This is a genomic window from Acinetobacter sp. YH1901134, assembly GCF_013416965.1.
In the GTDB taxonomy this organism is placed as follows: domain Bacteria; phylum Pseudomonadota; class Gammaproteobacteria; order Pseudomonadales; family Moraxellaceae; genus Acinetobacter; species Acinetobacter amyesii.
This window is the reverse complement of the sequence record NZ_VPEW01000020.1, coordinates 1-54,652: the sequence shown is the minus strand read 5'-3', so window position 1 is coordinate 54,652 and position 54,652 is coordinate 1. Positions and strand designations below refer to the sequence as shown.

The window sequence follows — 54,652 nt, the reverse complement described above, 5'->3', positions numbered from 1 at the left end:
CACGGCCAGTTACTACTGTACCACGACCTGAAATTGAGAATACGTCTTCGATTGGCATAAGGAATGCTTGGTCGATAGCACGTTCTGGTTCTGGGATGTAAGAGTCAAGAGCTTCAACAAGAGCAACTACAGCATCTTCGCCGTATTGACCAGCTTCACCATTAAGCGCTGCAAGAGCAGAACCACGGATTACTGGAGTGTCGTCACCTGGGAAGTCATAAGTAGAAAGAAGTTCACGAACTTCCATTTCTACTAATTCAATTAATTCTTCGTCGTCTACGATATCGCATTTGTTTAGGAATACAACGATATAAGGTACACCTACCTGACGAGAAAGGAGGATGTGTTCACGAGTTTGTGGCATTGGACCATCAGTCGCCGAACAAACAAGGATCGCACCATCCATTTGCGCAGCACCAGTAATCATGTTTTTAACATAATCGGCGTGACCTGGGCAGTCTACGTGAGCGTAGTGACGGATTGGAGAATCGTATTCTACGTGTGAAGTATTAATTGTAATACCACGTGCTTTTTCTTCTGGTGCAGAGTCGATTGCAGCGTAATCTTTCGCTTCACCACCGAATTTTTTTGCACACACAGTTGCAATCGCAGCTGTTAAAGTCGTTTTACCATGGTCAACGTGACCGATTGTGCCCACGTTAACGTGCGGCTTATTACGTTCAAACTTAGCCTTAGCCATGCTTTTCTTCCTCGTTTACGTCGAACACAATTCTGAGTAAAACCCAGCTCCGACATATCGCCTAAAAAAAAATAAACACCCAATACTTGAAAAGCAGACTAAAAAGCCTGCTTCTGGAATCTTGCGCAACATTTAAAGTTGCTAAACTGTAAAATCTGGAGCTCTTATCGAGATTTGAACTCGAGACCTCTCCCTTACCAAGGGAGTGCTCTACCACTGAGCTATAAGAGCAAATATAAGCACTTCAATAGATATGGAGCGGGAGACGAGGGTCGAACTCGCGACATGTAGCTTGGAAGGCTACCGCTCTACCAACTGAGCTACTCCCGCACGATGTTGGTACAAACCACTTATTGAAGTCTTAAAATTGGTGGTGAGGGAAGGATTCGAACCTTCGAAACTTTCGTAGCGGAGTTACAGTCCGCCCCCTTTGACCGCTCGGGAACCTCACCATTTTACACTTACTTCAGTGTTGTTCTTTCTACTCACTCTCAAACTTTCTAAGATGGTGCCGGCACACGGATTCGAACTGTGGACCTACTGATTACAAGTCAGTTGCTCTACCAACTGAGCTATGCCGGCTTTTCCTAGTGTTTCGTACGTTTCGTATCGGAACGGTGTGCAGTTTAGCAAATCTTGAAATCCTTGCAAGTGTTTTTTCTAAAAAAAACGTGAAAAACTCATAAAATCAATCCATTTGATGATAATTCAACCGCTTTGATCACTGCGCGAGCTTTTATTTGGGTTTCATTCCACTCTGATTCAGGATTTGAGTCGTACACCACCCCTGCTCCAGCTTGAACATAGACCTTATTTTCACGAATTACACAGGTACGAATCGCAATCGACATGTCCATTTCGCCATGCCAGCCTAAATAACCAACAGCACCACCAAAAATTCCACGTTTTACTGGTTCAACTTCGTCAATAATTTCCATAGCACGGATTTTTGGTGCGCCTGAAAGCGTACCCGCAGGGAATGTTGCCTTAAAAACATCCAAAGCATCGATATCATCACGTACTTCACCTTGCACATTTGACACAATGTGCATGACATGCGAATAACGTTCGATCACCATTTGATCAGTCACGTGAACTTTACCGATTTTAGAAACGCGTCCAACATCATTTCGCCCCAAATCGATCAACATCAAATGCTCTGCAATTTCTTTTTCATCAGATAGCAAATCTTTTTCTAGCGCTAAATCTTCTTCTTTTGTTTTACCCCGTGGTCGCGTTCCCGCCAAAGGACGAACTGTTGCCACACCATTTTCTAAACGAGACAAAATTTCAGGTGATGAACCAACAATATGAAAAGGAATGTCATTTTCTAGTGTCTGCCCTTGCACCAAGAACAAATATGGCGATGGATTGAGGTGACGTAGTGCACGATAGACCTGTAAAGGCTCACCATCAAAATCGGATACCATACGATGACCTGGCACAACCTGCATCACATCACCGGCTTTAATGTACTCTTTTACTTTTGCAATAGAGTCAATAAAGTTATCGTGTCCAGTGATGGATTCAAACTGTGGTGCAGTATGCTTATTTGCTTTGAGTGCAATTGGGGTTGCCAAAAGTTCTTCTAGCTCATCCAATTGTTGCTGCGCCTTGGTATAGGCCTCAGCATCATTTACATCGGCATGCACAATTAAGAATAAGGTATCCTTAAGGTTATCAAAGACGATGACGGTTTTTGATAGCATCATCCAAATATCCGGAATCCCGACCGGGTCAGCTTCTGGAACGTTATTGAGCTTTGGTTCGATATAACGTACAGCATCATAACCAAAGTATCCAACCAATCCACCGGTAAAGCTCGGCAACGCTGGCAAATCTTGCTGTGTAGGCACTTTATATTGTGCTTGGAAGTCACGAATGTATTGAAACGGGTCATCACATTGTTGTTTTTCAACCGAGCCATCAGCATGTTGAACGGTCAACTGCCCTTCATTACACGAAAATACGGTGGACTCGCCCAAGCCAATAATGGAGTAACGCGCCCAGTTTTCGCCACCCTCTACAGATTCAAATAAATAGGCTTGTTTATGTTGTTTTAATCGCGCAAAGACAGAAAGTGGAGTTTCTGTATCTGCCAAGCGCTGACGATATACTGGAATCAAGTTATATCCAGCAGTTTTCAGTTGTTCAAATTGAGTTTGTGTAGTCATTTGGGTTTCTCTATATTTCGCGTGGTCAATTTCAGTTAATTTCTTCTCATGCTGATTGAGTGACGCCATCGAAATACTACACACTTGCTCATTTTCACTTCCTTAACCCTACTTATTTCAATCCAATAATTCTTTTAAGTTATCAACCACGTGCTGCGGCTGACAATCTCGAATATTTTCACCATGATTATAGCCATAGCTGACCACAATACAATCAATACCCGCACGACGTGCTGCCTCTACATCATTGACAGAATCACCCACCATCAAAATTTGCTGTTTCGGCAAGGCATAATGCTCCGCACAATACTCTAGCTGCTTGGGATGTGGTTTACGCTCTTCAAAACGATCTCCGCCAATCACATCATCAAAGTATTCATGCATACCTAGTGCCTGCACAATACTGCGTGCCGGTTGCTCTGGTTTATTGGTCACACAAATCAGAATTTTCTGTTCTGCTTTTGCCCAATCCAAGAACGCTAGAATGCCGTCAAAGGGCTGCGTCAAAACACAAGGATCTGCATTGTAAATCTTTAGAAAAGTTTCCAGTAAAAGGTGGTGCTGTGCGGCATCAACCTTTCCGGTCAAGTATTCAAGTACGCTATGACAAAACAATGAAGTTCCTTTCCCAATCCAGTTTCGCACCTGCGCTTCTGTGACCAACGGTAATTGCAACGCATTTAGACTCATATTCATCGCACGATGTAAGTCAGATGCTGAATCGACTAGCGTTCCATCCAGATCAAATAAAATCATTTGGCGTTCTGCTAAACGAACTTCAAACATAATTCCCCTCTATTTTTTTGTAAATTTTCCCCATAAAAAAGGCATGCCCATGCATGCCTTTTGAGGAATGTCTCGGTTTATTTAAACAAGACCCATGCAATAATTGCAAGAATGATTAAAACAATGACTGAGATTAAGCCCACAGAGGCATTTTTTTGCGCTTCACGCTCTTGCTCTACACATGTCGCTGGAATTTCTACATCACATGCTTCATTTTTCGGAACAGCAGTTACGTCAATTCCCTCAGGAATTGGTGCAGGTTTAGGCACACCTACATTGGTCGGCATACCATCACGAGTCAATTGAACCGAGCCATCTCGCTCTTTCAACTCTGGCATACCTTGATCATTCATTTGTTGTGCTGCGGTTTTAACAACAGGCTCTTGTGCCTTAGTCTCAGACGTGTTTGCTACAGACTCTTGTGCCACAGTTTCAGAAACTGCAACAGCTTCAGACGGCTGCTGAACAGGTGTAATTTCTTCTGTTTGCAACGCTTCAACGCTTTGTTCAATATCCGCTGGGATCTGAACAGCTTTAGCTGGAGCCAATAAACTAAACTTCACACTGGCAAACTGTACAATATCACCTTCTTTTAAAAGTGATTCACCAGTCAAACGGACATCATTAATAAACGTCCCATTGGATGAATTAAGATCTTGCAACCAGAGTGCCTGATCTTTCAGTACAAAGGCAGCATGTTTACGCGATACATCAGATTCTTGCAAAACAATATCTGCTTGTTGATGGCGACCCACCAACATATCACGCTCAATACTAATTTCTTGTCCTGTTAAATCACCAGAAATTGCTTGAATTTTCCAAGTCATGAAGTTAATTCTCTATTGCTCGTTTTTTTCATCATAGCATGCTGTGGTTTTAAAGCTAAACCACTCTGCTGTCTAACCTAAGGCATGCCCGCCACTTTGCCATTCGGTACGGTAATGGTTTGGCGCTTCACCGCAGGTTCAATGGCGACTGGCGTGGAGACCACTGCCGCTGGCTGTGTCATTTGTGGTGCTGTCGGTACCGTCTTATACACAGGGGCTGGCGCTGTACCTTTTGAAACAGGTATGCGCTGTTGATACACATCGTCCACATTTTCAGGCAATTTCGCAAAATTACCATCATTATCCAGTGCCAGTTGCAGACTATAGAGCTGACTGTAACGCTGCTGAGACATTTTCTTCACATCAGCAGAATTTCCAACAATGGTCGGATGAATAAAGATCAGCAAATTGCGTTTACTGTTGGATTTTCCTTCCGAGCTAAAGAGTTTGCCCAGTACAGGAATAGCCCCCAACCCAGGAACCGATTGGCGTCCATGCAAGGTATTGTCAGAGATCAAACCACCCAACACAATCGTTTGACCATGCTCTGCCAAGATCGAGGTTTTGATCGCGCGTTTAGTCGTAACCAAATCCGACGCTTGGCCTTTATTGTCTTTTACATCAGAAACTTCTTGCTCTACCTCTAAACGCACAGAGCCGCCGTCGCCAATATGCGGCACAACTTTCAAAGTAACACCGACATCTTTACGCTCAATCGATGTATATGGATTGGCTGTACCACCATTGGTGGTGACCGAGCCTGTCACAAATGGAACGTTCTCACCCACCACAATATAGGCTTCTTCGTTATCCATCGTCACAATAGACGGTGTAGATAATAAATTGGATTTGGTTTTTTCTTTTAGGGCCTGAATCATCGCACCATAGAGTTTGCGTGAACCATCACTACCTTCACGATAGTCACCAAGGACCAAAGAAGTACCCGCACTCACCGCGCTACCTGCACCCGCAGCGCCACCAGTTAAATAACCTGCGGCAATATTCTTTAAACTAGAACCAAAGTTATCAAAGTTAATTAAGCCGATACCACTACTGATATCACCCAACGCCCATTGCACACCGAGTTGATCGGTATCCGTGCCTTCGACTTCAATAATCGCCGCTTCGATCAGCACTTGCTGACGACGAATATCGAGCTGAGAAATCGCAGATTCAATTTCACGCATGAGCTGCGGATCTGCTTTCACAATCAGTGCATTTTGTGTGGTATCGGCAATAATACTGACGCCATTGGCATTAAAGCTTGAAATACCATTTTGCGTATTATTGGAAGAGTTATTGCTGTTGAGGTTAATACCTGAACTGGTGTTATTTTGTGAACTGAATGACTGTGAATTCGAGCTGTTATTATCATTCATTAAGCTGTTCATCGTGCTGCTGTTTGAGCTATTCGATGAATTCGTACTCGAAACAGCTTGCCCCGTGACCAAGCCTTGTAAGATTTCCGACAAGTTTTTTGCACTGGCATACTTCAAACGAAAGACTTTCAACCCACCCAATCGATCTGCTGCAGGCACATCTAAGGTTTCAATAATCTTACGAATGCGCTTACGTGTCGCTGTATCACCTTTAATGATAATGCGATTGGTTCGATTGTCCGCGATAATACGAATTCGTGACCCTTTCGGGTCTTTTGATGCGCCGGTCGAACTCATCGACTCTAACAGTCCAATCATTTCTTCGGCCTGACTCGATTGCAGCGTCACAGCTTCGATATCATTTTGACCAGTTCCATCTAAATTACGAATAATCGTTTCGAGCTGATAAATATTACTTGCACGATCTGAGACGATAAGCGCATTGGTCCCCGCCACTGCTGACAAATGTGCAAATTGCGGCATCAATGGGCGCAACGCTGGAATTAAGTCGTTGGCATTAGTGTTATCAAGCCAAATCACTCGAGTGACAATTTGGTCTCCAGACGCACGGTGGCGCGCATCATAAGGAATGCCCGAGCTTTTTACATTACTGTCTGGAACTAGTTTAATGGTGTTGCCCGATGGAATTGCCACTACACCATTCACATTCAACACACCGAGAAACAGGTCATAGACTTCATTTTTATTTAAAGGCTTATTGGAAATAACCGTTACATTTCCTCGTACCCGTGGATCAACTGCAAAATTTTTCCCCGTGATATCTGCGACTTCATTAATGAATGCCGTAAGATCTGCATCACGTAAATTGATTTTCCATGTTTGTGCATAACTTGCTGTGCTGACCATAGCAACCAAGGGCACCATGGCATAGGCAGCTAAAGTTGAACGGTTATTATTAAATAAAGCCATATACGCCTGTGTTTCCTAACCCTATAAAGTGATGAGACATCACTAAAAATCCTGTTGTATGGTCATCACTTGATCACCACGTTTGACTTCAAGTTTCACCTGCCCTTCACGGCGGGCTTGTTCTAATAATTGCGCCTCAGAGTGTCCTGCACCGACCGCCTGCCCATTTAAAGACATGATGCGGTCACCCGGCTGCAAACCCAATTTATTTCTTAAGGCTGCAGGTGTTCGATTTGAAACTTCAAACCCACCATTAACTGATGGATTTACCCCCATTTCCTGCATATATTGTTCACGATTTTCAGTCATGCGTTGTACGGCCTGACCAATCGCGGACTGCGTTGTGCTTTGCCCTAAATTTGCAGAATCAGTTGTATTTTGCATGCTGCTATTCTGCAAAGATCCGCCTGATGTTGCATTGGCTGTAGGGACAATCGGTTGATCTAATCCGTTTTCAATACCTTGGAACGCCAATTCACGCCGTGCACCATTACCCTGCGTTAAAATCACCTTATCCCAATAAACTTCAGCCAATTGGTAGGATGAACCTTGAATGGTTTCTCCGACCAAATAGCGATCTGAACTCTCATTAACCTTAATCACTGCTGACGAGTAGCGACTTGGCTGTCCCACCACCACACCTTGCAATACCATATTTAACTGCGCGTCAGCTGCTGAACTACGATTTTCCTGAAACAAGGCAAAAGAGCTAATATTAGGAACTTGCGTTTGCTGTGAACCCAATTCAACTCGGTCTAACTGCATGGCTTGTGGCGGTGCAATCAATAACCAAAATAAAGCGGCTAACTTCCAGCACAGGTACAAAATCATTAAAGCTAAGACCACAGGTGCAAGTCGATCTGTTTGCTTCCAATTGATCTCGCGGATTTTTTCGAAATAGTCAGCCATCAGTTCACCCCACTCAATAGGGGTTGACGCGAACTAATCACATACGTATCTAATCCGGCCTTACCTTCATAGGAAGCAACATTCATCAAAAAGCGCTGGGTTAATTGCACATCCAACATGAGGTCTGGCTCAATTGACAAATTCATCATTTTTTGTTCACGTTGATCTCGAACATCAATCGACAATTTGCCATTATCATCTTTTAATTGGGCCAACATGGCAGGCACATTCATTGACTCTTGACGCTGTGCAAAGCTAAAGGATAAATCCCTACCTGCCCATTGCATCTCGCCTGATGACTGACTAAATCCCTGTTGTGGCTTATATTTAAACTGCACATCTTTTAATTGAATGGCATTCGTTGGCCATTGCCAATCGGCAAAACTTTTTAAGGTTTCAGGGGCAATTTGACCCTCTAAGTTTTTGATACTGATACTTTTGCCAAAACCATACCCCATCACACCTTGCAGTTTGGTATTACCACTATGAATTTCAACATTTGCACCTAAGCGCAATAAAATCAAATCCCACGGGCGCGTGTTCCAGTTTAACGAGCCTTTCAAGTTTCCTCGTGTCCAATCTGCTTGCCCATGCCAAATATTGCCACTGACGTTATGTAGCATTTGGTTATTTTTATAAAACTTTGTAATGAGCCACGCTGCTGGTACTTGCAGCATAACGAAAATTAAAAAACTGATCGCAGCAAAAATGAGCCACCGAATATTATTAGTTTTATTGATCATCCCACCACAACCGATCCATCAATTTTTTTCCATCATTTAAACATTTTTCTTTATAGACACATTATGCATACTTTTTCTGCATAGCCAATTCAAAGAGATAAAAAAACCAGGCATTTGCCTGGTTTAATTATCCTGAACTCAGGATATGACGATTTCATGAATTATTCTTAAATTAAGAAGTCTTCTAGTTTCGCGCCTTTTTCTAGCTCAGCCACTAACCAACGTGGTTGCTTACCACGACCAGTCCAAGTGTCATCTGCATTGGTTTTGCTACGGTAACGTGGTTCAACCGCTTTACGAGTTGATTTTTTACGTTTGCTTGAACCAAATTCAAGGATTTGTTCAACGCTTAAATCTAAATTTTCTGCAATTTCAACAATACGGTTGTACGCATCTTCAATCGCTTGATCTTTTTTAGATGCAATCAGTGCTTCAGCTTCTACTTGAAGCTTCTTTAACTCTTCAACTGATAAATTACTAATATCAGGCATAATCTTTAACTCCGAAATTTCATTTTAATAATGCTTATGAAAACTCGCTCATAATATTATAATAAAATTTTTATTCAATAAATAACTTTCATTTTACTACAATATTTTAACAAGACTCATTAAAATATATAAAGTTAAATTGTATTTAAATATTATTTCCCACTGAATTTTCTAAGGCTTTTATTTTGGTTTTAATATTTTCTGGAATAGAGATTTTTTGTAGGGTAGTTTTATCCACGCACACAATAACCGCATCGCCTTTAGCAACGATTTTTTGTTGCTTTTCACTCCATAATATATAACTCATACGAAATGCACTATTCCTTAATTCTTCAACGCGCGTTGCCACTTTTAAAATATCAGGATAAATCACGGGGCTTAAATATTTACACTGGCTTGAAGCCACAACCGTAACCACAGACTGATCAAATATATCCAACTGATCTAAATAACCAATCCGCGCACTTTCCATATAACGATAATAATGCACGTTGTTTACATGCCCAAAAGCATCCATATCCCCCCAAGCGACGTGTTGAGTATGAACCAATGAATATTGAGCTAAATCTTCTTGCATATTATGTCCTTATATTCGAATTTCCATAAAATTGGCATTATTTTCAAATATTAAATTTAATTGTTTGATCAAGTCATCCTGCTGATTTAAGGCTGACTTGATGCGTAAATAACTCATTAATACATCATCTGGATATAATTCTAACAATGCATCTGCTTCAGCTTGGCGTGCTGTCGCTTGGTAAATATTCCATTTTGCAAAACTAAAAACAGGCAGCGCAGGATACTTTTCTTCCCAATGTCGAATCTGCTGTTCTACAGCCACATAGTCAGGGTTTTGCTTCAGCATTTTTTGCTGGAACCACAAAAAGAACACTTCTTTGTTAAATTGCTGTTCCAGCAAATGAATGGCCAATTGCTCATGCTCCTGACTCATCTCTGGCATACGAGACAAGACTTTCAACCATAGCACCTTGACCGCATATTTACGCTCTGTAATTTGATCTTGCAAATCCAAATAACGCTGCTTTAAATGCTGTAAGTCATCGACATCAGCTTGATCAAATGCAGATAATAATTGTTCCAACCAAGCTTGTTTTGTCAGCTCATCTAAATGTCCATAACGTGTCGAACGCAAATACAACCAAGGAAACTGCAACGCAAACATGCCCCATAGCGTGGTTAAACGCTGCTCATAGGCAGTGCTGACTTTTTGCAACCATGGCGATAATTCATGTTGATTCAAAAATTCAAGATGCGTTAAAGCCTTTTCACCCTCTTGTTGGGATAAATAAATTTCAATCCGTTGCAATTCTGCAAGTTCAAAAGCCATTGGATTGGTCTGAGTTAATGCATTTAGTGCTGTTTCATATTGCTGCTGAATCCAATATAAACGCGCATCGATCACCCCTTTTAATAATCCAGACTCAGTAAAAGCTTGCTGAATAAAGTTTTTTTGATCTTGTGCAGCATTTAAAAGCCAAATGACAGCCAATTGCTCATAGGGATGTAGTTTATTAAAACTAAAGACCGTTTCAGATTTACGTTGTTCTCGACTTAAATAGCGTTTAACCGCATACCAAAGCATTTGCACGACTAAACTCAGTAATGCTAGCAATAATGCTAAAAACCAAATATTGGATTGAACTTGCCATTCACGCCAGTATAAATACACATAACCTGCACCATGTCCAAAACTCAGCAAACTAATAATGGCGACAACCAATAAACTAATAAATAAATAGGCCAATAAAATATGTTTCATAGTCGATTATCCTATGAGTGCCCGAGTATTTAACAGTGGTACAGAAATAACCGGAATGTCCTTTAATTGTTCTAAACGTTGGCGTATCAGTTTTAATGAAGCATCTGGCAATTGCTGCATAATTTTAATAATTTCAGTGATTTCTTGTTGAAATTGAGGATATTGTCCTTGATTTAAAACCTGCTGAGCCAAAATTAAACGTAACTGCATTTCTTTTAATACCAAGCTACGCTGCATTAATACGAGACTCGGTTGCTCAACCGATTCGACTTGAATCCATTTTTGCCAAAAAGAAAGACCTTTTTGCTGCTCTTTAGAACTATAGGGCTTTAATATTTCTTTTTCTAACAATTGATCGATCGATTGCAGAGTATTTTTCACTTTATCGGACTGCAACTGACGCTCTGTCACATATTGCTTTAAGGTCTCACGATCTTTTTGAATCACCTGATGCAAACTCATACGCAGTGCAGGTGCCAAGCTCAACTGATCTAATTGTTGATCTAATTGGTTTAATTTTTCCATAGCAACAGCAAATTGTTGTTGCTGCATGGCAAATTCAACCAAATCAAGTTGCTGAGCCACCACACTCATTGGCTCAATACTATGGGTTGCCTCAGCAGCAATCGAAGCATTCGATATCGTTGCAGCCGACATCTCGGTCGCTGTGCCGCTCAACTGTCGTTTCAAAGCCACAACCTGATCATTCAAACCGGCATTGCGCTGTTGCAATAAAGTTTGTTGTTGCATCAGTTCGGTTTGTTGAGCATTGACTTGGAATAGATCAAAACTGAGTTTAGCCAACCAAATTACGGCGACAATGACCACAACGACAAACAACTTCTTCATGTATTTCCCTGCACGACTTGCACATGCTGCAATATGTGTGTCGCGTTTAAATCTTCGAGTTGAATAATTTTAAAATCTTTGTTCAGTGTTATACGACTTTGCTCAAGTAACTCGAACAACCTTACACCTAAAACTAAAAAATGTGCATGACTCAGCACTGATAAATGCGACTGAATCAAGTCAAGCCAATTGAGCCAACTAGCCTCACTGGTGATCAACATACAATATGGAGATGACAACTGATGTTCAGAAATGAGTGTTTTTACTTTTTGAATAGTCTCTTCTGGTAGATACCGTTCATATAGCACAAAATTGAGAATCTGAATGCCACGTGCTAGCAACTGCTGCATCATAAATTGACGACCACCTTCACCGCGCCAAAATGCAACGCAAGCCCCGGCCTCTAATTGTTCTAAATGGCTTAAGGTGAGCATTCCCTCCGAGGTTTCCACCTGCGGTACGACACTGTGAATGCCATAATCAGCCAGCTTTGCTGCAGTTGCATCACCGACTGCAACCCATTGAATATGTTCGAGCTGATCAAGTGAAATGCCTGCCTTACGCAAACCTTGCATTCCAAAGGTAACCGCAGAGGGGCTCACCACAACCAATACATCCGCAGCACTCAACTGGGCGTAGCACGCTGCCAATGCTTCTGACCATGCCCGTGGCTTGAGCTCAAGTAATGGAAGCTCAGCCACAGCAACACCCGCAGAGCGCAGCGTCAAGCTAAGCTGCGTTGCACGATCTGCTGGACGTGTATTGATAAAAAGCATGTATTAATACAGTGCCTTTAAAATTTCACCTGCACCTTGGGCTAACAAGTCTTGTGCCAATTTGACACCGAGCTGTTCAGCTTGTTCAGGAAGACCTACTTGCTGTGCTTTCAACAAGGTTTGACCGTCAACACTACCGACACGACCTTCCAAATGAATCTGACCATTTTCTAAAGTTGCATAACCTGCAATCGGTACTTGGCAGCCACCTTCTAGATATGCATTAAATGCACGTTCTGCGCGTACACAGGCATTGGTCTCTGTATGCATTAAGGGCAAAATTAAATCCAATACAGTTTGATCTTGGCTACGACATTCTAGGCCCAATGCACCTTGTCCAACTGCAGGTAAACTCACAACAGGCTCAAGAGTATGACGAATACGCTCTCCTAAACCCAGACGCTTCAACCCTGCACTGGCCAAAATAATCGCATCATAGTTACCCGCATCGAGTTTAGATAAACGCGTACCCACATTGCCACGCAGATCAATAATCTCAAGGTCTGGACGTTGTTTTAAAATTTGGCATTTGCGGCGCAAGCTCGACGTTCCCACCTTCGCACCCTGTGGCAACTCATCAAAACTGTTATAGGTATTTGAAACGAAAGCATCTAATGGGTCTTCACGCTCACAAATCACGGCCAAGCTTAAACCTTCAGGCAAAGCCATTGGCACATCTTTCATCGAATGAACTGCCAAGTCTGCACGACCATCCAACAACGCCGCTTCTAATTCTTTTACAAATAATCCTTTCCCCCCAATTTTGGCTAAAGGGGTATCTAGAATCTTGTCACCTTGAGTCACAAAGGTCACCAACTCAACTTTCAAATTTGCATGAAGTGCTTCTAAGCGTGCACGAATATGTTCCGCCTGCCAAAGTGCAAGCGGGCTTTGTCGAGTTGCGATCTTAAGGATATTCATAAATTTTTAAATACAGTCTATAGGGCTATTATTCTAAACTTAACTTGCTCAGTTGAAAATGCAAGCTTAATTCGCAATGTACTTTGACCCTTGCCCTATAATTTTTGTATTCGCTCACGCAAATTCGGTAAATGTCGACGGCTGACCGCCAAACGTTCTTCCAAATCTCGACAACGCACCTGATATTGCCCCGAGCTTACGACTTCCAAACCATCTAAAAAGCTCACAGACACCAAGGCATTGCGATGAATGCGTATAAAGCGATCACCAAATTCATGCTCTAAATCTTTCAGCGTTTCATCAATGAGTACGCTGCCATTTTTGTGCCGAACAGTGACATATTTCTGATCTGCAAGAAAATAGTAAATATTTTCCACAGGTACCAACTCTACACCACGATAGGTCTTTGCCGCGATTTGATGGCGGCTGATTTTAATTTCGTCCATATTTTCTTTTTGTTTTATCGTGCTCAATTGAGCTTGGGTTAATTTAGTTAAATGATCTAAAACCTGCTGCAATTCCTGTTGCATAACTGGTTTTAGTAAATATCCCTCTGCATTCGATTTAAATGCATCAAGCGCATGATGATCATATGCAGTGCAAAAAATAATAGCGGGCATGGGGTCTAATTCACGCAACAATTTCGCGCAAGTCAACCCATCCATTTCAGGCATTTGAATATCTAGTAAGATGACATCAGGCTCGAGGCTTTGAGCCAAGTCAATCGCTTGTTGACCATGTGAAGCTTTCGCAACCACTTGATGTCCAAGTTGAGTGACTAAACGTGACAATCGCTCTACTGCTAGAGGCTCATCATCACAGATTAGGATGTCCATTTCTCCTCCTTATCTCGTTAACGTCATTTATTTTTATTGGTCAACTGAGATTTCTATTTATATTGATATTGCACCACAGTCGTATACATTCCCTCGCCTGCGTAGGTTTGAAAAGTGACATGCTGACCATAATATGCCTCAAGTCGCTGTTTCACGTTTTCGATGGCAATACCATTCCCCTGACGTAATTTAATTGTATCCTGTGTATAGGGATTTGTAATAACGATATTAATTTGATTTTGTAATATTTCAATCAATATATTTATCGTACTCTTTGTCAAAATCTTTTCAACTCCATGAAAAATACTATTTTCTAATAAAGGTTGTAAAGTTAATAGTGGAATTTGTACTTGAGCGTATTGTTCAATACCTTCTAGTTTCCACTCCACCTTAAGCCGATCACCTAAACGCATTTGCTCAATGGCCAAATAACGCTGACACAGATCGATCTCATCTTTGAGACTTACCAACTTCAATTCTTGAAAACTTGCACGGAACAATCGAGATAAATTCAGTAGCATTTGCTCCGCTTTATCTGGGTCAATCGCAATCAAGCTAATCACATTGTTTAAGCTATTAAATAAAAAATGTGGATGAATCCGAGCTTGCATAGCCTGAATGCGTGAGTTTAATTCACTATGATGTTGTCGACCCCACTGTTCTCTTAAATATAAATATCGAAAACAAAATGCCCCAAGTAATACCCCATAGCTCAGATTTAAAACCACGCCAGCAGTTAAAACGTCTACACTCAAGCCAGCTAAACTGAAATTTTCACCAAAATAGATCAAAACATTTAAAGTTATGGTGGTGAATAACACCAAAGCTTGCAATAAAACAAACCCGCTAAACATGAGCATTTTCATGCTTAAACCACGCGTCTTAGTCTGCAAAAGCTCTGAAAATGCAGCAAATGCCAATAAAATCCAGTTAATAAACAACACATGCTGCATGACACTGGAAACACTTAAGGCTTGCCACGATTGAGCTTGGGCCAAGGCCAAGACCAACGCCACGATATTGCCCGCAAGAAACAGCTCCCACAGATAGTGCCAACGGCCCATTTTTCCTGAAAATACAGAAATTGTCATAGACCTAAACCCTGTCTAAAAGTTTGATCAACTTGCCCTTCGGCAACTGGGTTCGAATTTGCTATACTCTTGCTCAGTTCTATGCTTTTTATCTTATTGAGCCGACATGACCACATCTTCTAATTCCTCAAATCCGTCACAAGCCCAAACTTCAGGCATGTGGGGCGGTCGTTTTTCCGAAGCTACTGACGCTTTTGTTGCTGAATTTACAGCATCTGTACAGTTTGACCAACGCTTTTATAAACAAGATATTGCAGGTTCAATTGCACATGCAACCATGCTTGCAAAAGTTGGCGTTCTAACTGAACAAGAGCGTGACGATATTATTAATGGCTTAAACACCATTAAAGCAGAAATTGAAGCGGGTAACTTCGAATGGCGCATTGACCTAGAAGATGTGCACATGAATATTGAGTCACGCTTGACTCAACGTATCGGTATTACAGGTAAAAAACTACACACCGGTCGTAGTCGTAATGACCAAGTTGCAACCGATATCCGTCTGTATGTTCGCGACGAAATCGATGCGATTTTAGAATTATTGAAAAAATTACAAAAAGGCATCCTAGGCTTAGCGGCGAAAAATACCAATACCATCATGCCGGGCTTCACGCATTTACAAACTGCACAGCCAGTGACTTTTGGTCACCATTTAATGGCGTGGTTTGAAATGTTGGTACGTGACTCAGAGCGTTTAATCGACTGCCGTAAACGTACCAACCGTATGCCTTTAGGTTCTGCTGCACTTGCAGGAACAACCTACCCAATTGACCGTGCATTCACTGCCGAATTACTAGGTTTTGAAGCTGTCGCTGAAAACTCTTTAGACGCCGTATCTGACCGTGATTTTGGTATTGAATTCAATGCGGCAGCATCACTCATCATGATGCATTTATCACGCATGTCAGAAGAAATGATTCTTTGGACATCGGCTCAGTTCAAATTTGTGAACATCCCTGACCGTTTCTGCACTGGCTCTTCAATCATGCCGCAAAAGAAAAACCCAGACGTTCCTGAGTTGATCCGTGGTAAAACTGGCCGTGTATATGGTGACTTGATGAGCCTATTGACCCTGATGAAAGGTCAACCATTGGCATACAACAAAGACAACCAAGAAGATAAAGAACCACTATTCGATGCAATCGATACTGTTCGTGGCTCACTCATGGCATTTGCCGACATGATCCCTGCACTAGTGCCAAACATTGACATCATGCGTGAAGCAGCGCTGCGTGGCTTCTCAACTGCAACTGACCTTGCCGACTACCTCGTTAAAAATGGCGTGGCATTCCGTGATGCACATGAGATTGTGGGTAAAGCAGTTGCTCTCGGTGTTCAAGAAGGCAAAGACCTTTCAGAATTAACCCTTGAGCAACTTCAACAGTTCTCTGACTTGATTCAGGCCGATGTCTTCGAAAAAGCTTTAACACTCGAAGCATCTGTCAATGCACGTAACCACATTGGTGGTACTGCACCTGCTCAAGTTGAAGCAGCAATTGAACGCGCGCATGCACGTTTAGAAAAACTTTACGCATAACTTTTTCAAGTTAAATGGAGTATTGATATGTCTCGACAAGTTTTTTGCCGTAAATATCAGGCTGAAATGGAAGGTTTAGACTTTGCACCATTCCCGGGTGCGAAGGGACAAGAATTGTTTGATACGGTATCTAAACAAGCTTGGCAAGAATGGCTAAAACACCAAACAACATTAATCAACGAAAAGCGTTTGAATGTGTTTGAACCAGATGCAAAAAAGTTTCTTGAAGAACAGCGTGAAAAATTCTTCAGCAATGATGAATCTTTAGAAAAAGCCGAAGGCCTAAAGCCTGAGTAAAACTTAAAGCGTTGCTTTAAGTTTTACGCAAGACAAGCGAAGCGCGTAGCTTCAAATGTCATGAAGGAGTCCAAAGGGGCTCCTTTTTTTGTGCTTAGGAGTACTGCCACGCCGCAAGACAAGCAGCTATGCTGCGCGTAGGCTTGAATTGAAAAGAATCTCCAAATTTGGGGATTTTTTTACTACTCTATAGATTACGCAAGACAAGCGAAGTGCGTAATTTCAAAATAAAGTCTGAAAGGACTCCTTTTTTTGCTTCGGAGCACTGCTATTTTCGCAAAACAAAGATGACGTCTGTGTAAGCTTTCATTCAGAAATGATCTTCATCATTGCTGGAAAATCTTTTATCCATTGATCAATTTTATTTAAACTTAAATAAATGAATTTATTATTTAAATAATGTTAATTGTATTTTTATCATTACATATATCGATTTTCAATGTTTAAATCCAAACAAAACCTACCAAAGTTATCGGCCAATTTGTATCAAAAATTCTTAATGTAAATTTGTGATACATTTCTCAATAAAACACAACATTACACTACAATAAACTCCATGTATTTCTAAATCTGCTTTCCTATAATAGCAATCAAGAAGATGGAAACATCTTCCATAATAGCGATAAGTAACCCCGATTTTCCTTCCCAGATTTCCCCCAAAATCTGGGAATTTTTTTATCCAAAATTTGCACTAACGTCTCACATTTAACTTCAAGCTCTAATCAAATGAAGCGCTGTTCAAACTAGTCAAACCCTCAATTTTTTCTAAAAACTCGGCAATAAAAAAGCCCCGATCACGGAGCTTTTAATAACTTACTTTAAATCAAGGTTGCTTTAAATACGGCCATGCGGCTTTCAAATATATAAACATCGACCATAACGTTAAAACTACGGCTGTATAGAGCAATCCATACGCCAACATTTCTAGGGGTTGCCAATTTAGCAAGAACACTGAAATCGCAATCATCTGAAATGCTGTTTTATATTTACCAACGGTTGAAACCGCAACACTGGTACGCGCGCCTAATTCAGCCATCCACTCACGTAGGGCAGACACCGTGATTTCACGTGAAATAATTACAATCGCTGCAAAGGCCATCGAAATGGTCGGTTGCCATTGCACCAAGACGATCAACGCAGTTGCGACCATCAGCTTATCTGCTACAGGATCGAGAAAACGTCCAAATGCTGAAGTCTGATTTAAACTTCTTGCAAGGTAGCCATCAAACCAGTCAGTGACAGCTGCGATCACAAAAATAGCAGTCAGCAATATATGACGTGACATGCTTGCAGCATGCTCACCCACGCCCATTGCAGGTGGCCAGTACGCCACCAACAAAAACACAGGAATTAAAGCAATTCGTGCCAATGTTAAAATATTAGGAATATTCAGGATTCGACCTGTTGTCATAGACACCCCAGTTTTCCCCTCATGCACGATGAAAATGCAAAATAATTTGAGGATTTATCCATCGTTAGTTGCACTCACTTTATACGAAATGCCCCTCAGTGTCACTAGGCAAACACCGTAACAGTCTGTCGCGCAATCGCTATCAACTGGTTATTTTCATCCCATAAATGCGCATATTCTGTAGCGTATCCATCCGCTGCATAATCGGTAAATACTTTATATTTAAACCAATTATGTAAGTTTGATTGCAAGGGATGTACATAAGTCAATGTCCACGTTAAAGAACTCGCAGGTGCCATGGTTTTGTACATAGGCAGTACACCGGGCGGCCACATATCCATCGAGACCATTAGGTCAGCAACAGTCATCTTACGGTTATCATGACGTTCTGGGTTAAAACGCATCCAACCACTAAAGTCAGGCTTTTGACTTGCTGTACATGGATACTGCCCATCTACCCAGACCAAATCCATTTGCTGAAAGCACTGGGGTGCAAGTGGATGATGTTCGGCAATCTTTAAGCTGCTCACTTCAGGAAAATCGGGTGCTTGACGCTCCTGATTGACGGCAATGCTTGATTCACGTGGAACACCAAAGCTCGCCAATAAAATGCTTTGTACGGCATCATCTTGCCAAAGTCGAACTTCGATGGTGGTGACGGATTTGCCCTGTCTTAAAATTTCAGCACTTAAACGCACGGGCGCCAATTGTACTGGCCCAACAAAGATCACATTACAACTGAGTAAACGTCGCTGCGGATCGGCAATGGTGGCAACGGCTTTGTGCATCATCATGCCAGCCACTAAGCCGCCATAGATCGTACGTCCTTGCAACCATCCTTCTGGAATCTCAACCCATTCATTGTGTTCAATATGTTGATACAACTGTGCGAGTGACATCATCATCCCTGATCATATTTTTGATTTTTATATCATTGTATAAAAATTAAATGATGTGAATGATCAGTGACTCATGCGTCAATGATCATTTTGGCAAATTCAGGATTGACCCGTCATCGATTGGGCTTAGTTCGCGCTATTCATGCAGGATTTTATAAATGGTGCGCGCCATCACATCACCTAAACCCGGTACAAGTTTTAAATCATTTTCCGAAGCTTTGAGTACCCCCTGAATGCCACCAAAATGGGTCAACAGATCCCGACGACGTTTTGGCCCTAAGCCCGGAATCACCTCAAGTACCGATGAGCCACGCTTTTTATCTCGTTTCGCTCGATGTTTAGTAATAGCAAAGCGGTGGGCTTCATCACGAACCTGTTGAATCAAATGCAGGGCTTTATGGTCTTCGGGCAATTGAATTTTTTCACCATCGGTAAAGTGCAAAGTTTCCAAACCTGGTTTACGCCCCTCACCTTTGGACACCCCGACCATAAAGGCATCGAGCTCGAGCTCCTGCATGACTTCCATCGCCATGTGTAATTGACCTTTGCCTCCGTCAATTAATAGCAAATCGGGCAACATATGCTTTTTATAGCGGCGGGTCAGTGCTTGACGCATGGCAGCATAATCATCGCCTTCGGTAATGTCATTGATGGAAAATTGGCGATAGTCGCGCTTTCTTGCACCGCCAGCATCAAAGACCACACAAGACGCGATAGTTGCCTCCCCCATAGTGTGAGAAATATCAAAACACTCAATACTGTCAATTGGTCGCCCTACCACTTGTTCTAACTGATGAAAACGTTCATTCAATTCAAAATGATCAGCCAGTCTACCTTTAATCGCATGCTGCACATTCATTTGTGCAAGCTCTTGCCATTCGGCACGAGTTTCTCGCACTTTATGTTTGATTTGAATTTTTTTATCAAAGTGCTGATGTAGTGCATCTTCCATGTCTTTGCGATCTGGAATATCGACATTGATGATGAGTTCAGTTGGAATCTCATCTGCAACTTGAAAGTAGAAATTGGCAATGAAGTCCGAGAGCATTTGACCTAGATCATCACCCTGCATATCAGGGAAATAACTCTTTCCGCCGAGCATTTTGCCATTGCGCACATGCATGATTTGCACACAGGTCACACCGGCTTGATAAGCAATGGCAATAATATCTGCCTCGCCTTTGACTTTATAAATCGCTTGCTGAGTTTGTACATCACGTAGCAGTGCCATACGATCACGATAAAACACTGCCTTTTCAAACTCCAAAGCTTCTGCCGCAGCTTCCATTTTCCCAATCAGCTCTTGATTGAGCTCTTTGGTATCGCCTTGTAAGAACCGAATCGAGTTATTGACATCTTCTTTGTAATCTTCGGGTGAGATCAACCCCACACAAGGCGCGGAACAGCGTTTAATTTGGTATTGCAGGCATGGTCGTTTGCGCTGTGAAAAATAGCTATTTTCACACTGACGCACATTAAACAGTTTTTGCAGCACCACCAACGTATCACGCGCGTTATAAGCACTCGGATAAGGCCCAAAAAACTTACCAGCTTGATGCTTACCTTTCCCACGTCCTGCGGCAATTCGTGGATAGGGTTTATCGGCAGAGATAAAAATATAAACATAAGACTTATCATCACGCAGCATGATGTTATACGGTGGACGATGCAGCTTAATCAGGTTTTGTTCGAGCAATAGGGCTTCCGTTTCAGAACGCACCACCAAGGTTTCAATATCATAAATACGGGCGACCAAGGCTTGCGTCTTGGGATGCTCAATAGTTTTGACAAAATAACTCGACACACGATTTTTTAAATTCTTTGCTTTACCCACATACAGCAACTCACCGTCTTTACCCAGCATGCGGTAAACACCGGGTAGAGTCGTCATATTGGCAAGAATTTTTTCAATATGTTCGCGTGCGTTTTCGTTCACTTTTGCCTTGTTCCGTCTTCGATATTGCTCTTTGACATGATGTGATGCTTTTACCTACATTTTCAAGCAATCCCGCAAATTTATTGTTGCTCATAGCAATGATCTGATTGCTAAAAGCTATTAATGCAAAATTCTAAATTTGCTATGCTCAAAACATCACGCTTTAGGAACATGATGCATGACGAACGCCAATCCCGCCATCCATGTCGTACACCCGACAACTTCGATGCAGAGCACTGCTGAAAAAAACCGTTTGATGGGTAAGCCGCGTTTTCATTTTGAACCGCATGACGTTATGCAACGCTTAAAGCAACGGATCATTGGACAAGAAGCAGCATTAGACGAAATTGAAAAAATGCTGCATGTGGTCAAGGCTGATTTTTCCAGTCCTGAACGACCGCTCTCCGTAACCTTAATGCTTGGACCGACAGGTGTTGGTAAAACCGAAACTGTGCGTTTAATCAGTGAAGTGATTTATGGCCGACCTGATGCCTTTTGCCGTATTGATATGAACACGCTCGCACAGGAACATTATGCGGCTGCCATTACTGGTGCGCCTCCGGGCTATGTCGGTTCTAAAGAAGGCCATAGTTTATTTGATGAAGTTGCCATTGCAGGTAGTCATACCCGTCCGGGCATCGTGCTTTTTGATGAACTGGAAAAAGCGTCAACCGAAGTGCTTCGCGGCTTAATGAATGTGCTAGATAGCGGAAAATTAACCCTAACCTCAGGTACAAAAACCATCGACTTTCGTAATTGTATGATCTTTATGACCAGCAATGTCGGTGCACAAGCGGCACAGCAATATCTAGATAAGTTAAATTTTTTACCCGAAAAAATACAAAAGGTTTGTCTCAAGCGCGTGCCGGTCAGCAGCATTATTGAAAAAGTCATGCAACGTAAATTCGACCCTGAATTTATTAACCGTATTGATCGTGTACTACAATATCAACCCGTTCAAGATGATGCTTTACCTCGTTTGGTGGAGATTGAACTGGAAAAACTTAATCAACGCCTACAACATCAAAAACGCAGTATCAAACTCACAGATGCAGCCAAAGCACATTTTTATCAGAACCATGATATTCGTTATGGCGCACGACATTTAGCACGAAAAATGCGGGTCGAGCTTGAGCCTATTTTGGCGGTGTATTTTTTGAATCATCCCGAACAAACTAAAATACACCTAGATGCACAACTTGGACAATTGGTTATTATTAAATAATTCACTGGTCTTTAAAAGGCATGCTCACATACCTTTATTCAGCATTCTTATATTTATTGGACTGGAACACCAATCGCTTTAGCAAAAGCTTGCGGATCTTTCGGTGAAACCATGACGAAATTGCGTTCTCCATTCTGTATATATTCAATTTTTAAACGTTTAATGGAAAGCGCAGGTGCCGCAGATAAATCCTGACTTGCACTGATGCGTTGGATATTCTGCAAAGGAATCTGCCAATGTAGAAACATGCTACGGATGTTTAATTCTGTAGCGGAAATTTGATAACGTGTATTGAATATTGGCCACCACAGCAGTAATACCGTTAAAATATACACCGCGGTATGAAGAGGATATTGCTGCATCGTGCCTTTGGCTTGCATGGTGAGTAATAATTGAATGAGTAAACCGCTCATACAAACAATAAACGCCACCACCCACCAATCTTTTTTTGAACGAAAAACTTGCATCTTATCCCCCATCAACTGCTTTTATTCTATACAAGATTTTGAAGGATGCATCTGCTATTTCAGCTTTTATTTTTGCAGGAAATAAGCGTATTTATCACATTATTTTCAAGAATATGGAGAACCATTTCGCTCAAGTACCGCTATTCATCAATTGTCATTTTTGGCGTTCTTTACGCTCGAATCACGCTTCTTTCGACATAGGTTGTTCCTGCAAACGTTTATAATTCTTTTTCTCTTGATACATTTTAGCATCGGCTTGTTGTACCAAGCTCATGGCATCTATATAGCCTTGCTGATGGTCTGTTTGACAGAGCCCAATACTTAAACTTAAGCCTGCTTCCATTTCAGCCACCGCTTCTAATAAACGCGGGATAAAACTCGCTTCCACATGCTTTTCACTACATCCCGGCAAGACCAAACAAAATTCGTCTCCGCCATAACGGAAGCAATGATCATCTAAACGTGCAACCGACTTTATGGCCGCAGCAACCGTTTGTAGTACCTGATCTCCACGTGGATGACCTTGTTCATCATTGATCTTTTTAAAATCATTGATATCAATAAACACTACTGTTACGGGTTCATGATTACGCTGTGCGGTATATAAAATACTGGTCAATAAGGTCGATAAATGCCGGACATTTAACAGTCCTGTTAATGGATCGCGCTGTGAAAGTTCTTCCATTTCTTGTGCACGAAACTCTAGCGCATGCGCATACTGTTCCATTTTTTCACGGGAGATCTTCACCTCATTAATCAAACTCCACACATAGGTTTCCACCACCAATGTAGTGTCGAACATAAAGAGCTTTTCCAAGGTGTTAATAATCCGCTGATATTGTTCCGTATCATTAAAGGTACGCTGAATTAAGCGAAACAACATGGTCTTTAGGGTATGCACCGCAGAGAGATACAACTTCGGCTCTACACCTATGCGCTTATGAACCAAACCAATCCGTAAACGGTTATTCACATACGCGCTGTCATAGCGCCCGGAAAATAAATCCAATAAATATTGATGCTGCGCGCGTTGCAAACGCTTCAAGGTATCAAGATCACCAATCAAAGTGGCAATTTCTGGAATTGAGGTCTGATTTTCATAAAATTCATCGACCATACTGTCGAGTATTGGCGCCACAATTCCACCAATCGAAGCCAGTTCCGCCAGCTCTAAATCAGTCAAGCCAAGCAACTGTTTACGTCGTTCTATATCTTGCATCGAAATATGCATTTGATGCATCAATGTTTGGTTGGTTGCTTTCATGAATCGGATACCCTTCCCGCCAAATCAATCCCTTCAGGCGTTTACTCAGGGTTTCTATGCAGTAGGTCTTCATGCCTGCATGCAAAGCTTCCACCGTTTTCACCCTTGGGTTTTGGCTATCATTGATGATGACACTTTTCTTTCAGCTCAACGGTTTTGCATGGGCTTAAGTTTGGACGTCAACATCATTTTCCTCGTCTATTGGCTCACTTTTTCTGGCTTATTCTGGTTCTGGCTTATTTTGGCTAACACTATTTCTGCTTTTGGCTGATTTGCTCTGCATAATTATTTTTATTCTGCTTCCACGATAACTGATATTTCACTGACTGTCAGCATAAAAAAACGCCCCTAAGGGCGCATTTTTTCGATATTTATTCCACTTTTAAAATAAATATGGACGTACAAAAATCAGGAAAAACAGCCCCAACATCAGGAACCACTTTAAAAAGTAATACAGTGAACGATTGGTTTTTTTCAAGGCTTTGGCTTTTATGCGAATTTGATAGACATAGCCAAATACTTTATTTAAACCACCCGTTTTATCACCGCTTTCATTCGGTGAACTTGCAGCAGTCATGACATTTTTACCAAACCAATGGTTAAAAGCTTCCATCCACTTCGACTTTAATGGCCGTTCAACGTCTGCAAAGAAAATGATCCGGTTCTGATCCGTTTTATTTTCAGCATAGTGAATATAGGTTTCATCAAACACCACACTCTCGCCGTCACGCCATGAGTACCGCTGACCATCGACATCAATAAAACAGCGGTCGTCATTGGGCGTCAATAAGCCCAAATGATAACGCAATGAACCGGCATAGGGATCTCGATGACGGACTAAACGACTGTCGGGCGCCAACTCGGTAAACATCGCAGCTTTAATGGTGGGTAGGTTTTTTAATAAAGCCGTAGTTTTTGGGCAAAGTTCAGCAGCCGAAGGATGGGCTGAGTCATACCATTTTAAATAAAAGCGTTTCCAACCTGTTTTAAAGAACGAGTTAAATCCAAGATCATCATAAGTACTCGATGCTTTGATGCCCCCTTTTTCATACAAGGCCTTGGCTTCATCACGAATCATTTCCCAGTTTTCATCTAAGACTTTTAAATCTTTAAAATGCTGCGTGTCGATATAGGGTTGACTCGGCACTTTTGAAAACATGTACATGAGAAAATTGATCGGTGCGAGCAATGTCGAATGATCAAAAAACTGACGATAAAATGAATGACGGACTTTACCGCGTTGCTGAATATAAAACGCAGAAATGACAAAGACCGCCAGGATAATCCACTTAATCATATGAGGACCTGGTGCTAATAAGCATTGTGCTTAATGAAAAATTAACTTTTGAGAACGCGGCGAGTATAGCATAGTGCTCAGTGATGCCTAAATAAGCAGCATAGAACACTGTGTCTCAGCAAAGATGGATGACAATGTTAAAAGTGAATTGACCATTCTGCCGAAAAATACACTTGCTTTTTTCTTGAATTTTTCATTCGCATCTCAATCTATAGCTTACATTTATAAAAAAATGTGAACTGAAACATAAGCTTCAACATATTTAATTAGAGCGATAGCGTTTAAAGGCAGATCCAAAGTCTATTTCCAAAAGAAATTTTGATGACCCTAGCGTCACGGCTTGATACAACTTGTTATGTTCTTTTTAGATATAGTTATCGTAAGATTAGCGAGGCATAAAGTGTACGCAGGAACCGCGTACTCGCTTCACAACATCAACTTAGAAGTCCTCCAAAATAAAGGAGATCAGGCATGATCCACGCTGGCAATGCCATTACCGTCCAAATGCTTTCGGACGGAATTGCAGAATTCCGCTTTGACTTACAAGGTGAGTCGGTCAACAAGTTTAACCGCGCAACAATTGAAGATTTTAAAGCTGCAATTGACGCTGTTAAAGCAAACGGTGACATCAAAGGTTTAATCGTTACTTCAGGTAAATCTACATTTATCGTGGGTGCAGATATCACTGAATTCGGTGACAACTTCGCTCAAGGCGAACAAGCGATTGTGGATTGGGCATTGCCTGTTCACGACATCTTCAATGCGTTTGAAGATCTAAACGTTCCTAAAGTTGCTGCAATCAATGGTATGGCATTGGGCGGCGGTTTTGAAATGTGCTTAGTGTGTGACTATCGTGTGATGTCAGATGCTGCACAAGTAGGCCTTCCAGAAATCAAACTGGGTATCTACCCTGGTTTTGGTGGTACGGTTCGTTTAAGCCGCGTGATTGGTATCGACAATGCGGTTGAATGGATGGCAATGGCTGCACCGAAAAAGCCGGCTGCTGCGCTCAAAGACGGTGCTGTTGATGCAGTTGTTGCTGCAGACAAACTACAAGACGCTGCAATTGACCTTGTGAAACAAGCGATTGCTGGCCGTGTAGACTGGAAAGCAAAACGTCAAGAAAAATTAGATCCTGTTAAATTGAACATGCTTGAACAAATGATGGCATTCAATACAGCGAAAGGTGCAGTGCTTGCTAAAGCAAACCCTGCACAATACCCAGCGCCAAAACTTCTTCTAGACTCATTACAAGCAGGTGCAAGCCTTCCACGTGATGAAGCATTGAAAATCGAAGCGCAAGGTTTTGCTAAAGCGGCTGTGACTCCACAAGCAGGTGCGTTAATTGGTTTATTCCTTAACGACCAAATTGTGAAGAAAACTTCGAAGAAATATGAAAAAGGTGCTCACCCTGTCAACCAAGCAGCTGTATTAGGCGCGGGTATCATGGGTGGTGGTATTGCTTACCAAGCAGCAAGCAAAGGCACACCAATCATCATGAAAGACATTGGTAACCCACAATTGGCGTTAGGTATGTCTGAAGCGAACAAATTGTTGACTAAACAAGTTGATCGCAAAAAAATGACTGCGGCGAAAATGGGTGAAACTCTTGCGCGCATCCGTCCGACTTTAAGCTATGACGAGTTTAAAGAAGTGGACATCGTGATTGAAGCAGTTACAGAGAACCCTAAAGTTAAGGGTATCGTACTTGCTGAAACTGAGAAGAATGTTCGTGAAAACACGATCATTGCGTCTAACACATCAACCATTTCAATCACACGTTTGGCTGAAAACCTAGAGCGTCCTGAAAACTTCGTAGGTATGCACTTCTTTAACCCAGTTCACATGATGCCATTGGTTGAAGTGATCCGTGGTGAGAAAACATCTGCTGAGGCAATCGCAACGACTGTGGTTCTTGCTCAGAAAATGGGTAAAACCCCAATCGTTGTCAATGACTGCCCGGGCTTCTTGGTAAACCGCGTATTGTTCCCTTACTTCGGTGCATTTGACCTTCTACTGAAAGACGGTGCTGACTTCCAGCAAGTTGATAAAGTGATGGAAAAATTCGGCTGGCCAATGGGTCCTGCTTACCTCATCGACGTTGTGGGTATCGACACAGGCGTACACGGTGCAGAAGTAATGGCGGAAGGTTTCCCTGACCGTATGAAGCCTGACTTCAAAGGTTCAATTCAAACGATGTATGAAGCAAAACGTTTGGGTCAAAAGAATGACGTTGGTTTCTACAAATACGAACTTGACCGTAAAGGTAAGAAAGCCAAAGTGGTTGATCCAGTGGCTTACGAACTTGTGGCTTCTGTTGCAACTGCGGAAAAACGTGAATTTGATGCTCAAGAAATCATTGACCGTATGATGCTGACGTTCTGTAACGAAACTGTTCGTTGCCTAGAAGACAATATCGTAGCGACTGCTGCTGAAGCAGATATGGCGATGATCATGGGTGTAGGTTTCCCTCCATTCCGTGGTGGTCCATGCCGTTACATCGACCAAACAGGTGTCGCTGAATACGTAGCGCTTTGCGACAAATATGCGTATTTAGGTAAGGCTTATGAAGCGCCACAAATGTTGCGTGACATGGCTGCAAACAACAAAAAATTCTACGGTTAAGGAGCAACGTGAATGGCTACTTTAAATCCACGTGACGTTGTCATCGTTGATGGCGTACGTTCAGCAATGGGTAAAACCAAAAATGGTATGTTCCGTAACGTACGTGCTGACAGCTTATCTGCTGAATTAGTACGCGCGCTTGTTGCTCGTAACCAGTTTGATACCAATGAAGTTGAAGACGTAATCTGGGGCTGTGTAAACCAAACCCTAGAGCAAGGTATGAACATTGGTCGTAACATTGCGTTATTGGCTGATCTTCCAAAGACTGTTGCAGGTCAAACAGTGAACCGTCTTTGTGGTTCTTCTATGCAAGCAATCCACACAGCGGCTGCGCAAATTGCAACCAACCAAGGTGATATCTTCATCATTGGTGGTGTAGAGCACATGGGTCACGTTGGCATGATGCACGGCATCGACATCAACCCAGAAGCGTCTAAGCATTATGCAAAAGCGTCTAACATGATGGGCTTAACTGCTGAAATGTTAGGTCGTATGAACGGTATTTCGCGTGAAGAACAAGATGCGTTTGGTGTTGAATCACACCGCCGTGCTTGGGCTGCAACACAAGAAGGTCGTTTCAAAAATGAAATCGTGGGCGTTGAAGGTCACGATGCAAATGGCTTCAAAATTCTGTGCGATATCGATGAAGTGATTCGTCCTGATGCAAACCTTGAAGCATTCCAAGCTTTACGTCCAGTATTCGACCCGAAAGGCGGTACAGTAACTGCTGCAACATCTTCAGCTTTGTCTGATGGTGCTTCTGCAATGTTGCTGATGTCTGCTGAACGTGCTCAAGCTTTAGGTCTTAAGCCACGTGCTGTGATTCGTTCTATGGCGGTTGCAGGCTGTGATGCTGCGATCATGGGTTATGGTCCTGTACCAGCAACTCAAAAAGCGCTTAAACGTGCTGGCTTGTCAATTGCTGATATTCAAACGTTTGAATTGAACGAAGCGTTCGCAGCACAAGGTTTGTCTGTTCTTAAAGGCTTAGGCATTTATGACCAACAAGACCGTGTGAACTTGAACGGTGGTGCAATCGCTTTGGGTCACCCATTGGGTTGTTCTGGTGCGCGTATCACAACAACATTGTTGAACGTAATGGAACAGCAAGATACACAAATCGGTCTTGCGACCATGTGTATTGGTCTAGGTCAAGGTATCGCAACAGTGATTGAACGTGTTTAATTCTTAAATACGTGACTAAAAAGAACCCCGCTTTTGCGGGGTTTTTTAATAAAGATTTAATTAGATTATTAACACAATTTATGCATAATACGCATAGAAATCAAACAAAACCAAACAAGAGTTTCTATGAAAAATATTGTGTTACCACTGATCGCCAGTCTTGCATTTACAGGTTGTGCAACAACAAAAATCTCCGAAGAGTCGCGCCAAAAATTAAATCAGACCCAAGCTGCAATCCAAGTAAAACCTGTAGCGATTTTTGTGAACTCATGCCTTTTAACCAATGAATTAGGGAAAGATTTAGTACTCATCGAGCCCACTAAACTGACAAGTGAGAAGTTTATTCAAACTTTTACACAACAGTTAAACCAACATAATGTCACTGTTAGTACCTCTGCTATGCCGTTTATTTGTGGTTCAATGCCTGAAGAACAGCTTAAAAAATACGAATTTCAGGTTGATAGCAATTCTAAAAGAGCGCCTATCAGCACATATCCTCTTCTAAATCAAAATAGCAATATGACTGATGATCAACGTGCAGCAGCATTTGCACTTACTCAGTTTATAGCCAAAACAGATGCTGTAAATTTATCAAATGTTCGAAATAGAAATGCAAAACTAGATATGCCTCAGCTTGATGAAACAACTGTCAAGACTTTAAAAGAATGGGCAAACTCAAACTATATTTTTTTAGTTTCGCTTGATGGATTGAATGCATCTGTAGGAAGTAAATTTGCAATGGGTGCCTTAAGTGTAGGTGTAACACTAGCAACTATGGGTGCAGGTGCTGGAATAGTTACAGCATACATGCCTAAGGAGGGTCAGCAATACTCAGTTCGTTTATTAGACTTAGATAAGCAAACATTCGAATGGCATAAAGCTGACTTACTTAAAGGTAGAATCTACTCTACTAATAACCATAATTTACAAGCAGACCAAATCCTTAATCCATTGTTTGAAACTAAAGTAAATTAAGTTCAGGCTCAGATATAAAGTTGCATGCTGAGTACAACGCTTTTCAGCATGCAACAACAGAGATTAAGTGTTCAAATTTACCACATTTAGGCTTAACAAGGGTCAGCTCTAAATAAGTTTAAAAATTCATTTCGTTAAAATATTCTATGACCACTAAAAAATAATCAACATCATTTATTAACCTAAATTACTCATTTGGGTACATTTTATTAAATTACTCGACCTACATATAAGTACTACCAAACTAACTCAAAAATGGTTCCCTTTTTTTCAGTTTAAGTAAAGTAAGTGTTGAGTTGATCCCCAACTCTTCAACTCAACATCCTACAATTCTTGGCTTAAATTTTCTGCGCCAACAAAGTCGCAAAATGCTGTTTAATCCGATTGCCTTGCTCATCCACCCGATGCAACTCTCCGACATTTTCATTGTATTTCACAATGTTCCAGCCCTCATACAAAGCACTTAACTCCCCTGCTTTAAAGCTAAATGGAAAGTCAGGCTGCGCAGGCAGATCAGGCGTATCCATCGCACAGACAATCAGGTTATAACCATTGATATTTGTGGCTTGCTGCATCTGCTGAATCAGAGGCTTTACTGTCTTGGCCTCTAAAAACATCATCACCACGGTACAGCAAATAAAGTCGTATGTACCTGTAATGCTTGGGTCAGCGTTTAGATCACGCTGCTGTACATGAATATTTTCAATGCCTTCCGCAGCGATCATCTCTTGCAGCTTGTGCAAACTGTGTGGATTGACATCCCATGCATCCACCTCAAAACGCTGCTCAGACAGCTGACTTAAGTACAGCGAATTACGCCCCTGCCCACAGCCGACATCCAAAGCACGTCCACCATGCAAATACGGTGTTGCAGCCAAAATTTCTGAATGTGTTGGGCTGAGTTGATACTTCTTATAAAAATAGTCCTGTGCTAAACAATAAAAACTTAACTGACATTGCACATCATCACTCGCAGACATAATCTTGTGCCACGCCTGTGGTTCTATAAACGGCGGTGGTAGGTCTGGACTAAATACATGCGTCGAGAGGACATTTCCAGACGCATCTAACATGGCAAAATTTACTTCACCTTGCAGCACGGTGAGTTTTGCCCATGTCCCTGCTTTGGTATTGTGCTGTTGTTTAAAACCTTGTGGAATCGATTGCTGCGTCCACACAGGGAGCTGTTTATAACAAATAAGCTGCTGCATCTGTAGTTATCCCTCAAGCGACGTTATTTTTATGCCATACCAATGGCAATAATTTATATTCACCATAACGGCTTTAACAGTATTTTTAAATCAGCTTTGAATTGAAAATTTCGAATGCTATGCAATGCTCGCTGTTTTTGTTTGTTTTTCTGCGTAACACCATGTTATCCATTTGTAACATTGGTGGAATATTCACACAATCAAATCCCTCACTCTGTGCCGTGTAACCTAAGCGCTGTTGATAAGGCATAAAATTTACAATGCCTTATTTTAACTAAGTTTTATAGAGTGATGACTATGAACGCGATCAAAACTACTTTAGCTGTTGCTTTAGTTGCTGCTACAACTTCTGCTATGGCAACTACTGCTGTAGAAAAAAAACCTGCGACTGCTGTTGAAGCTGTAAAAGCTCAAGCTACACAAGCGAAAACTGCAACTGTAGCTGCTGCTCAAGCAACTAAAGATGCTGCTAAAACTCAAGTGGCTGTTGCAGAAAAAGCGACTCAAACTAAAACTTTAACGGTGAAAGAAACTACTAAAGCAAAAACTGCTGACATGAAAAAAGCAGTTGTAGAAAAAGCAGCAGCAACTAAAGAAACTGCAGTTGCAGCAAAAGATGCAACTTTAGCAAAAACTGTAGCGGCTAAAGACGCTGTTGTTGCGAACACTGTTGCAGTAAAAGACGCGACTGTAGCAAAAACTGTAGCAACTAAAGATGCTGTCGTTGCAAAAACTGTTGAAGCAAAAGATGCGGCTGTAGAAAAAGCAACTGATGCAAAAGAAGCTGTTGAAACTAAAACTGAAGAAGTAAAAGCTGAAGCGAAAAAAGACTGTGCTAAAAAATGTGCAGAGAAAAAAGCTGAAGCAGCAAAAGCTGAGAAAAAAGGTTTCTTTTCTTGGTTCAAAAAAGCAGCTTAATCATTGATTAAATGCTAAAAAAAGATGCCTTCACGGCATCTTTTTTTCCCATTTAGACCGCAATACTGCTTTCTGCCAACGGAATAATCTTTTGATAAACAAACTGATTTTTCCCCTGTGATTTCGCCTGATATAGGCAGGCATCGACCTGCTGTAGAGTCGTGGAGTAATTGGACAAATTCAGCTGTTGAAACTCGGCCAAGCCCATACTAAAGCTGACATCTAGCCTTAATTGATCTTTTCGAAACGGCACATGTTCGCAGCGTTCCAAAATTGTTTCACACAACATTTTACCCTGCTCCAAATCGGCACCTTCGAGCAAAATTAAAAATTCTTCACCGCCCCAGCGACTGATAAAACTCGCGCGAGGACTACAATTTTTTAAGATTTTTGCCAAATGCACCAAAACACTGTCCCCAATTTGGTGTCCATATTGGTCATTAATTTTTTTAAAATTATCGACATCGAGCAAAATGACACAGCCTTTATCAACCGCACCCTCTATAAATATTTGTTCTTTAAAGGCATGGCGATTTTTCAGCCCCGTCAACTCATCGCAAAAACTTACACGTTGCAAAGCCAAATACAGGCGTTTATTTCGTGCATATAGCTCACAAATAAACAGAAAAATGATCAGATAAATACCCAATGCCAAACGATAAGAACTGATCCGCGAGAGCATATGTACCTGTGCATCTGACCAATATTCCCCAGCCAATGGCATGGCACCATACCAGCCACAGATCAGCGTCATTAAACCAATCAGCCAGCAAAAAGTTTTGAGGTCGTATTTGATCGCGTAATAACACATCAATAAAGGCAAGACTATGCAGGCATAGAAGATCTGATCATTTGAGATCACATATTGCACGGCCAATGCCACGATCAGATAGCCATAATCTATCCACGGTACATTCATCCAGCGCTGAACACCAAATAATAAACACACCACAGCCAAACTTGTTGCAAATTGCTCTAGAAAATAATCAACAAAGGCAAAGTACTGGTTATCCATCTGAAAACACGCCACGAATAATAGACTGCCTGCAAAACCACTCACGATACTCGGAACAGTTAGCATCAGGGTTCGTTTAAAGCGGCGCTTTTTTAAATGGCTCAGTGCCAAATAGGCTTTAATAAATACCCAAATTTGAAATGCCGAAATCGCACACAGGAGAAATTTATCCTCTAATGTCTTGGCGGGATCGACCATCAGCGAAGCCACAAAGATCGCACTAAAAGCATAGAGCACGATCAGTAAGTCGTGGCTTAAATGCTTCCGCATTAAAATCATGCCATAGGCCGCGAATGCATTTACCACCCAAACAGGGCTAATAAATAATTCATAGGTATAGCCTATCGACACCAATGAAACCGCACATATGGCAAGCCATAGCAGTATTAATTTTTTCATACGCTAAAAAAATCGTCTCTAAAAATGGCGATAAACCTTTCATTCAAAGCCAATCGGTCTAAGGTTAGAATGCTTGCAAGTTCAATACAGCTCAGCTTCTTATGCGATATGGGCTGCTAGCTAAAAATTTATGTTTAAATTTTCGGCGTATTTTAAGTGATTTAAGTCACACTATTGATTAATAGTTGTATTAAATTTGCAATTTAAACAATCGAAGACTGTTTTAAAGCCAATGTTTTTTGCGTTATTCATGCTAGTTCGGAACTCAGCTCCCAAATTGATGCTCGATAGCAACAAAAAAGCCATCCGCTAAAGGATGGCTTTCACTTGTATAACATGTCTCGAAGCTGTGCTGAATAATTTGAATGAGAAGGACTTATTTTAGTATTTGTAATTGTTCCATCAACCAAGCCATGTATTTATCTTGATCCATAAAGTCAGGCGCCGTCCCTGTATCCAAACTATAAAATTGTTGATTAAATTCAATCACAATCTGTTCAGTCAGATGCCAATCTTCAATCATGCGAAAATACTGATTGAAGAAAAAACGGTTCTTGCCCCAATTGTTTAAACTTTCCAAACGTGGATATTGGCGGTTCGCGATAAAGTCGATATAGACCTGCTGAATATCATCAAAAATCTGAATAGCTCGCATGAGCATGGACCTCTATATGATGTAAAACCCTGCTATAAGCCACTTTATCGCGCAAATTTGAAAGAGAGATGACAGTCAGTTAAAGCTTTTGTTTCAACTCTGAACGGTTCTTTTGGCGGATCTCATCCATTTGCGCATTAAGCGCTAACATCTCTGTATAAAGCTGATTAAACTGCTTTAAAGGCGCATCTTCATAGAACATAAATAATTTATTTTTCTTTTCCCATTTATTGGCTTTCAGCACAGCAAAGAGCTCATCAGCCTTCGCCAAGCTTTGCTTTTCTAACTCAAATAAAGCATGCGACTCATCACTATCACGACTGTCTCTTAAACTCTGGGCAATTTGCTGACGAAACACCTGTTTGACCGCCAACTGTTTGGCCTGAGCTAAACCATTTTCCTCTTGCTGTGTGGTTTTTTGCTCATAAGCATCGACCACTGCATGCACCTGCTGCAGCATTTGCTCAGTCTCTTGATATTGGTTTTTTTTATCTTTTAATAAGCGATCGATATCAAGAAATTTATCCCAATTCAGTGCTTTAAGATCACGAATATACTGATTTCGCGCTTCTGCACGCTGCAGCATTTGGCTCAAAATAAAATCCGACATGATTTTATAATCACCCGTTAGCCGTGCATCTGTCACATTAAGTTGTATCGGTTCTTCCCAGTGCTGAGCTTGCTGAAAAATTTGCTCGGTTTTTTCGCGCAAAACCGTTTCATAGGTCGAGAGTTGCACAGCTTCTTTTTGCTGTACTGAATATTGATAAAACATCCATCCAAAGACCAATACCGTTGCACTGGCCAAGACAACAAAGATACGCGGCATAATGAGCTCCGAATGCCCTTTTATTCAGTTTAACCAAAAGTTTGAAGATTGACGATAAAATAGCCATGCTTTTTAAGGAGGCTATTTGAAATCATCAATATAGAAAGTCTTAAATTGCGCATGTCATCAAAACGAAAATTCATGGATAAAACATGAATTTTCGCCTTCAATTTGCTATAGAGATGTATTCGATTATGGGGTCTTGATCGGATTGGTATTTAACTGACGGTCAATATTGCCGAGATTGATTTGATCACGACTGATTTGCACATTGGTCGCATTTCGGTCTATCCCAAAGGGTTGCAACATAATATATAAACCATTGCGTGGGTCAGAAGACTGCAAACCTGCGGCAATATCTAAAACATGCTGCTGCATCAAAGGCGATAAATTCGACATATCAGGCACTGCTGTCGCAGGCAAGACATCTACATTTGATACGATTGTTGCATCGACACCTTTGTTTTGCGTATCGCGCTCAAGTTGCATCACCCGTTGCTGTAAGGCTTTACGGCGATCCACCTGCTCTTGATACTCAACAATGCCCGTCTCTGCACGCATTTCACGCTCTGCCATAATGGTTAAAGCAGGCATCTGGATAGCTTTTTGTTCGGTATCCTCAGCTTTTGTAGTGGCTTTTTCCGCAGCCAAAGTACTCATAGCCGTCATTGCTGCGCTAACAAAAACCAAAACGGAAACAGATTTAGGGAGATTCATCATGTTCATTCCGAGAGATTTAAAAATAAAAAATTGAAAAAATTTACACTGCCATTATTGTACAACAATTAATCAACTTACTAGATTGAACCCCGACAAACGGCACGAAAGTACAGCCGATTCAAACCTCACGTTGCTCATTCTAGACTTAAGATATCATCCTTTATCTATCTATATTGCGGCTACTTTTTCTTTTTTATACTGTCCCGATTCTTAACAGCACAGGAAATGACAAAGCAAACTCTTGCTGCGGATGACGGCTAAAGAAGTCGTTCAAAGTTGCACACGGTTGATGTGTTGGATGTTGTTTTTGGTAGTGTTTTAATCCAGACCATGTTTGCAAATAGTCTAAAATTTGCTGTGCACTCCACCTATAATTTAAAAACAGCTGAGGTGTCGCTAACTCCTGAAATGGAAACGGAATACTGCGATATTCTTCGTCAATGTAACGACGTTCAACGTCCCAATAGCCCTTTAACGTGACAAAATACAGATCCTGTAAAAGCTGGTTTAATTCCGCATGTTCAAATTGAATCAGACCATAGCCCACAATGGCGATGTGACCATGGGGTTTCAATACTCGTCGTACTTCCGCATAAAAGGCAGCAAAATCGAACCAATGAATCGCTTGCGCAACTGTAATTAAATCCGCTGAATGGTCAGCAAGCGGACAATGTTCTGCGCTAGCTTGCTCATAACGCACATTGTCTAAATTGGGTGCTTGTGCCAATTGTTCGGCACTCAGATCTGTCGCTAAAACCTGTTGAAAATAGGACGCCAAACCTTTGGTAAATTGACCTGAACCTGCACCACAGTCCCATGCCAGTTCACGCACGGCAACATGCTGCGAGATGCTATCGACAACTTCAGCAGAATAACTTGGACGTGCTTGTTGATACAGCGCACTCCCTGTAGAGAAAAGATCTTTCATTGCGGGGATTCATTGGTTGTTTTTTTTATCAGTTTAATCGAATTTTTAGGGTCGGAAACTAGCACTTACGTCATAGCTTCAGCGATAAAATTTGAGCTTCAAATATTTACTCAATCACGTGCTGTATATAAAAACTGGTCTGTGCAATCGGGCTTAATTGATCATTCATTTGATAATATTTCACATCATAGTGACCAGTTTTCCATCCAGTCATAGGATAGAAACTCACCCAGTTTTGTTGCTGTTGCTCACTGACTTTGCGTGGCGTAAAGAGCAGCACTTCACCGCTATCACGATGCGTCCAACGCACCATAACTTGCGTATTGTTTGGAACTTTACCCATGGTATCAAAATGTGCATACAACGGCTGTGTGACATAGATTTCACGAGGTAAAACTTGATCTACATCTGTCTGTGATTGATCAGTCACATACGCTTGCCCTGCCAATCGCTGCTGCGGATCATTTTTGGCTTGTAGAAATTCGTCTAACATCTGCTGCGCAAACTGCTGCTTATTTTGAATCCCTGCAAAACTGTAATTGGGAAATGCCTGCTGTAAATATTGCCCCAATTGTTGATCTGAAGTCTGCTGAATAATGCTCTTTAGCTGACGATGTTGGCCTTTGAGTTGTTGCTGTATATCTTTAGAATGAGGCTGATCCGAGGCATCTCGATCTAAAGCCAAGAGTGCCACAGGATTATTCGTCGCCAAAGAGACAAGCGAGTGCTCAGGTGGCGGTGACGTCAAGCTTGGTTGGTCATTCCACGATGCCGCAATATAGCCCAGTGCAAAACAGAGCAGTCCAAGCGCCGCATATTGAAGTCGCTTCAACTGTCACTCCACGAACCTATGTTCATTTGATTAAAAGCCACAGCGGAGCACTTCTGTGCCGACAATATACTCACCAGAGCTCATCGTCGTACCCGTATTAATCACCTGATTTAAGCTAAAGTTAGATCCAACTTTTAATTTAAGCAGACCATTATCACATGCTGCAGTTATTCTGCTGCCCGATTTCATATTGGATACACAGCCCGTTTTGGTCACGGCATAAATTGTTTGCCCCGCAGAAATACTGGTGCTGCACGATGCTGTAATTATTTTATCGAGCGATGATTCACATGAAGAACAATTGCCATTATCACAAAGCGCTGCTGCATTTTCACTTTTACATTCATAGGTCACACCATTTTGAATAATGGTTTTAGAATACGAAGAATCGACATTACTGCCGCCCCCGCCACCACATGCGCTCAGCAAGACACTCATGCCGACCAAAACAGGAAATAATATTTTTTTCATAACCTTAACCCTTATTTTTTAATAATTTTCTAATAGCCATTGGGCTCATCATCTGGCATCGATTGTAGCAGTTAAACTGTGCGAAATATCAACACCTGAAAAACAGCAGACGAAAAAAAACCTCAAACAATGGTTTGAGGTTTTTTCGAATATGGTGGCGAGACCCAGGATCGAACTGGGGACACACGGATTTTCAATCCGTTGCTCTACCTACTGAGCTATCACGCCGATGCGGTGTATTAAGCCGTATCTTAGTTAATTAGTCAATCATATTTATAAAAATATTTTTCGTATGCATATTTTTTAGGCAAAAAAAATCCCTGATGGGATCAGGGATTGATAAACTGAAAAATCAGTTTTGAATATGGTGGCGAGACCCAGGATCGAACTGGGGACACACGGATTTTCAATCCGTTGCTCTACCTACTGAGCTATCACGCCGATGGGGCGTATTAAACAATTTCAGTCTCATGGCGTCAAGCATCCGTTGCACTTTTTTGTGCAAATGTTTATTTTTAAATCAATATTTCACATTATTTGCTTATTTTTTGAGTGCTTTTAAATTTCCACAGCTGAAATTACTGTGACGACAACGTATTTATCCAACAAAAAAGCAGCTCAATGGCTGCTTTCAATTGGGGACAGGTTATTCTGCCGCAGTAATTTTTCCAATGTGCGCCAAACAGCGATGGATCGCGCCACAACCTGGCTCAAAAGTCTTCACCCCTTTTTCTTCTTCCATACGGGTGGCTTCACTGACCAAACGTTCTGCAACACCACGCCCACGATTTGCAGGGTGTACCACAATATATTCAAGGGTTTTGCTTTCACCTTGGCCTGTACACCAAATCGCGCCAATCAATTTTGTATTAAATTCTGCAGTATAAACTAAGGTATACTGAGCTAAGTTCTGCTCAAGTTGTTCAATCGCATCGGAACCGTCGCTAAACTCAGGGCTGGTGTCATACAGTCGCTCAAGCTGGCTGCGCACTTCATCATTTTCCAAAGAAGTATAGGCATGTACGGTAATAGGCATTGATAAACCCTCCTGAGCAATCTAATATGCGGTGACTTTTCGTCACAGCGAAAATATTTTTACATCAATCATTTTGACGTATTTGAGGAACGTGTCTATGACAGATCGTATCAGTGAAGTGGTAAGAAACACCAACGAAACCAAAATTCGAGTTCGTGTGAATCTTGATGGTACTGGTCAAGGCACTTTAAACACTGGTGTTCCATTTTTAGATCATATGATTGATCAAATCAAGCGACATGGTCTGTTTGATATTGATATTCATTGTGATGGCGATCTTGAAATTGACGATCATCATACCGTAGAAGACTGTGGGATTACACTGGGCCAAGCCTTTGCTCAAGCATTGGGCAATAAAAAAGGCTTACGTCGCTACGGTCACTTCTATGCGCCGCTGGATGAATCACTGAGTCGTGTTGTGGTGGATTTATCTGGCCGTCCGGGTCTTTGGATGGATATTCCATTCACTCGCGCGCGCATCGGGACTTTTGATGTGGATCTTTTCTCTGAATTTTTCCAAGGTTTTGTGAACCATGCGTTAATGACACTGCACATCGACAACCTAAAAGGTAAAAACAGCCACCACCAAATTGAAAGCGTATTTAAAGCCTTTGCCCGTGCATTACGTATGGCGTGTGAAGTTGACCCTCGTGCCGAAAATACTGTTGCGTCTACCAAAGGAACATTGTAATGACCCGTATTGCCCTTCTTGACTATGGCATGGGAAATCTTCACTCAGCAGCAAAAGCCCTCGAACACGTGGGTGCAACTGTTGATGTCACCAATGATCCTAAGTTGATTGCACAAGCAGATAAAATTGTGTTCCCCGGTGTGGGAGCAATGCGTGACTGTATGCAAGGCATGCATGATGCAGGCATTGATGAAGTGGTCCGTAAAGCGGCATTTAATAAACCTGTGCTTGCGATCTGTGTCGGTATGCAAGCCCTAATGCAGCATTCCGAAGAAAATGGAGGTGCAGATGCATTGGGTATTTTTGAAGGTTCGGTTAAACGCTTCCCTGATGTAGAGGGATTAAAAGTGCCGCACATGGGCTGGAACCAAGTGCATCAGGCAGACCCTAGCCACCCGATGTGGAAAAACATTGAGCAAGATGCACGTTTCTATTTCGTACATAGCTTCTATGTAGAGCCGCAAGATTCAAGCATTGTCGCTGCAACCTGTGACTATGGTTTGGAATTCTGTACCGCAATTCACAAGGAAAACTTGTTTGCGACACAATTTCACCCAGAAAAAAGTCATACAGCCGGCCTGCAATTGCTGAAAAACTTTGTGGAATGGGATATTTAAAATTCCTTCACCGCAAAAAAGCCCGCTCCTTGCGGGCTTTTTTGTACTGTTTATTTTTCATCCTTTTATTTTCTACATAGCCATTTTAGAATTTGCCTACTTATAAAAATACCAAAGCCTAGGAATAATAATGAATACATTCACATCTGACTCACCGACCCAAGCCAGTGGCCGCTTTAGCCGGCGCGCATATCTTGCATGGAATCTACTTCTCGGCATTATTTTTACGCTAATTGCTGTTGTAGTCGGCCTGCTCATACTCGGTGCGCAAAATGCGTTGACTGAGGGTGCAATGTCGACGCCACTCATGATTATTTTCTTTATCATGTATGCCATCGTCATTTATTACAGCGTCATTTTCTTAATCCGTCGTTTACATGACCGAGACCATTCTGGATGGCTTGCACTGCTGATCTTAGTTCCTGTAGTGAATATATTATTTGCGCTCTATGTGTTATTTGCACCGGGTAATAGCGGTAGTAATAGCTTTGGACAACCACGCCCGACCAAAGGCTGGGAAACAGTGCTGGCTGTTTTGTATATCGTGGTGTTTATAGTCGGGATACTTGCTGCGATCATGATTCCGTCTTACCAAAACTATGTGATCCGCTCTCAGCAAACCACGATTCAACAACAATAATGATAAATCATTAAATGCCGCCTAGATCGCTCTAAACAGCAATACATCTACTCAAACAAGCTCACACATGTGGGCTTTTTTTGTACTTTACCTTTATAATCAACGCGCTTTTTATGTTCAGGATCAAATCCTGTACTTTTTCACATTTTTATGTCGTTTTTAGCTCAATTTTTGCGGTTAAAAATGAATGATAACTATACTTTTTACGATAATTTAAGATCATTTAATATGAATAATTCACCCAATATAAACTCTGGTTGGAACCGTGACGGTCGTTTTAATCGCATGTCTTTTATCGGTTGGAATGTCTTCTATGGCCTCATGCTGAGCATATTGATGCTACTGATCGTCAGCATGATGCCCAATACCCTCAATGCCCTAATAGCTCATGCTGAAAATCCAATGACGCAAGTGATTGGATTGATCCTAAATATTTTAATGCTGATCCCTTTGATGATTTTTTCAGTGCGTCGTTTGCATGACTTTAATCTCTCAGGCTGGTTTGCACTCTTAGAGCTGATTCCGTTGCTCAATATCGTTATGTGCATTGCGCTGATGCTCATCCCGGGGTCTGCAAATGCCAATCAATATGGTGAGCCACGTGAATCCAAAACATGGGAGGTGGTCCTCGCCTTTCTCTTTATCGGTTTATTCTTACTGATCTTGGTAAATGTATTATTTACTGCGCGTTTTCTATTTTAAGTCGTCACTGACTTTAAGCCTATTGGTCACTGTGTTTAAGTGCCCTCGTCACTGTCATAGCAACGCGCTATGACAGGCCGATGAGTCAATGGCTCATGCTCAACGCCACATCTCGGTATTTGCATTTCCCTACTAAACGCTCTAGGCTGCAACAACAAGCCTTTGAATTAAATCACAATGACTGATGCTCTACTGACACCTATTTTGCCAACAAAAGAACAGATTAAAAATTTTCCATTGTTCCAAAATTTAGTGCCAGAGCAGATCCATGTCATTCACAATGCAGAACAATGCCAACACTGGTCCGATGAATTACAGACAACTGCCTTATTCGGTTTCGACTCTGAATCTAAGCCGACTTTTCGTAAAGGTGAGGTCTCTACCGGCCCACATTTAATCCAACTCGCGACGGCGCAACAGGCATGGTTGTTTCAAATGAACGAATGCACTTGGGATTTTTTAAGACCAATCTTGAGTAATCGTGATCAAATTAAAGTAGGTTTTGGCTTAAAAAATGATGCACATTTATTTCGTAAAAAAGGCATCGATCTGAATAGTGTCTTGGAACTATCCAAGTGCTTTGCTTCTTTTGGCTTAACCCAACCCGTCGGTTTAAAAAATGCCATGGCACTGCTTTTTCGTGTGAATTTTCCAAAATCTAAATCGGTCAGCACCTCGAATTGGGCCAAAAAGCGCTTAAGTCCGGAGCAAATTCGTTATGCCGCTGCCGATGCCTATGCCCCTGTTTTGGTCTTTGAAGAATTATTACAACGTGGCTTATTACCTAAAACCATCCCCAATACTTCTCTCAAACTAAGAATTCGTCCGCACATGAATTTATAAACCCTTAATTATTTTAATGATTTAATTTATGTTCAGCGATGTAACCACTCTGTAACTGGATATTGCCCCAATCTATGGCATGACCAAGTGCAAAGATCGGCTGAAGAGTGCCAATGAATTTGCAGTTTATTTGCGCTAAAGATTTGAACAGTACGTTATTGCTTTAAAAATAGTCACAGCACAGCCTAAAAACAATAAATTTGCACCTTTTAAGTACATTTATATCTTTGATTTAACTCATTTTAATTACATTAATATACATTTATATTTTTATTCAACTAAGGTTTTGATCTCTCTAGATTTTCTAGCAGAATTACATGATTTATCTCATTCTTTCTATACTTTCATAATTTGTTTTCATCAATCTCCTTTTGCTAAAACAAGTCTGCCAAATACATAACACATCATAATTTAAAAACTTGGAGAACCTGACATGTTGAACTTATTTACAGGAAAAATCAGCGGCGTACTCAGCCTGACTTTACAAGGGATCAGTAAAGCAGTTGGACTGGTTTTAAATACTGTTTTGGATACAGTAGACAGCGTTTTCGAGACCGTGAGTAGCTTAACAGCGCCCTTAACGGATGCACTGACTGAACTACCACTGATTGGTGGGACCATCGAAAAAGTACTGGCAGTTGAAAATCAGTTGGTCGACACCTTAGACGAAGGCTTACATGCGGTAGCCGATCAACTGGCGACGGGTGATCTTCTTGGTGGGGTGCAAACCACTCTCAATGGCGTAACTGGGGTGGTCGGTCAAACCGTGACAGAAGTTGCAGGTTTGGTTGATCATATAAGTGGTGTTGCTGCACCAATCACAGACTCACTTTCTGACCTGCCATTGCTTGGCGGGCTATTGAATGCAGTAGGCGAAACTACGGGTAATTTAACTGGTTTGTTAGCTGAAACGGGCGACTATGTGGCGAGTATTGATCCTAGCGAATTATTAACATCCGTCCTGAAAGATCCTTTAGCAAGTGTGGGTGGTGTCGTGCAAGATGTTTCAGACACTTTAGACGCCTTACTGGATGACGTTGCACCGATTACATCGATTGCCACTGAACTTCCTGTGGTCGGTGATCTCGTTCAAGTGGTCGGTGAAAGTACCACAGCTCTCAATCAAAGCTTATACGATGTCGGTAGCATACTTCAATCCGTAAACAGCGATTTATTACAAACAACCGCTTATGTTTAATGACTAAAAACACTAATACACAGCGCATTTTTATAGGCCAAGAATAAAATCCAATCCTCTATTTGCACTAGCCTGACACATGTCAGGCTTTTTTAATTCATCAATTCTGATATTAGCATTTAGTGAATAGCCGTTTATTTGATAAGATTAGGTACAAATTCATTCTTAATTTGATTGAGCAAGGAGCGAAAGCATGCTGATCATCCCTGCAATTGACCTGAAAGATGGCAAATGTGTCCGTTTAAAACAAGGTCGTATGGAAGACGATACCGTATTTTCTGACGATCCAGTGGCAACTGCACAGCATTGGGTAAATGAAGGCGCGCGTCGCTTACATTTGGTAGATTTAAACGGTGCTTTCGCTGGTACACCGATTCATAAGCCTGTGGTTGAAGCGATTGCTAAAGCACAGCCTGAATTACCAATTCAAATTGGTGGTGGTATCCGCTCTCTTGAAACCATTGAACACTACCTTGATGCCGGCGTTTCATTTGTCATCATTGGTACAAAAGCAGTAAAAGAGCCTGAATTTGTTGAAGAAGCGTGCAAAAAATTTGCAGGCCATATCATTGTCGGTATCGATGCCATGAATGGCATGGTGGCAACTGATGGTTGGGCAAATGTCACTGACGTGAAAGCTACTGATTTGGCAAAACGCTTTGCAGATGCTGGTGTATCGAGCATCGTCTACACCGACATCGCACGTGATGGCATGATGCAAGGTGTGAACGTTGAACAAACCGTAAACCTTGCAACATATTCAGGCTTACCTGTTATTGCATCGGGTGGCGTGACTAACCTTGACGACGTACGTAACTTAAAAGGCCAACCAGGCATTTTAGGTGCGATTACTGGTCGTGCAATTTATGAAGGGACATTGAACCTTCGTGAAGCTCAATTACTGCTTGATCAACAAAGCTTATAATTTGCCCGAGCAGAAAAGAGGTCTTCGGGCCTCTTTTTTTATTTCTCCACTTTGAACATTCAAATACACATGCCAACCGTACAATCTGCTTGGAAAGCCAAGTTTCCGCAGCTCGCACTCATCCTGATTACCATGATTTGGGGCGCCAGTTTTATCACCGTGCAATACGGTTTAAATTTTAGCAGTCCAGTGCTGTTTGTCGGTCTACGTTTTGCCGCAGCAACACTGGCTGTGAGTCTTTTATCACTTAAATATCTTAGACACTTTTCTCAATATGATGTCATTGCGGGCGCAAGTATTGGCGCGGTGATTGCGATCGGCTATGCGACGCAAACGGTCGGCTTGCAAAGTATCAGCAGCAGCGAATCGGCTTTTTTAACTGCGCTGTATGTGCCGCTGGTGCCGATTTTTATGTGGCTGTGTTTTCGGCATAAACCACATCTGATGACATGGCTAGGTGTAAGTTTGGCTTTTGTCGGTTTGGTCTTTTTAACTGGTAATGGTTTTGGGGCTATTCAGCTCAATTTTGGACAAATCATTACGTTGCTCGGGTCAATTACCATTGCCTTTGAAATTATCTTGATCAGTTATTTTGCACCCCGCGTCAATCTACGCAGAGTGACGGTTCTACAATTGGCATTTGCTTCACTGTTCTGTTTTTGCTTTGCTCCACTGGTAGGTGAAACCACATTGCCCAAATTTGAATGGCCATTAATCGCTGTACTGTGCGGATTGGGGCTGGCTAGCGCCGTGATTCAACTGGTGATGAACTGGGCGCAGCGTATGGTTGATCCTGCACAGGCGGCAATCATCTATGCAGGTGAACCGGTTTGGGCCGCAATCATTGGGCGGCTTGCGGGTGAACGCTTAACACCGCTCGCTCTCATTGGCGGACTGTGTGTAGTGCTTGGTGTGATTGTGAGTGAATGGCGGCCGAAATGGTTAAAGAAACGCTAATTTCTGCATCCTCTATTAGATCAAAAAAGCGACTCATACGGTCGCTTTTTTGATACCAAGATTTTTATGCCAAAAAGTTCTGAACTCGCATTACTCATACATCGGTCGGTTGTCATTGACACGGATTAAACCTTTAATCGCGCGGTACACAATCCATAACCAAGACAGTCCGATTACCGTGACACAGAAGGTACTCGCTCCCAGCGCCACTCCCGCAAAGGCATTGGCGTTATTGCCAGTAAAGAACAGAAAAATAAACGGCACGAAAGCAATGATATTCCAAATGAGATACCACCAAAACGTACGAATCTGCCAAGTGAAATGGCTTTCAAAAATCGTGCCGCGAACATCACTGCGTTTGACGTAATTGATAATCAACGCGAGGACCGCAAGCAAGCCGGCAGAAAAAATCGCCACAATATAAAGAATATACAAAATAATCGTGAGCAGGCGGTTTGGATCTTTATCAATCGAATAATTCATTTCGCTCTCCGTCATGATGATTTTGCGGATCATTCCACCCTAGATATGCACGATATTAAATGGTGAAATCAGCCATAAAATCAGTAATATGTTAAAAGCTATGGTACAGAAGTATATTTTCCGAAACGGTTGTTTTTGTGTTTTATGCCGCAAACGTTGCTGAGCCAGCCATGCCGCAGGCCACCCACCTAAAAAAGACAAAAGATGCAGTGTATTTTCTGGTACGCGTCGGTTGCCCATTTGCGCAGCTTCTTTATCTTGAGCATAGAACCAATAGGTCAGGACATTAATAATACTCACAAAAAGCAGCACCATGCCACTGAGTAAACCCGCCACAGATAAGCCCGCCAAGGCTAGGATATACACAATGCACAAGATTTGCATCGGCTGTGCCTGACGCGGCATCTGCACCACATTTTTTTTATTGGGGCGTTGTGTAGCTTTGGTTTGTGAGGCTTTTAAATAATGCACTTGCTGTGCACGAAAGCGTCCGCGTTCGTCTAAGATCACAGCATAATCCAACGCGCAGCCCACGATTGGTCGTGGGCCGGGACGGGAAAAGTCTTTGATGTGCAAAAATACGCGATCTTTGGTGCTATCGTTCGGTTGAATGAAGCCGTAGCCCTTGTCATCAAACCATTCTACTAAGCGTCCTTGATCACGCATGCTTTTCCCTCTCGTTGTTTTTAAAATTTATGCTGTGACGAATTTTAATCGTTCAATCAGCATATTACGCATTTCAGCAGGGTTTTTCTGCAAAATATCATCCCCTGTACGGCCTTCTGCCGCATTTTTCTGTGCTACCTGTAAACGCATCATCCAGAAGCGACCCGCCGCCATCGCCAAATATAACTCTAGGCATGATTTTTCATCTGCGGTTAATGGACGCACGCTTTCATAGGCATTTAAAAAGGCAATGGCTTTGTCTTCATTCAAATGTACATCCGGATATTCAGTACAGAAGTCATTTAAAGTAATAGCAATATCAAACAAGAGTTCGTCTTTATTTAACTCATAAAAGTCTAAAATGCCGTTGAGTTGATCGCCGTCAAATAGAGTATTGTCACGGAACAGATCAGAATGAATAAAACCGGTAGGACGGTCTGGATACATCGCCGTTAAGATGTCATATAAGCCCAACAGATTGTTAAGTAACGTGGTATCTGCTTCATTTAATGTTGGACGAATATCCCGTGAAACTTGTAACCAATAAGCATGATCACGATATTCTGCACGTTCCAAAGGGAAATCTTGTAAAGCCACATGCATTTTCGCTTGGGCTACAGCAATCGCTTCTGCTTGCGCTAAGCTCGCAGGCATCGGATGTTGACCTTGCATGCGTGGCGCAATCTGTGCAGGTTTATCCTTTAAGTTATGAATCGCTTTACCCGAATGATTCAGTGGTACAGGCACAGCTAGACCAGCCTGCCCCAAGTGTTCGAGTACAGGCACCAATTCCCCTGCACCTTGCTCGTCCATCTCTTCAAAAACGGTTAATACATACTGTGTGCCATTTTCGCAAACAATAAAATAGTTGGTATTTTGAATACCGCCTTGAATCGGAATCAGGTCAATCACCTCCAGTCCATAAGGTGCTGCAAAATCCTGAACTTCCTTTAAAGTCAAAGTGGTATAAACCGACATAGAAAACCTGCGAAAAAACTTACATATTTTTGATAGAATAACCGCTCCGACTACTAAGGTGTAGCATCTAAGTCGCGAAGTTTCATAATCGGCTGTTATTTTTGGAAAAAATTATGCTTGCTAAACGTATTATTCCTTGCCTCGACGTGGACAACGGTCGTGTAGTGAAAGGTGTTCAATTTCTTGATATTCGTGATGCAGGCGATCCAGTTGAAGTTGCACGCCGTTATAACGAACAAGGTGCGGACGAAATTACCTTCTTAGACATTACCGCAACCTCAAATGGTCGTGATACCACTTACCGTACGGTAGAGCGTATGGCTGAGTCTGTATTTGTGCCATTAACAGTCGGTGGTGGCGTGCGTAAAGTAGAAGATATCCGCCTGTTATTAAATGCCGGTGCGGACAAAGTTTCGATTAACTCTGCGGCTATTTATAACCCTGAATTTGTACAAGAAGCCTCTCAGCGTTTTGGCGCACAGTGTATTGTGGTTGCTATTGATGCGAAAAAAACCGGCGACAATAAATGGGAAATTTTCACCCACGGTGGTCGTAAAGAAACCGGCATCGATGCCATCGAATGGGCGGTAAAAATGGCGGACTTCGGTGCGGGTGAATTATTAGTAACCTCAATGGACGCAGATGGTACCAAAGCGGGTTATGACATTGAACTGATGCGTAATATCAATGACCGTGTGACCATTCCAACCATTGCTTCTGGTGGTGTCGGTAATCTCCAACATTTGGCCGATGGCATTTTAAAAGGTGGAGCAGATGCGGTGCTTGCTGCCTCTATTTTCCACTTTGGTCAACACACCATTCCTGAAGCGAAAAAATATCTAGCAGAACAAGGCATTGAAATGCGTCTTTAATTGATTCGTTTTCAATGAAGATTTAAAAGAGCGATGATTCGCTCTTTTTTTTGCTTTGGTGTTTTTGATGCAACTCCATTGATTTGTAGCAGAGTATCGTCTATACAATTCATCCACTATAGACATAAAAAAAGGAGCCTTGTCGGCTCCTATAAACCAAGAAAAACTACAGCACTTGGTCTGATACTTAAAACAAATGAAAAAATATACATAGCAACTTCATCAATCAACTCGTCGTGTACAAGCCTTTTGATGATTTAAATATAGGGCATTTGCACTGCATTTGATTGACAGTAGATTCATAATTTATTGACAAATTGCGACAGCTCAATTGAATGGCAAAGCTAGTTGTCAAAACCCATAGTGCGTTCATATTAGACCGTTTCAAGAAGTGCAGTTGGCTTTTCACGCTCAGCGACCCACTTTGCAGGAAATACCCGATTGACCCAGTGTGACAATGATTTAGCAATCGCTGTCGGCAGTAGCACACCCAATGGGTTCTGTTCCTGTAATTTCGCCGAGGAGATCACTCGAGTCCCTAAAATATAGTCAAACCACGGCTTAGTCACACACCAGTTGGCATCCTGATTTGAGTTCATATGGTGGTCATAGTGCCATGGAATCTTTTTCATCGCCCACTCTGGCTCAAGATGTGCGCGACGATGGATATAATAATAATTCCCTGCGCAATACAGCACAGACAAACTCATTCCTTTGGAAATGGGATAAAACAGCGGGACAAATACCGCTGAAACTGCCACCAGTGACAATATTTCATTTTTCGTGCGCCAGTTCTGTACACCTTCAACATAACCATGATCATGAAAATCTGTTTTTCGAACTTCACGATGATGCTCCCAATGTGATTTCATGCTTTTCGGTACTGGACTAAAACGTGGCTTGCCTGACCGATGTGTCCCATGCAAAACATATTTATGTGCGAACCATTCAAAGGCATTGGCGACGACCAACCCTGCAATAAAACCTTTTAACATGACCAATATCTCCTTTTCTTAGCTCCACTATAGGTAATGAAAAGGGCTAGATATTGACCGTTTTTTTTAATATTATTGACAAAACACGACAAAATTTAGAATTAAAAAAATATGCAACAACTCAAGGACTATACAGGATCGGTCTATGGAGGACTCGGCCATTTGCTCTATGCTTATCATCAAGCTCAAGGCATTGCTATTCCTGAAAAACTGAATAAAGTTCAAAACTTAGAGCGTTTTGATTATGCCATTTGGCGTGATTTATTGATGGATTTAGATCAAAAGATCCAAAAGCCGGCGCTGGGTTTAGAAATTGCTGAACATGTGCAACCCAAACATATTGGCATTATTGCGTATATTGCCCTGTCCTGTGAAAACTTGGGCGAAGCGCTGCTCCGCTACCATGATTTTCATCGCTTAATCTTCGATGGCAGTCCATTGCTGATTGATATTCAAAATGATTTTTTTTCGATCGGTTGGAATGATTTACCCATGAATATGGCCAATCAATTGACCGATGAAATTGCGATTGCGTTAATGCTGCAATTTCTAAAATTATTCATGCGTTTTGAAGATATCAATTTACACGAAGTGCATTTTCATAATCCTGCACCGAAAAATGTCGCTCAGTATGAACAATATTTTCGCTGCAAAGTTCGTTTTTCCCAAGAAAAGTCGAAGGTTATCGTTCCCATTCAAGAACTGTCTCGCCCTTTTTCCCAAGGCGATCAGACCTTACAAAAACTGTTGATGCAACAGGCACAGTCTTTATTAGAAAAACTGCCGAATACCACGCAAATCGACCAACGCTTACAGCAAGCCATCTTAATGGGTTTGCAAAAAAATCAGTTCCAAATTGAACATGTCGCTACGCAACTCAATCTTTCCGTCCGACAATTACAACGCCATTTACAACAACAAGGCAGCACCTATCAGCAACGTATGCAGGAAGTCCGCTGCATGATGGCTGAAGAATTTTTAAGAGACCCGCATTTAAGTTTGCAAGAAATTGCGTTACTGCTGGGTTATTCAGAACAGAGTGCGTTTCAACGTGCGTTTAAACAATGGCGAAACTTAACCCCACAGCAATGGCGCTTATCGCAAATTGAAGCAGCAAGTTAAAAATGTGACACAGTTATCATTTTAAATGTTGTGATTTTCAGCAAAATCCATTAAATCTATGCATATTCAATAAATGAATAAAACAACACTTCACAACTAGATTGCACTCATGCTGAGTGAAAGATTGAAAATCTATTCCAAATGACAAAAACAAATGGAGTTTTAAATGAATAAATATTTAGCAGAACTGATTGGTACGTTTTGGCTGGTCTTTGGTGGTTGTGGTAGTGCGGTCTTGGCTGCGGCCTTTCCTGAACTTGGCATTGGCTTCGCTGGCGTGGCACTGGCCTTCGGTCTAACCGTATTGACGGCTGCTTATGCGCTGGGTCATATTTCAGGGGGACATTTTAACCCTGCCGTGAGTATTGGCTTGTGGGCAGGCGGTCGTTTTGAAGCCAAAGAACTAGCACCCTATATTATTTCTCAATTGCTGGGTGCAACCTTCGCCGCATTTATTCTATTCATCATTGTGCAAGGTCAGACTGGATTTACAGGCGTCGGCGGTTTTGCTACCAATGGCTATGGTGAATTATCTCCGGGCAAATACTCTATGCTCTCAGCCTTAATCATTGAAATTGTGCTGACGGCTGGCTTTCTGATTGTGATCATGGGAGCAACGGATAAACGTGCCCCTTCTGGATTTGCCCCAATTGCGATCGGTCTTGCGCTAACATTGATCCATCTCATCAGCATTCCCGTCACCAATACTTCAGTCAACCCAGCGCGTAGTATGGGTGTCGCATTCTTTGCTGAAACTGCTGCGCTGTCACAAGTTTGGCTGTTTTGGGTAGCCCCAATCATTGGCGCGGTGATTGGTGCGGTCATCTATAAACTGATGGCAAAAGACGCATAAATAGAAGAAGACACCATAAAAAAGCTCACAACCTGTGAGCTTTTTTTCATTCATCCCGAATTGAGCAGTGCTTCCTTCGACGGCCGATGAAACAGCATTAAAGAAATGGATTTTCCACTTCGTTGCCTTCACCGCCCTGCGCTATTTTTTCAGCTAAGTTGGTTTCTGCCTCAAGCGTGGTCACCACATCATTGAAAAATGCCTGTAAAGCTTTCGCTGCAGCTAAACCAGCTTGGTCTTTCGTCACCTGTAAGTTGCCATAAATATTAATTCGATCTTGGCCATTTTCTAGTGTTAAGTCATGAATTGCATGCGACGCTGTGTCATTTTCAAATGCTTTGAACATGATGGATATCCTTCTTTTTTGTTGTAGTGATGCAGCAATAGAAATACGTGAAAAAGATTTCAACTGCAAGCAATGATCTTCTTCATCGCTCGCAGTTCAGCGCTATTAGCTACTCGATTATTTCAAAATCTGTAGCAGATATTGCAGAATTTCTTCAATCAATTGTTTGAGCAAGGCATCTTGATTGTTGTCATTTCCACTACTTGCCGTGGATGTCTCGCCCACAGATCCACCACTCGATTTAAACTCTTTTTTCAAACTTAAAATCTTGTCTTCTGCGACATCTGCAGCACACTGGCTTTCAGCATCCCAATGCAAATAAGCGATATCTTGATTTGCTTTTACTTGGGTGGCTTTGAGTGGCAAACGGTAGGTATTACGCTTTTGGTCTTCGGTTAATTCTGGAAAGAAATTAATTCCAGTCAGTTCTTCTAGCGCACAAATACTCATGACTTTGACTGTCGGTGCCGTATCTCGCAAGGTATTGTCTGCATAGTACACGCCTGCAACACCTTTTTTCGGCAAATAGATCGCCTTATAAGTAGCGGTCGGCACGATGACCCCTTGCCCGATGGTTTTTAATTTTTTCGCACTGTATACCGGCCCCGTCACCACATAGACATCTTGCTTTTGTTTGGTCACTATCGCCCGTGTGGCTTCTTCTAACTCACGCCACACTTGCTGATTATTTTTGGGAGCTTGCGGCACCATATTGGCCAAAGAAAAACTGTCTAACTGCGCAGCTTTATTGGGCATATCGGCATTTGGCGCCATGTGTCCACGGTCATAGCCTGAAGATTTATAGTCTGAAAGCAAAGCCCGATATTCAGACGGCACGCGAGTCTCTTCATGAAAGTTATCTTCACGCGGAATTTTTTGACTCAGGCGTGCGGGGGTTAATGCTTCTGCAACCCAAAGCGGTGTCTTGGATATCCCTGAATACATGACATTAAAGCCATTAAAACACAGTGGAAAACTGTTTTTATGTAGGCTTTCACGGACCAAATAAGGTGGCACTTCACGATAAAATTGGTCCAAACAGGCGCTATTTGAAGTGCTGCTCATAGAAACAAGTTGTTGAATTTTTTCTTGCCCGAAAGCAATAGCAAAGCTTCCTGTTGCCACCAGACCCAACAGCACTTTTATGCCATTTTGCCCAAATAACTGTGAAAACGGATTTGCTGAATTGCGTTTCTTTTTGACCATGACTTACAACAATGACTTCTAAAAGGACTATTTTTCCGCAGCTTAGCAAGGGTGCAAATTTTAGTACACTTTTCTTTTTTAATTTGCTTAACAATCACACAAATATTGTTTAACAAAGCAGCAGTTGATGTAACTTTATGTCGCAGTTGTGCAGTTCTTTATAGGAGGTCATGAAGCAGTTGCGTATGTTTCATTGAATTCGCCTCAAGAATTATGACAAGGTAAAAATACGAAAAATTGCGATAAAAATATACGGAGTGATTATGCATTCTAAAATTTTAGGTTTAGGTTTAATTTCAGGTTTAATGAGCGCAGCAGCATTTGCAGAACCGCCGATTCAACCCGGTGATACATTAGAAAGCTTATCTAGAGTCAAAATTGTGACCACCGTGAATGGTCAACCTGGTTCCATTCAGGACTTAGTTTCAAGTGGCCAAGTTCAATTGGTTGAAGCTCCTGCCGGACAAGTCAATGCCGCTGCAACAGAACAGCCATTAAACCCTGAACAGGCTCAGGCAAACCAAATCGATCCGAATGCCCCTGCAGTCCCTGCAAATGCTGAACAAGCCGTGACTGAAGCGGAAAATGCACTCGCAAATGAACAACAAAGTGTAGCTGCTGCACCTACAGAGCAGTCCGTTCCAACTGAACAAACAGCAGTGGCCAATACACCTGAAGCCGCGATAACTGAAGCACCTGTGGAAACAGCACAGCAAGCACCTGAAGCCGTAGCAACGGATGCCAATGCTGCACCCGTCATTGCCTCTTCTGCAGAAGCGCCAGTGAATGCCGATAGCGCATCGGCTGCATTGCCTGAAGCTCCTCAAGCACAACAAGATGCTTTTATGGCAGCACCTGAGACTCAAAGTGTAAATCCTGCAGATGCATCAATTCAAGCCAACCCAGAAGCACCTGTTGCTGACGAAGCCATCCAAGCTGCGCCTGAAGCCTCTGCAGATGTAGACGCGACAATCAACTAATCAGCGTATTTTCAAGGATGAAATAACGCAACATCTTCATTCTGTTGTTTTGCTCGCATACTCCTCCCAGGAAAAAGCAACAGAATGATCTCTATGTCTTTGGACTAAAAAAGTTTAATTATTACAGCTCTGTACACGACAAATTTCACAGAACCCTTATCCTATCAGGATTCTGCTTTCTTAAAATTGCCAAAATTTCCTTAAACTCTTCTTTTTTCCCAAAACCAATTAAACGCTGAATCGCCATTTGAACA

General features: G+C 41.9%; 55 protein-coding genes, 6 tRNA genes and 1 pseudogene. 20 read left to right on the top strand and 42 right to left on the bottom strand.

The genetic code is table 11. The features are described 5' to 3' along the window. From FTV50_RS15225 to FTV50_RS15135, 19 genes and pseudogenes are all read right to left on the bottom strand, one after another. A partial coding sequence (locus FTV50_RS15225) for a GTP-binding protein (RefSeq protein WP_180024949.1) occupies positions 1–700 on the bottom strand: 700 nt, incomplete at its 3' end. Positions 701–856: 156 nt separating this feature from the next. Next, positions 857–931: transfer RNA gene (locus tag FTV50_RS15220), tRNA-Thr, on the bottom strand. Between the two features lie 23 nt (positions 932–954). Next, positions 955–1,030 (bottom strand) — tRNA-Gly (locus tag FTV50_RS15215). 38 nt (positions 1,031–1,068) lie between these two features. Further along, positions 1,069–1,152: transfer RNA gene (locus FTV50_RS15210), tRNA-Tyr, on the bottom strand. A gap of 54 nt (positions 1,153–1,206) precedes the next feature. After that, a tRNA-Thr gene (locus FTV50_RS15205) sits at positions 1,207–1,282 on the bottom strand. Between the two features lie 98 nt (positions 1,283–1,380). Beyond that, entirely contained in the window at positions 1,381–2,874 is a 1,494-nt protein-coding gene (gene trpE, locus FTV50_RS15200; RefSeq protein ID WP_180024951.1) for an anthranilate synthase component I, read from the bottom strand. A gap of 117 nt (positions 2,875–2,991) precedes the next feature. Then, complete coding sequence (gph, locus tag FTV50_RS15195; protein WP_180024948.1) at positions 2,992–3,660, bottom strand: phosphoglycolate phosphatase; 669 nt, start codon at positions 3,658–3,660, stop codon at positions 2,992–2,994. 77 nt (positions 3,661–3,737) lie between these two features. Next, a complete protein-coding gene (locus FTV50_RS15190; protein WP_180024947.1) occupies positions 3,738–4,487 on the bottom strand; it encodes an FHA domain-containing protein in 750 nt (249 codons plus the stop codon). A 77-nt stretch (positions 4,488–4,564) separates the two neighbouring features. Next, positions 4,565–6,796: a type II secretion system secretin GspD gene (gene gspD / locus FTV50_RS15185; RefSeq protein ID WP_180024946.1), complete on the bottom strand. Its 2,232-nt coding sequence runs from the start codon at positions 6,794–6,796 to the stop codon at positions 4,565–4,567. A gap of 42 nt (positions 6,797–6,838) precedes the next feature. Next, positions 6,839–7,705, bottom strand: coding sequence for a type II secretion system protein N (locus tag FTV50_RS15180; RefSeq protein ID WP_180024945.1), 867 nt, complete (start codon positions 7,703–7,705; stop codon positions 6,839–6,841). After that, on the bottom strand, positions 7,705–8,448 hold the full coding sequence (gspN, locus tag FTV50_RS15175) for a type II secretion system protein N (protein ID WP_180024944.1): 744 nt from the start codon (positions 8,446–8,448) through the stop codon (positions 7,705–7,707). The genes FTV50_RS15180 and gspN overlap by 1 nt, the downstream gene beginning before the upstream one ends. 167 nt (positions 8,449–8,615) lie before the next feature. Next, positions 8,616–8,942: an H-NS family nucleoid-associated regulatory protein gene (locus FTV50_RS15170; protein ID WP_078190459.1), complete on the bottom strand. Its 327-nt coding sequence runs from the start codon at positions 8,940–8,942 to the stop codon at positions 8,616–8,618. Positions 8,943–9,084: 142 nt separating this feature from the next. Next, complete coding sequence (locus tag FTV50_RS15165) at positions 9,085–9,516, bottom strand: thioesterase family protein (protein ID WP_180024943.1); 432 nt, start codon at positions 9,514–9,516, stop codon at positions 9,085–9,087. A 9-nt stretch (positions 9,517–9,525) separates the two neighbouring features. Beyond that, positions 9,526–10,719: a heme biosynthesis protein HemY gene (locus tag FTV50_RS15160; protein ID WP_180024942.1), complete on the bottom strand. Its 1,194-nt coding sequence runs from the start codon at positions 10,717–10,719 to the stop codon at positions 9,526–9,528. A gap of 6 nt (positions 10,720–10,725) precedes the next feature. Further along, the gene (locus FTV50_RS15155) at positions 10,726–11,568 is read right to left on the bottom strand and encodes a hypothetical protein (RefSeq protein WP_180024941.1); all 843 of its coding nucleotides are present in this window, start codon (positions 11,566–11,568) and stop codon (positions 10,726–10,728) included. Then, positions 11,565–12,344, bottom strand: a complete 780-nt coding sequence (locus FTV50_RS15150) for a uroporphyrinogen-III synthase (protein ID WP_180024940.1) — start codon at positions 12,342–12,344, stop codon at positions 11,565–11,567. The genes FTV50_RS15155 and FTV50_RS15150 overlap by 4 nt, the downstream gene beginning before the upstream one ends. A gap of 3 nt (positions 12,345–12,347) precedes the next feature. After that, positions 12,348–13,265 (bottom strand): hydroxymethylbilane synthase, encoded by a 918-nt coding sequence (gene hemC / locus FTV50_RS15145; RefSeq protein ID WP_180024939.1) that lies wholly within the window; start codon positions 13,263–13,265, stop codon positions 12,348–12,350. Between the two features lie 95 nt (positions 13,266–13,360). Beyond that, positions 13,361–14,101, bottom strand: coding sequence for a LytTR family DNA-binding domain-containing protein (locus FTV50_RS15140; RefSeq protein ID WP_078190465.1), 741 nt, complete (start codon positions 14,099–14,101; stop codon positions 13,361–13,363). Between the two features lie 53 nt (positions 14,102–14,154). Beyond that, positions 14,155–15,308, bottom strand: a pseudogene (locus FTV50_RS15135) (sensor histidine kinase). Here FTV50_RS15135 and argH point away from each other — a divergent pair. Beyond that, positions 15,299–16,729 carry an argininosuccinate lyase gene (gene argH / locus FTV50_RS15130; RefSeq protein WP_171319324.1) on the top strand — a complete coding sequence of 477 codons (1,431 nt, stop codon included), beginning with the start codon at positions 15,299–15,301 and terminating at the stop codon, positions 16,727–16,729. The pseudogene FTV50_RS15135 and the gene argH sit on opposite strands and share 10 nt — an antisense overlap. Before the next feature lie 27 nt (positions 16,730–16,756). After that, the gene (locus tag FTV50_RS15125) at positions 16,757–17,026 is read left to right on the top strand and encodes an oxidative damage protection protein (protein ID WP_180024937.1); all 270 of its coding nucleotides are present in this window, start codon (positions 16,757–16,759) and stop codon (positions 17,024–17,026) included. 823 nt (positions 17,027–17,849) lie between these two features. Here the strand turns inward: FTV50_RS15125 and pgsA are convergent. The 3 genes from pgsA to uvrC all read right to left on the bottom strand — a co-directional run bounded on the left by pgsA (position 17,850) and on the right by uvrC (position 21,272). Then, complete coding sequence (gene pgsA / locus FTV50_RS15120) at positions 17,850–18,437, bottom strand: CDP-diacylglycerol--glycerol-3-phosphate 3-phosphatidyltransferase (protein WP_078190467.1); 588 nt, start codon at positions 18,435–18,437, stop codon at positions 17,850–17,852. Positions 18,438–18,541: 104 nt separating this feature from the next. Beyond that, positions 18,542–19,336, bottom strand: coding sequence for a thioesterase family protein (locus FTV50_RS15115; RefSeq protein ID WP_180024950.1), 795 nt, complete (start codon positions 19,334–19,336; stop codon positions 18,542–18,544). Between the two features lie 136 nt (positions 19,337–19,472). Continuing rightward, positions 19,473–21,272 carry an excinuclease ABC subunit UvrC gene (gene uvrC / locus FTV50_RS15110; RefSeq protein ID WP_180024936.1) on the bottom strand — a complete coding sequence of 600 codons (1,800 nt, stop codon included), beginning with the start codon at positions 21,270–21,272 and terminating at the stop codon, positions 19,473–19,475. A 178-nt stretch (positions 21,273–21,450) separates the two neighbouring features. Between uvrC and FTV50_RS15105 the strand changes: the two genes are divergently transcribed. Next, positions 21,451–22,497, top strand: coding sequence for an AAA family ATPase (locus FTV50_RS15105; RefSeq protein ID WP_180024935.1), 1,047 nt, complete (start codon positions 21,451–21,453; stop codon positions 22,495–22,497). 53 nt (positions 22,498–22,550) lie between these two features. On the opposite strand, the gene FTV50_RS15100 is transcribed toward FTV50_RS15105, so the two are convergent. Both FTV50_RS15100 and FTV50_RS15095 read right to left on the bottom strand, forming a co-directional pair. Then, positions 22,551–22,964, bottom strand: a complete 414-nt coding sequence (locus FTV50_RS15100) for a PH domain-containing protein (protein WP_180024934.1) — start codon at positions 22,962–22,964, stop codon at positions 22,551–22,553. Positions 22,965–23,145: 181 nt separating this feature from the next. Next, the gene (locus tag FTV50_RS15095; protein WP_180024933.1) at positions 23,146–24,228 is read right to left on the bottom strand and encodes a diguanylate cyclase domain-containing protein; all 1,083 of its coding nucleotides are present in this window, start codon (positions 24,226–24,228) and stop codon (positions 23,146–23,148) included. Here FTV50_RS15095 and FTV50_RS15090 point away from each other — a divergent pair. Continuing rightward, the gene (locus FTV50_RS15090) at positions 24,227–24,499 is read left to right on the top strand and encodes a hypothetical protein (protein ID WP_180024932.1); all 273 of its coding nucleotides are present in this window, start codon (positions 24,227–24,229) and stop codon (positions 24,497–24,499) included. The two genes, FTV50_RS15095 and FTV50_RS15090, sit on opposite strands and share 2 nt — an antisense overlap. A 111-nt stretch (positions 24,500–24,610) precedes the next feature. On the opposite strand, the gene lpxO is transcribed toward FTV50_RS15090, so the two are convergent. Then, positions 24,611–25,525, bottom strand: a complete 915-nt coding sequence (lpxO, locus tag FTV50_RS15085; RefSeq protein ID WP_078190472.1) for a lipid A hydroxylase LpxO — start codon at positions 25,523–25,525, stop codon at positions 24,611–24,613. Positions 25,526–25,996: 471 nt separating this feature from the next. Between lpxO and fadB the strand changes: the two genes are divergently transcribed. The 3 genes from fadB to FTV50_RS15070 all read left to right on the top strand — a co-directional run bounded on the left by fadB (position 25,997) and on the right by FTV50_RS15070 (position 30,310). Beyond that, on the top strand, positions 25,997–28,150 hold the full coding sequence (gene fadB / locus FTV50_RS15080) for a fatty acid oxidation complex subunit alpha FadB (protein ID WP_180024931.1): 2,154 nt from the start codon (positions 25,997–25,999) through the stop codon (positions 28,148–28,150). 12 nt (positions 28,151–28,162) lie between these two features. Continuing rightward, positions 28,163–29,335 carry an acetyl-CoA C-acyltransferase FadA gene (gene fadA, locus FTV50_RS15075; RefSeq protein ID WP_078193136.1) on the top strand — a complete coding sequence of 391 codons (1,173 nt, stop codon included), beginning with the start codon at positions 28,163–28,165 and terminating at the stop codon, positions 29,333–29,335. 126 nt (positions 29,336–29,461) lie between these two features. Beyond that, a complete protein-coding gene (locus FTV50_RS15070) occupies positions 29,462–30,310 on the top strand; it encodes a hypothetical protein (RefSeq protein ID WP_180024930.1) in 849 nt (282 codons plus the stop codon). A gap of 338 nt (positions 30,311–30,648) precedes the next feature. Here FTV50_RS15070 and tehB read toward each other — a convergent pair whose 3' ends face one another. Continuing rightward, complete coding sequence (tehB, locus tag FTV50_RS15065; RefSeq protein ID WP_180024929.1) at positions 30,649–31,521, bottom strand: SAM-dependent methyltransferase TehB; 873 nt, start codon at positions 31,519–31,521, stop codon at positions 30,649–30,651. 297 nt (positions 31,522–31,818) lie between these two features. Between tehB and FTV50_RS15060 the strand changes: the two genes are divergently transcribed. After that, positions 31,819–32,439 (top strand): hypothetical protein, encoded by a 621-nt coding sequence (locus FTV50_RS15060; RefSeq protein ID WP_111885960.1) that lies wholly within the window; start codon positions 31,819–31,821, stop codon positions 32,437–32,439. A 52-nt stretch (positions 32,440–32,491) separates the two neighbouring features. Here the strand turns inward: FTV50_RS15060 and FTV50_RS15055 are convergent, their stop codons facing one another. The 10 genes from FTV50_RS15055 to FTV50_RS15010 all read right to left on the bottom strand — a co-directional run bounded on the left by FTV50_RS15055 (position 32,492) and on the right by FTV50_RS15010 (position 39,324). Then, the gene (locus tag FTV50_RS15055) at positions 32,492–33,853 is read right to left on the bottom strand and encodes a GGDEF domain-containing protein (protein ID WP_180024928.1); all 1,362 of its coding nucleotides are present in this window, start codon (positions 33,851–33,853) and stop codon (positions 32,492–32,494) included. Positions 33,854–34,229: 376 nt separating this feature from the next. Further along, a complete protein-coding gene (locus FTV50_RS15050) occupies positions 34,230–34,508 on the bottom strand; it encodes a hypothetical protein (protein WP_111885970.1) in 279 nt (92 codons plus the stop codon). A 79-nt stretch (positions 34,509–34,587) separates the two neighbouring features. Continuing rightward, complete coding sequence (locus FTV50_RS15045) at positions 34,588–35,337, bottom strand: hypothetical protein (protein ID WP_111885958.1); 750 nt, start codon at positions 35,335–35,337, stop codon at positions 34,588–34,590. 192 nt (positions 35,338–35,529) lie between these two features. Then, positions 35,530–36,057: a hypothetical protein gene (locus FTV50_RS15040; RefSeq protein WP_249708481.1), complete on the bottom strand. Its 528-nt coding sequence runs from the start codon at positions 36,055–36,057 to the stop codon at positions 35,530–35,532. A gap of 193 nt (positions 36,058–36,250) precedes the next feature. Further along, entirely contained in the window at positions 36,251–36,985 is a 735-nt protein-coding gene (locus tag FTV50_RS15035) for a class I SAM-dependent methyltransferase (RefSeq protein ID WP_111885957.1), read from the bottom strand. 106 nt (positions 36,986–37,091) lie between these two features. Further along, entirely contained in the window at positions 37,092–37,817 is a 726-nt protein-coding gene (locus FTV50_RS15030; RefSeq protein WP_180024927.1) for a hypothetical protein, read from the bottom strand. A 30-nt stretch (positions 37,818–37,847) separates the two neighbouring features. Then, a complete protein-coding gene (locus tag FTV50_RS15025) occupies positions 37,848–38,288 on the bottom strand; it encodes a hypothetical protein (RefSeq protein ID WP_180024926.1) in 441 nt (146 codons plus the stop codon). Between the two features lie 152 nt (positions 38,289–38,440). Then, positions 38,441–38,516: transfer RNA gene (locus tag FTV50_RS15020), tRNA-Phe, on the bottom strand. Positions 38,517–38,653: 137 nt separating this feature from the next. Beyond that, positions 38,654–38,729: transfer RNA gene (locus FTV50_RS15015), tRNA-Phe, on the bottom strand. 205 nt (positions 38,730–38,934) lie between these two features. Continuing rightward, positions 38,935–39,324, bottom strand: coding sequence for a GNAT family N-acetyltransferase (locus tag FTV50_RS15010; protein WP_078190486.1), 390 nt, complete (start codon positions 39,322–39,324; stop codon positions 38,935–38,937). Positions 39,325–39,421: 97 nt separating this feature from the next. Here FTV50_RS15010 and hisB point away from each other — a divergent pair, with 97 nt between their 5' ends. From hisB to FTV50_RS14970, 8 genes are all read left to right on the top strand, one after another. Continuing rightward, complete coding sequence (gene hisB, locus FTV50_RS15005) at positions 39,422–40,015, top strand: imidazoleglycerol-phosphate dehydratase HisB (protein ID WP_078190487.1); 594 nt, start codon at positions 39,422–39,424, stop codon at positions 40,013–40,015. Then, the gene (gene hisH, locus FTV50_RS15000; protein WP_078193147.1) at positions 40,015–40,632 is read left to right on the top strand and encodes an imidazole glycerol phosphate synthase subunit HisH; all 618 of its coding nucleotides are present in this window, start codon (positions 40,015–40,017) and stop codon (positions 40,630–40,632) included. Before hisB ends, hisH begins: the two co-directional genes overlap by 1 nt. A 130-nt stretch (positions 40,633–40,762) precedes the next feature. Next, positions 40,763–41,272 carry a DUF805 domain-containing protein gene (locus FTV50_RS14995; RefSeq protein WP_180024925.1) on the top strand — a complete coding sequence of 170 codons (510 nt, stop codon included), beginning with the start codon at positions 40,763–40,765 and terminating at the stop codon, positions 41,270–41,272. Positions 41,273–41,500: 228 nt separating this feature from the next. Beyond that, positions 41,501–41,974 carry a DUF805 domain-containing protein gene (locus tag FTV50_RS14990; RefSeq protein WP_162689739.1) on the top strand — a complete coding sequence of 158 codons (474 nt, stop codon included), beginning with the start codon at positions 41,501–41,503 and terminating at the stop codon, positions 41,972–41,974. Between the two features lie 177 nt (positions 41,975–42,151). After that, a complete protein-coding gene (locus tag FTV50_RS14985) occupies positions 42,152–42,817 on the top strand; it encodes a 3'-5' exonuclease (RefSeq protein WP_180024924.1) in 666 nt (221 codons plus the stop codon). A 433-nt stretch (positions 42,818–43,250) separates the two neighbouring features. Beyond that, entirely contained in the window at positions 43,251–44,015 is a 765-nt protein-coding gene (locus FTV50_RS14980) for a hypothetical protein (RefSeq protein WP_180024923.1), read from the top strand. Between the two features lie 193 nt (positions 44,016–44,208). Further along, on the top strand, positions 44,209–44,940 hold the full coding sequence (gene hisA, locus FTV50_RS14975; RefSeq protein WP_078190493.1) for a 1-(5-phosphoribosyl)-5-[(5-phosphoribosylamino)methylideneamino]imidazole-4-carboxamide isomerase: 732 nt from the start codon (positions 44,209–44,211) through the stop codon (positions 44,938–44,940). 69 nt (positions 44,941–45,009) lie between these two features. Beyond that, entirely contained in the window at positions 45,010–45,897 is an 888-nt protein-coding gene (locus FTV50_RS14970; RefSeq protein WP_180024922.1) for a DMT family transporter, read from the top strand. A 90-nt stretch (positions 45,898–45,987) separates the two neighbouring features. Here FTV50_RS14970 and FTV50_RS14965 read toward each other — a convergent pair whose 3' ends face one another. From FTV50_RS14965 to FTV50_RS14955, 3 genes are read right to left on the bottom strand one after another with little or no spacing between them, the layout of a single operon-like run. Continuing rightward, entirely contained in the window at positions 45,988–46,380 is a 393-nt protein-coding gene (locus FTV50_RS14965) for a hypothetical protein (protein ID WP_168378990.1), read from the bottom strand. 39 nt (positions 46,381–46,419) lie between these two features. Further along, complete coding sequence (locus tag FTV50_RS14960) at positions 46,420–47,046, bottom strand: DUF1294 domain-containing protein (RefSeq protein WP_180024921.1); 627 nt, start codon at positions 47,044–47,046, stop codon at positions 46,420–46,422. Between the two features lie 27 nt (positions 47,047–47,073). Continuing rightward, positions 47,074–48,024: a homoserine kinase gene (locus FTV50_RS14955; RefSeq protein WP_180024920.1), complete on the bottom strand. Its 951-nt coding sequence runs from the start codon at positions 48,022–48,024 to the stop codon at positions 47,074–47,076. Between the two features lie 110 nt (positions 48,025–48,134). Between FTV50_RS14955 and hisF the strand changes: the two genes are divergently transcribed. Beyond that, the gene (gene hisF, locus FTV50_RS14950) at positions 48,135–48,896 is read left to right on the top strand and encodes an imidazole glycerol phosphate synthase subunit HisF (RefSeq protein ID WP_373423585.1); all 762 of its coding nucleotides are present in this window, start codon (positions 48,135–48,137) and stop codon (positions 48,894–48,896) included. A 374-nt stretch (positions 48,897–49,270) separates the two neighbouring features. Here the strand turns inward: hisF and FTV50_RS14945 are convergent, their stop codons facing one another. Then, positions 49,271–49,891: a hypothetical protein gene (locus FTV50_RS14945; protein WP_180024918.1), complete on the bottom strand. Its 621-nt coding sequence runs from the start codon at positions 49,889–49,891 to the stop codon at positions 49,271–49,273. Between the two features lie 111 nt (positions 49,892–50,002). On the opposite strand from FTV50_RS14945, the gene FTV50_RS14940 reads away from it, so the two are divergent. Together FTV50_RS14940 and aqpZ are read left to right on the top strand one after the other, a co-directional pair. Beyond that, positions 50,003–51,013: an AraC family transcriptional regulator gene (locus FTV50_RS14940; RefSeq protein WP_180024917.1), complete on the top strand. Its 1,011-nt coding sequence runs from the start codon at positions 50,003–50,005 to the stop codon at positions 51,011–51,013. Between the two features lie 166 nt (positions 51,014–51,179). Continuing rightward, positions 51,180–51,866 (top strand): aquaporin Z, encoded by a 687-nt coding sequence (aqpZ, locus tag FTV50_RS14935; protein WP_180024916.1) that lies wholly within the window; start codon positions 51,180–51,182, stop codon positions 51,864–51,866. A gap of 97 nt (positions 51,867–51,963) precedes the next feature. Here aqpZ and FTV50_RS14930 read toward each other — a convergent pair whose 3' ends face one another. Both FTV50_RS14930 and FTV50_RS14925 read right to left on the bottom strand, forming a co-directional pair. Beyond that, the gene (locus FTV50_RS14930) at positions 51,964–52,212 is read right to left on the bottom strand and encodes a hypothetical protein (protein WP_180024915.1); all 249 of its coding nucleotides are present in this window, start codon (positions 52,210–52,212) and stop codon (positions 51,964–51,966) included. 117 nt (positions 52,213–52,329) lie between these two features. Further along, complete coding sequence (locus FTV50_RS14925; RefSeq protein ID WP_180024914.1) at positions 52,330–53,418, bottom strand: DNA/RNA non-specific endonuclease; 1,089 nt, start codon at positions 53,416–53,418, stop codon at positions 52,330–52,332. Between the two features lie 263 nt (positions 53,419–53,681). Between FTV50_RS14925 and FTV50_RS16885 the strand changes: the two genes are divergently transcribed. Further along, positions 53,682–54,398 (top strand): hypothetical protein, encoded by a 717-nt coding sequence (locus FTV50_RS16885; protein ID WP_180024913.1) that lies wholly within the window; start codon positions 53,682–53,684, stop codon positions 54,396–54,398. Positions 54,399–54,652: the final 254 nt, after the last annotated feature.

What these genes read in the sequence shown, in the direction of transcription:
- trpE (WP_180024951.1), bottom strand. Translation starts at nt 2,874, where the DNA reads ATGACTACACAAACTCAATTTGAACAACTGAAAACTGCTGGATATAAC.
- gph (WP_180024948.1), bottom strand. Translation starts at nt 3,660, where the DNA reads ATGTTTGAAGTTCGTTTAGCAGAACGCCAAATGATTTTATTTGATCTG.
- FTV50_RS15190 (WP_180024947.1), bottom strand. Translation starts at nt 4,487, where the DNA reads ATGACTTGGAAAATTCAAGCAATTTCTGGTGATTTAACAGGACAAGAA.
- gspD (WP_180024946.1), bottom strand. Translation starts at nt 6,796, where the DNA reads ATGGCTTTATTTAATAATAACCGTTCAACTTTAGCTGCCTATGCCATG.
- FTV50_RS15180 (WP_180024945.1), bottom strand. Translation starts at nt 7,705, where the DNA reads ATGGCTGACTATTTCGAAAAAATCCGCGAGATCAATTGGAAGCAAACA.
- gspN (WP_180024944.1), bottom strand. Translation starts at nt 8,448, where the DNA reads ATGATCAATAAAACTAATAATATTCGGTGGCTCATTTTTGCTGCGATC.
- FTV50_RS15165 (WP_180024943.1), bottom strand. Translation starts at nt 9,516, where the DNA reads ATGCAAGAAGATTTAGCTCAATATTCATTGGTTCATACTCAACACGTC.
- FTV50_RS15160 (WP_180024942.1), bottom strand. Translation starts at nt 10,719, where the DNA reads ATGAAACATATTTTATTGGCCTATTTATTTATTAGTTTATTGGTTGTC.
- FTV50_RS15155 (WP_180024941.1), bottom strand. Translation starts at nt 11,568, where the DNA reads ATGAAGAAGTTGTTTGTCGTTGTGGTCATTGTCGCCGTAATTTGGTTG.
- FTV50_RS15150 (WP_180024940.1), bottom strand. Translation starts at nt 12,344, where the DNA reads ATGCTTTTTATCAATACACGTCCAGCAGATCGTGCAACGCAGCTTAGC.
- hemC (WP_180024939.1), bottom strand. Translation starts at nt 13,265, where the DNA reads ATGAATATCCTTAAGATCGCAACTCGACAAAGCCCGCTTGCACTTTGG.
- FTV50_RS15140 (WP_078190465.1), bottom strand. Translation starts at nt 14,101, where the DNA reads ATGGACATCCTAATCTGTGATGATGAGCCTCTAGCAGTAGAGCGATTG.
- argH (WP_171319324.1), top strand. Translation starts at nt 15,299, where the DNA reads ATGACCACATCTTCTAATTCCTCAAATCCGTCACAAGCCCAAACTTCA.
- FTV50_RS15125 (WP_180024937.1), top strand. Translation starts at nt 16,757, where the DNA reads ATGTCTCGACAAGTTTTTTGCCGTAAATATCAGGCTGAAATGGAAGGT.
- pgsA (WP_078190467.1), bottom strand. Translation starts at nt 18,437, where the DNA reads ATGACAACAGGTCGAATCCTGAATATTCCTAATATTTTAACATTGGCA.
- FTV50_RS15115 (WP_180024950.1), bottom strand. Translation starts at nt 19,336, where the DNA reads ATGTCACTCGCACAGTTGTATCAACATATTGAACACAATGAATGGGTT.
- FTV50_RS15105 (WP_180024935.1), top strand. Translation starts at nt 21,451, where the DNA reads ATGACGAACGCCAATCCCGCCATCCATGTCGTACACCCGACAACTTCG.
- FTV50_RS15100 (WP_180024934.1), bottom strand. Translation starts at nt 22,964, where the DNA reads ATGCAAGTTTTTCGTTCAAAAAAAGATTGGTGGGTGGTGGCGTTTATT.
- FTV50_RS15090 (WP_180024932.1), top strand. Translation starts at nt 24,227, where the DNA reads ATGAATCGGATACCCTTCCCGCCAAATCAATCCCTTCAGGCGTTTACT.
- FTV50_RS15095 (WP_180024933.1), bottom strand. Translation starts at nt 24,228, where the DNA reads ATGAAAGCAACCAACCAAACATTGATGCATCAAATGCATATTTCGATG.
- lpxO (WP_078190472.1), bottom strand. Translation starts at nt 25,525, where the DNA reads ATGATTAAGTGGATTATCCTGGCGGTCTTTGTCATTTCTGCGTTTTAT.
- fadB (WP_180024931.1), top strand. Translation starts at nt 25,997, where the DNA reads ATGATCCACGCTGGCAATGCCATTACCGTCCAAATGCTTTCGGACGGA.
- fadA (WP_078193136.1), top strand. Translation starts at nt 28,163, where the DNA reads ATGGCTACTTTAAATCCACGTGACGTTGTCATCGTTGATGGCGTACGT.
- FTV50_RS15070 (WP_180024930.1), top strand. Translation starts at nt 29,462, where the DNA reads ATGAAAAATATTGTGTTACCACTGATCGCCAGTCTTGCATTTACAGGT.
- tehB (WP_180024929.1), bottom strand. Translation starts at nt 31,521, where the DNA reads ATGCAGCAGCTTATTTGTTATAAACAGCTCCCTGTGTGGACGCAGCAA.
- FTV50_RS15060 (WP_111885960.1), top strand. Translation starts at nt 31,819, where the DNA reads ATGAACGCGATCAAAACTACTTTAGCTGTTGCTTTAGTTGCTGCTACA.
- FTV50_RS15055 (WP_180024928.1), bottom strand. Translation starts at nt 33,853, where the DNA reads ATGAAAAAATTAATACTGCTATGGCTTGCCATATGTGCGGTTTCATTG.
- FTV50_RS15050 (WP_111885970.1), bottom strand. Translation starts at nt 34,508, where the DNA reads ATGCGAGCTATTCAGATTTTTGATGATATTCAGCAGGTCTATATCGAC.
- FTV50_RS15045 (WP_111885958.1), bottom strand. Translation starts at nt 35,337, where the DNA reads ATGCCGCGTATCTTTGTTGTCTTGGCCAGTGCAACGGTATTGGTCTTT.
- FTV50_RS15040 (WP_249708481.1), bottom strand. Translation starts at nt 36,057, where the DNA reads ATGATGAATCTCCCTAAATCTGTTTCCGTTTTGGTTTTTGTTAGCGCA.
- FTV50_RS15035 (WP_111885957.1), bottom strand. Translation starts at nt 36,985, where the DNA reads ATGAAAGATCTTTTCTCTACAGGGAGTGCGCTGTATCAACAAGCACGT.
- FTV50_RS15025 (WP_180024926.1), bottom strand. Translation starts at nt 38,288, where the DNA reads ATGAAAAAAATATTATTTCCTGTTTTGGTCGGCATGAGTGTCTTGCTG.
- FTV50_RS15010 (WP_078190486.1), bottom strand. Translation starts at nt 39,324, where the DNA reads ATGCCTATTACCGTACATGCCTATACTTCTTTGGAAAATGATGAAGTG.
- hisB (WP_078190487.1), top strand. Translation starts at nt 39,422, where the DNA reads ATGACAGATCGTATCAGTGAAGTGGTAAGAAACACCAACGAAACCAAA.
- hisH (WP_078193147.1), top strand. Translation starts at nt 40,015, where the DNA reads ATGACCCGTATTGCCCTTCTTGACTATGGCATGGGAAATCTTCACTCA.
- FTV50_RS14995 (WP_180024925.1), top strand. Translation starts at nt 40,763, where the DNA reads ATGAATACATTCACATCTGACTCACCGACCCAAGCCAGTGGCCGCTTT.
- FTV50_RS14990 (WP_162689739.1), top strand. Translation starts at nt 41,501, where the DNA reads ATGAATAATTCACCCAATATAAACTCTGGTTGGAACCGTGACGGTCGT.
- FTV50_RS14985 (WP_180024924.1), top strand. Translation starts at nt 42,152, where the DNA reads ATGACTGATGCTCTACTGACACCTATTTTGCCAACAAAAGAACAGATT.
- FTV50_RS14980 (WP_180024923.1), top strand. Translation starts at nt 43,251, where the DNA reads ATGTTGAACTTATTTACAGGAAAAATCAGCGGCGTACTCAGCCTGACT.
- hisA (WP_078190493.1), top strand. Translation starts at nt 44,209, where the DNA reads ATGCTGATCATCCCTGCAATTGACCTGAAAGATGGCAAATGTGTCCGT.
- FTV50_RS14970 (WP_180024922.1), top strand. Translation starts at nt 45,010, where the DNA reads ATGCCAACCGTACAATCTGCTTGGAAAGCCAAGTTTCCGCAGCTCGCA.
- FTV50_RS14965 (WP_168378990.1), bottom strand. Translation starts at nt 46,380, where the DNA reads ATGAATTATTCGATTGATAAAGATCCAAACCGCCTGCTCACGATTATT.
- FTV50_RS14960 (WP_180024921.1), bottom strand. Translation starts at nt 47,046, where the DNA reads ATGCGTGATCAAGGACGCTTAGTAGAATGGTTTGATGACAAGGGCTAC.
- FTV50_RS14955 (WP_180024920.1), bottom strand. Translation starts at nt 48,024, where the DNA reads ATGTCGGTTTATACCACTTTGACTTTAAAGGAAGTTCAGGATTTTGCA.
- FTV50_RS14945 (WP_180024918.1), bottom strand. Translation starts at nt 49,891, where the DNA reads ATGTTAAAAGGTTTTATTGCAGGGTTGGTCGTCGCCAATGCCTTTGAA.
- FTV50_RS14940 (WP_180024917.1), top strand. Translation starts at nt 50,003, where the DNA reads ATGCAACAACTCAAGGACTATACAGGATCGGTCTATGGAGGACTCGGC.
- aqpZ (WP_180024916.1), top strand. Translation starts at nt 51,180, where the DNA reads ATGAATAAATATTTAGCAGAACTGATTGGTACGTTTTGGCTGGTCTTT.
- FTV50_RS14930 (WP_180024915.1), bottom strand. Translation starts at nt 52,212, where the DNA reads ATGTTCAAAGCATTTGAAAATGACACAGCGTCGCATGCAATTCATGAC.
- FTV50_RS14925 (WP_180024914.1), bottom strand. Translation starts at nt 53,418, where the DNA reads ATGGTCAAAAAGAAACGCAATTCAGCAAATCCGTTTTCACAGTTATTT.
- FTV50_RS16885 (WP_180024913.1), top strand. Translation starts at nt 53,682, where the DNA reads ATGCATTCTAAAATTTTAGGTTTAGGTTTAATTTCAGGTTTAATGAGC.